This window comes from Pseudomonadota bacterium, from assembly GCA_039815145.1.
In the GTDB taxonomy this organism is placed as follows: domain Bacteria; phylum Pseudomonadota; class Gammaproteobacteria; order Steroidobacterales; family JBCBZW01; genus JBCBZW01.
The window spans coordinates 1-57,671 of the sequence record JBCBZW010000021.1 but is presented as its reverse complement, the minus strand read 5'-3'; the positions used below and the strand labels follow the sequence as shown (position 1 = coordinate 57,671).

The window sequence follows — 57,671 nt, the reverse complement described above, 5'->3', positions numbered from 1 at the left end:
CGGCTCTGCCGACGGCCGAGGGGCTGCGCTTGAGCTACGACGACGTCGACATCCTCGAGGTCCCGTTCCCCACCTCGGCGCCACGTGAGGTGACCATCTGGAACGACACGGTGGGCGCCTGCGATGCTGATGACGAGGCGGCAGCATGGTTCAGCGCACGCCTCGATCGCCCCCTGCGCCTGGTGTACCTGCCCGATGATGCGCGGCGGCTGGTCAACCCTGCCTACGCCAAGGCGGGCGAGACGGTGAGCCTCGCGGACGGCTATCCCCTGCTGCTGGTGTCAGCCGCATCCCTGGATGAGCTGAACGCTCGCCTCAGCACCTCCGTGGGCCTGGATCGCTTTCGCCCCAACCTCGTGGTGGCCGGGTGCGCCGCCCACGCCGAGGACGATTGGCAGCAGCTGCGGATCGGCGAGATGACCCTCACCGTGGCCAAACCCTGCGACCGCTGCACCGTGCCCGCCCTCGACCAACGCACGGGCGAGCGCCACCCGGAGCTCCTGCGCGCCCTCGCCTCCTACCGGCGCGCCGAGGATCGCAAGGTCTACTTCGGCCAGAACCTGCTCTACGCAGGCACCGGCACCTTGCACGTCGGCGACCCGGTGCACGTGCTGTGACCACCGCTGCGGTGGACCGCTCGCGATGATGCGCATGATCTGGTTCGCCGTCGGCCTGAGCGCCCTCGCCCTGGGGGCCGTGGGCGTGGTGCTTCCGCTGCTACCCACCACCCCCTTCGTCCTGCTCGCCGCCTACGCCTTCGCGCGCTCCTCGCGCCGTTGCCACGACTGGCTCCTGGGGCATGCCCTGTTCGGGCCCATTATCCGCGACTGGCAGCGCGAGGGCGCCATCTCTCGCCGTGCCAAGGTGACGGCGGCCATCTCGATGATGGCCATCTTTGCCCTATCGCTAGCATTAGGTGTTGCCCCTACGGTGCTCGCGATCCAGGCACTGGTACTCAGCGCTAGTGCCACCTACGTGCTGAGCCGCCCTGAACCCGGCGAGCGCGCCCGCGAGCCCTCCTAGGGCCTGATCCTTAAGCGTCCACCACGAGTGGCTGCTCGTCCCGCGCCAGCACACCGGTCATGGCGGTGATGTGGCGAAGGTCGGTACCGCAGCACCCACCGAACACGTTCAACCAGGGATGGCTCCCGCGCAGGCGCGCGTAGGCACCGGCCAGTTCGTCGGGGCAACCCGCGTCGAGGGAAGTGGCCTGCTCCAGGGCCTCGTGGCTACAGCGCGAGGCGTTGCAGCGAAGCCCGCGAACGCGCCGGGCGAGGCGACACCCGGCCAAGGCCTCTTCGAAATGCTCGGGATGGGCGCAGTTGATCATGAAGTAGGACGCAAACCCGTCCGTCTGCGCGTCCGTCTCGCCGATCGCCTCCGCCAGGCTCTCGCCCGACGGTAAGCAACCGTCCGTCTCCACGGTGAAGGAGATGACCACGGGCAGCCCCGTGCGCGCCGCTGCCCGCACGACGCCCACCGCCTCCCCGCTGTGGGTCATGGTCAGGGCCGAGACCATGTCCACCTCCGTGCTGGCGAGCCACCCGATCTGCTCGCTGTGGTAGGCCGCGGAGTCCTCCGCATCGATCCACGCCTCGGGCGCGTAGGCGTCATCGCGGGGGCCGATCAGCCCATTCAGGACGATGGCGCCTCGGTTGGCGGCGAACTCATCCCGCAACTCCGCCGCGAAGTGAACGGCCTCGCGGTTGGCCGCGGCCAGGCGCTCCGGCGTGCACTGAAGCGCATCGGCCCAGGCCCGGCTTGCGCGCCAGGTGGCGCAGTCGAGGATGAACCCGTGGCCCGTCAGCTGGGCGAGGGCGAGAAAGCCACGCCAGTAGCGCACGAGGGCTGCGCGGCCGACCGCGTCCTGAAGCAGCGTGTGCGCTGCGAAGGCCGGCAGCTCGAGACCGTGATTGAAGATCATGTCCGTCTCGAGCCCGCCGTCGGTGAAGAAGAGTCCACCGTCGAGCTGCGGAAGGCCCGCGGATCGTTGCCGTAGATGGCGCATCGCTCAACCTCGCTATCCGACCTGTGTTCGTAAGGGCGTGCGCGGGTGTTCGGCGAATCAGCTTCCTTCAGGCTTCGCACCGCAGCAACGCATGAGCAGCGGACGATAGGGCCCCACCGTGGTAATTCGCGTGGTGATGAACGTGGAAACCGTCTAAGCCAAATGCCAAACAAATGACCCACCGGGTGCGACGAATCTGCCGCATGCGGCACATAATCTCAGGCGATAGCAGTGTTGATCGTTTGCTATCGCTTCTACACGCTGCCTGTCGGCGGCGTTGTTCTGTTATCAAATCAAGTAGTAGAAGGAAATACTCGATGCAACAGTCGATTTCCGCGATTCTCTCCGGACTGGCGATCGGTTCCCTGAGCCTGGGCGCCCACGCCGCCTGCGACGACCTGCCCGACCATGCAGCGCTCACTGCTGCATTGCAGGCCTCGGTGGCACCGACCAGCGGCACGCCGAACGGTGGATTCGATCTCAACATGTGGGCGAGCATCGTCGACCGCGACGGTATCGTCTGCGCCGTCGCCCGCAGCGGCGCCGACCGCGGCGACCAGTGGCCCGGCTCGCGCGTCATCTCGGCACAGAAGGCCAACACGGCGAACGCCTTCAGCTTGCCGGGGCTGGCCCTGTCCACGGCCAACCTCTGGGCCGCCACGCAACCGGGCGGCAGCCTCTTCGGCCTGCAGTTCTCCAACCCCGTCGATCCGCAGACAGCCTACGGTGGCGCCCGCGCCCTGGGGCTGAACACGGCCGAGGTGGTGAACTACGGCACCGTGCAGGACCCGATGGTGGGTTCGCTCATCGGCGGCGTGAACGTCTTCGGCGGCGGCCTGGCGCTCTACAACGAAGAGGGCACGCTGGTCGGGGCCATCGGCGTGAGCGGTGACACCTCCTGCGCCGACCACAACATCGCCTGGCGTACGCGCGATGCGCTGGGCTTGGACTTCGTGCCGGGCGGCGTGGGGGATGCGAACGGCGTCTCGGCCGACAACGTCATCTTCGACCTGGATGCGGATGGCGCCAGCGCCAGCGGCTTCGGTCACCCCACCTGTGGGGGCCCGGGCGATGTGGATGACAACGGCAATCCCGACGACGCCGAGGACACGGCCGCCGTGGTGGCTGAGACACCGATCGGCGTGAACCCCTGAGCCAAAGGGAAGGCAAGGGAATGAGGTCGCCCGCCCCTGCCTGGTCGCGTGCGGCCGGCAGGGGTGGCGGCCACTAGTATCCTGAGCTAGCGGTAGAGCGGCTCGAGCTGCCCGGTTCCCGCGACTTCCCGCGACGTGCGCGCCGAAAGCGCATCCGCTTGCTCGAGCAGGCGCTGCATAGCCCCCTCGGCCTGCTCGCCGCTGCCGTAGCGCGCGGCGTCCATCGCGTCCAGGGCGTCGGCGAGCGCCTCGCCACCGAGACGGCGAACGTCGATCAGGTCGCGCACGCCGTGGTTCGGCCAACGGGCTCGCGCCCAGTGCAACGTCGCCAGACGCACCTGCCCGGGGTCCCCGGCCTGCACGGCGGCACGTAATCGCTTGAGCGAGGCCGCCAGGGATTCACTACCCGCGCGAACCTCCGGCGCCTGTTCCCCGGCACCGGCGCCTGGCGCGCGCCGACTCTGCCACCAGAACCCACCGGTGGCCGCCCACCCGAAGGCCATGATCAGCGCCAGCCAGGGCCACATTCCCGGCTCGTAGCGTACGCCGACCGAGGCCGGGCCACCTGTGAGGGGTGAGCTGCCAAGGCTATCGGCGCCATTAGCGCCAGCGGTCACAGCGCCACCATCTCCGGCCACATCGCCGCCCTGGCCGTCACCGACGGCGGGCAGCACCCGAATGCGCACGGGCTCGAGGCGCGCCGTGCGCGGTAGGTCGGCGGCCACGTCCCACCATTCGAGTTCCACGGCTGGCAATTCGAAGACGCCCGCGGCCGTCGGTAGCATGGCCAAGCGCTCCACGCGCTCGCCCAGGATCCCCTCCAGGGCGACGCGCTGATCGAAGGTCGGCTGATCGGGATAGACCTTGAACCCCTCAGGCACCGGTATCTGCACCTCCGGCAATTGGGCGGAGGTCAGGCCGAGGGCGTTGAGGGTGACGGCCCTCGTCACCGGTTCGCCGACCCGTCCGACGAGTTCACCGCCGTCCTGCGCATCGGGGAAGGACTGCTCGAGGGTGATCGCACTCGCCGGCAACCAGGGTCGCGCGCCGCCAGGGTTGGCGGGCAACACGTCCAACACCACTGATTCAGACTGCACGCGGCGAAAGGACGGGCGCTCGTAGTACAGGCGCATGTCGGCGCTGAACACGATCGGGTCCAGCTCCACCTGCCCGCTGCGCTGGGGGAAGAGCGCGTAGCGTTGCTCGAAAACGCGGTAGTCCCGCTCGCCGATGCGTTTCTCCGACCGCTCTTCCGCCACCGTTTCGACCACCAGGTCGCCGTCGCGACTGCTCGGCTTGGCGAGGGTGGCGTTGCTGAGGCGTACGGCTTCGTCCCAGTGCAGACGTACGGTCATCATCACCTGCGATTGCACGTACACGGGGCCCTGCGGCTCCACCGACACCTCGATGAACACCTCCGCCTCACCTGGACGTTCGCTGCGCGCGGGGGTCACGGTGATGCGGCGCGAGGCGGAGCGGGTCCCGCCGAATTCGATCGAGGGGATCTCCAGCGTCCCCTCCTCGCGCGGCACCAGGGTCAAGCGCCACACCTTGGTCTGCTGCGCCTGCCCGTTGACGATCTGCAAGGTCTCCCGGCTGTTCGTGCGCAGGATGTCGAACTGCTCCTCGAGGGGGCTGAAATCCGGTTCGGTCAGCCCCCGCTCGTCGGCACTGAACGTGACCGTCAGGCTTTCACCGAGAGACAGGATCGGTGGATCCACCGCCACGTCGACGCGCGCCTGGGCGCTGAGCACGGGCAGCAGCAGCAAGGCGCAGGCGAGCCAAAGCAAGAGACGGCCCAGGCTGGGCTGACCCCGGCCGGGCACGGGTGGGGTGTCGTCGATGGCTACCATGGATCTTCCTCACTCACCTCGCCTTGCTGGCGACGGCGCTGTAGCTCGTACACAAACTTGCGCCGAAGCAGGCCACCCGGATCGTCCGGGATACGCCGCAGCCATTGCTCCACCGCAGCCTGCTGCTCGCGCTCCTCACCGCTGGTGTCGCTCGGCTCGCCCACCTGTGCCATGCGCTCTTCCTGCGCCTCGCCTTCGGAATCGTCGGGGAGTTCCTGGGCGGCGCGGCGCTCCGCTTCGGCTTCGATCTCCTCGCGCGTCATCTTGTCGCCGCGCTCCTGCTGATCGGCCATCTGCTCCTGATCATCGCCGCCGCTACCGCCGCCCTGGGGCTGGCGCGAGGACGGATCCTGGCCGCTGCCCTGCTGCCCTTGGGCGCCCTGGGTGTCGCTGTCCTGCGGTGGCTGTTGGCCCTCTTCGCCCTGCTCGCCCTCGCCCTCCTCTTGTTGGCGCTCCAACTCGTCGAGTAGCACCTCGAGGTTGTGCTGGGCGTCGGCGTGTTCCGGATCTCGCTCCAACAATTCGCGATAGAGCTCGATGGCGCTGCGGTAATCACCATCGCGCGCCACCGCCGTGCCGCGGTTGTAGAGGGCGCGAATCCCCTCCTGCGACTCGAGCAGGCCCGCACTTTCCTCGAAGCGCTCGCCACGGTAGTAGGCGGCCGCCTTCCACTCGGGATCGGCGAGGAGTTCGCCCGCCTCGTCGTAGCGTTCCTGCTCGAGCGCCTGGCGGCCGCGCTGGTCATCGCGGCTCCACAGGGAGGACCACTCGAAGGCGTAGGCCGGGCGCGGCGCAGGCAACAGCACTAGACCTAACAACACCACCAGGGCCCCGCGGCGAAACACCAGCGCGGCCAGGGGCAACAGCGGCAGGAGCAGCCAGGGCCCCTCTTCTCGCCAAATGTCCGTGCTCATCGCATCCTCGTTCTCGAATTGACCGCCGCTGGCGAGCGCGTCGCCCAGGCGGTCGAGGTCCGCATCGTCGATGCTCATTCGCGTGTAGCGACCACCGCCCGCCGCGGCGATGTCGCGCAGCAGGTCTTCCTCGAGGCGGGTGTGGACGATGCGGCCCTGGGCGTCCTTGAGCAGCGCGCCGTTGCTCACGCGCACCGGCGCCCCCTCGCGCGTGCCCACGCCCATCACCGACGTTCGGATGCCGCGTTCGGCGAGCGCTCGGGCCACCTCCACGTCGCGCGCCATGGCGTTGTCGGTGATCAACAGGATGTTGCCGTTGCCGTCGCCGCCACCATCGATCAGCTCGCCCGCCAAGCGCAGCGCACGGTCGGCGCGACTGCCCCCCGAGGGCATGATGTCCGGTTCGAGCACGGGCACCAGCGATTGGATCGTCGCCGCATCGGAGGTCAGGGGACTGACGATGAAGGGCAGGCCGGCGAAGGCGATCAGTGCCGTTTGCCCGTCCTCGCGGCCATCGAGCAAGTCGATCACCTTGAGCCGGGCGCGCTCCAAGCGAGACGGGGTGAGGTCCGTCGCATTCATCGACTGGGAGAGATCGAAGGCGATCACCAGGGAGGACTGGTCGCGCAACACGGGCTGCGGCAGCTCTCGCCAGGCCGGCCCCGCCAGGGCGACCACGGCGAGGAAGAACGCCACCAGCGGCAACCAACGCAGCACCCAGGCCCGGCGCCCCGAGGCGCTCGCCCCGTCGGCCAGAAGATAGGGCAGCAGCTTGGAGTCGACGATGCGCGCCCACGCACTCGACAGGAGCGCCCCGTTGCGCAGCACATGGTGGAGCAGGGGCAGCGCGATAAGGGCGAGAAACCACAGCGGCCGGAGAAAGTGAAAGTGCTCCATCGCTAGGCTAACCGAAACCGTAGCCAGGCCAACAGACCACTCAAACCAAGCGCGCCCGCCAGGGGCCAGGCGAACAGCGCATGGCGCGGTCGGAAACCACCCACGTCCTGCTCCACCTTCTCGAGCTCGTCGAGGTAGGCGTAGATGCGCGCCAGCTCCGCCGTATCGTGGGCGCGGAAGTACTGGCCGCCCGTTGTCTCGGCGATGCTGATCAGGGTGGACTCATCGAGCTCGGATCCTGGCAACATGCGCAGGGTGAAGGGCGAGGCACGGCCCGCCGCCCCGATGCCGATCGTGTAGATACGCAGACCCTCGCTCGCGGCGAGCTCGGCTGCCTTGAGGGGATCGAGTTCGCCCGCCGTGTTGGCGCCGTCGGTGAGCAGGATCAGCACGCGGTCGTCGCCGGCATCTCGGCGCAGGCGCTTCAAGGAGAGGCCGATCGCATCGCCGATCGCCGTCTCCTTGCCGGCGAAGCCCACCTCGGCCTCCTCCAGTAGCGTCTTCACGGTCTCCCGATCGAAGGTCAACGGTGTCTGTAGGTAGGCCTGGCGCCCGAACAGCACTAACCCGATCCGATCGCCTTCGCGACGGATGATGAACTCAGAGGCAACGGTCTTGGTTGCCTCGAGGCGATCGACCATGCGCCCGCCGAGGCGGAAGTCGCGATTCTGCATGCTGCCGGAGATATCGACGGCCATCATCAGGTCGCGCCCGCTCACCGGCAGGGAGATCGCCTCGCCCTGCCAGATCGGTCGCGCCGAGGCGCCCACCAGCAGGGTCCATGCGAGGGCGGCCACCAGCAGCGGCCAAGAGCGCAGGTTCGCCACCCCTGCCCCGCCGCCGCCGAGCGACTGGAACGGGGTGAGCGAGGGCACGCGCAGAGCGGTCTGCTGGCTGACGTTGGCGGGCGGTGCCAACCAGCGCACCAGCAGCGGCAGCGGCAGCGCGAGCCATAGCAGGGGCCATTCGAAGCTGATCAAGACCGCAGCTCCAGCTTCGCGGTCCACTCCCGGCAGGCGGCCAACAGCGCTTGCAGCTCTTCCTCCGACGCGGGCGCGCTGCCCGCGTAGGGGCCCTCGACCAACAGGGCGGGAAACTCGCGCGTCAGGCGCGACCGTGGACTCAAGCGCTCGAGCGCGGCGAGCCAGGCTTGCCCCGTCAGGCCCGCCAGCTCACGCCGTGCGCCCACGGACAGGGCGACGCGACGCAGCCACGTGGAGAGCTCTGCGGGCAATCGCTGAGGTGTACTCGCGCAACGTTCGCCGAGGGCATCCAGCTCCGCCAGGGCCAGGCGCCGGACGCGCTCGGCCTGATAGTGATGCCAGCGGACGGCGAGGATCACCGCCCCCACGATCAGGGCCAAGGCCAGCAGCCACCAACCGATCGCGGGTGGCCACCAGGGCAGCTCGGGCGGCAGGTGAATGTCGCGCAGGTCGAGGTCCGCCGGATCGGTCATCCGCTCACGCCCCCGCCCGCGCGCAGCCCTAAGCCGCTGCGGACCACCTCGATGGGGTCGTCGTCCGTCGCGCAACGCATGGAGGAAATCGCCAGGCGACGGGCGAGTTCCTCCACCTGCCCGCAGTGGGCGTCGAAACGTGTCTGGTACTCACGGCGGCGCGAGCCGTCGGCCGTATCGAGGGTGAGCGTCTCGCCACCGCTCTGCAGCCGATACAAGCCAGGATCCGGCAGCTCACGTTCCAGGGGATCGTAGAACTGCACCTGCACCACATCGCAATGGGCCGCCGTGCGTTGCAGGTGGGCCGCTGCCATGTCCGTCAGGCCGTAGAAATCACTCAGCAAAAATATTAGGCTCCCCGGGCGCGCGACGCGGCGCAGGCGCGCAGCGGCGGCCTCGAGATCAACGGGCGTGGCATCGAGGTCGGCGGACCAGCCACTGTGATGGCTCAGGGTGTCGATCAGGCGCATGACCGACCCCTTGCCGCGCGAGGGTCGCACCTCGTCGTGGCTGTTGTCGCAGAAGACCAAGCCTCCCACCCGATCGCCCTGGCGCAGGGCGGACCAACCGACGGCAGCGGCGAGACGCGCCGCGAGCACCGCCTTGAAGGCCCCCCGCGTGGCGAACAACATGCTTCGGCGCAGATCCACCCAGAGCAGCACCGGACGCTCGCGCTCCTCACGAAAGAGCTTGGTGTAAGGCTTGCCGGTGCGGGCCATCACCCGCCAATCAAGGCTGCGCAGATCGTCGCCCGGCTGATAGGGCCGCGATTCCTCAAACTCCATACCCCGCCCCTTGAAGGGCGAAGCACGGGTGTCAGCAGCGGCCGCGCGGATGCGCATAGCGTTCAGGGGCAGGTTGCCCGCCGCGTGGCGCAGGCGCACGAGCTCCTGCGTGCTCACCCGAACGCCGGCGTCCACGGCGTCGGCCAACGCCTCGGCGGAGAGACGCTCGCGCCGCGAGGCGAGGTCACTTGGCGCGGTCGAGGCAGACGATGTCACGGCACGGCCACCAGTTCGATCAGGCGGTCGATGACATCGTCGGGCGTCATGCCCTCCGCTTCTGCTTCGAAGCTGAGGAGGATGCGATGGCGCAGGATGTCGGGCGCCACCGCCTGAATGTCGTCAGGAGAGACAAAGTCGCTGCCGCGCAGCCAGGCGTGGGCACGGGCGCAGCGGTCCAAAGCGATGGTGGCGCGTGGGCTGGCGCCGTACTGAATGATGCGCGCGAGGCCGGCGTCGTACTTGCCCGGTTCGCGAGTCGCGAGCACCAGGGCGATCAGATACTCCTCTAGGGCGGGCGCCAGATGCAGGTCGAGCACCGCGCGCCGCGCCTCGAAGACCACCTCCTGCGACAGCGGCGCCGGCATCGCACTCGGCTGGCCACCGGTGCTGCGCGCCTCGTCACGGTTGATGCGCAGGATCTCGCGCTCCGTGTCCGCATCCGGGTAATCGATCCGCAGGTGCATGAGAAAGCGATCCAGCTGAGCTTCGGGCAACGGGTAGGTGCCCTCCTGCTCGATCGGGTTCTGGGTCGCCATCACCAGGAACAGGTCGGGCAGACGGTAGGTCTCGGCGCCCACGGTGATCTGCCGCTCGCCCATGGCCTCGAGCAGGGCGGACTGCACCTTGGCCGGAGCGCGGTTGATCTCATCGGCGAGGACCAGGTTATGGAACAGGGGGCCTGGCTGGAAACGGAAGGAGCCGTCCTGGGGGCGGTAGACCTCCGTGCCCGTGAGATCCGCTGGCAGCAGGTCGGGGGTGAACTGGACGCGGTGGAAATCGCCCTCCACGCCCGCCCCCAGCACCTTGATGGCGCGCGTCTTGGCGAGGCCCGGAGCGCCCTCCACGAGCAGGTGACCATCACACAGGAGCGTGATCAGCAGGCGATTCACCAGTTTCCCCTGGCCGATGACCTGGTGCGAAATGTGCGCCTGCAGAGTTCGCAGGTCCGTTAACCTCGTCATGCGCGCGTGCTTTCCTTCTGTGGGTGCGGTGAGGCAAGCCAAAGCCGTCGAGTCTACAACAAGGGGCCGGTGGCGCGACCGCCCGTCAGGGAGTCGTGAACCGGGTGACAGCGAGTACTGAGGCGGCAACCCTGTCGGGCGTCGCAGAACGCACGTTCAGCCGCCCGCGAACGGCACTCAAACCGCTGCGCCGGGGGCGAACGCCAGCATCGCGTCGATCACCGCATCCGGCGACTCGCACTGGGGGTAGTGCCCAACGCTCTCAATCTCGATGACATCTGCTCGGGCCACGAGTTCACGGTAACGGCTAGCCATCGGGGCCCCGGAGACCGGATCACGCATGCCGACCACGAAGCGCAGGGGCACATCGGCCACCGCAAGCCCGTTCACCCAGCGCTCGCGATACTCGCGGCGCTGAGCCAGATACCCAAGAATCGCCGGCACGATGCGCAGGCCTCGCTCGCGGGTGAGCAGCGTCCAGTAGGACTCGAGGTCGCCCTCGGACGGGCGCGTGCCCTCGCCGAACACCGACCGCAGGCTGGCCATCGCGCGGCGCTTGTCCACGAGGTGTACCAACCAGGGCCCGGCGGGACCGGCCAACACCTGTTGAATCCGCAAGGGTCGCTGCGCCTCCGGGAAGAGGCCCCCGTTCAAGAAGCACACGGCGTCCAGGGCGGGCGACGCGCCGATGCCCGAGGCGGCACGGGCGAGCAGTTCCTGTGCCACCGAGTCGCCGTAGTCGTGGGCGAGGACGGTCGCGCGTTGAATCCCAAGCCTGTCGAGCAGCGCAGCCGCCACGTCCGCCTGGCCCTGGATCGTGTAGGCGCGTACGGGCTTGGCCGAGAAGCCGAAGCCGGGAAAATCAGGCGCGATCAGGCGGTAGTGACGGCCCAGGGCGGACCAGACGAAGCGCCAGTCCCAGGAGGCGGTAGGAAAGCCGTGCAGGAGGAGCAGGCTCGGCAGCCCCTCGGCGCCGTCGGGATTCGAATCACGGTAGAACACTCGCTCGCCCATGAGCTCCACGCGAGCGCCCGCCGCGTGCCACTGTGAAAGGCCGTCTACCACGCGATCCCCCTCCGTCCTAGACGTTCACGGCCGACCAGCGACGATCGGTCCAGTACTTGGCGAAGACCCCGGCTTGCACGCCGCGATAGGCGATCTGCGCGAACCAGACGGCTGTCAGTCCACCGCCCAGCACCGGCCCGATGAGCCAGGCGACCGGCAGGAAGACGCCCCACTGCATGAGTACGGCCACCTTCATCACCCGCCGCGTGTCGCCCGCGCCGAGCAACGAGTGCATGAACACCATACCGGCCGCCTCCACGGTCATCGAGAGGCCGACGAGGCGCATGGGGAAGGTTGCCGCCTCAACGATGGCATCGCCACCGGCCTGCTGGGCACTCAGGAACAGGCTGATGATCATCTGCGGGGCCACCCACATGGGAATTGCCAGCAGGGTGAGGACGGCGGCACTGACCCGACATACGTCCCAGCCCCAGCGTTCGGCGTCGGCCGCATCGTTGCGCCCGAGGGCCTGCCCCACCAGGGTGGCGGAGGCAAGGCCAAAGCCCATCCCCGGCAGCAGGGCCACCAACATCACATTAATGAGAATGTTCGCCGCCCCGAGTTCGACGGTACCGAGGCGAGCGATGATGACAAAGGTGGCCAGCATGCCGCTCGAGAAGGCCAGCTGTTGCACGCTGTTCGGCAGGGACAGGCTGATCAGACGCCGCACCTCCACCCAGCTCGGCTTGAAGCGCAGGAAGCCGGCACCCCGCGCCAGGCGCGACCCCATGTAGGCGTACACGCTGGTGCCGACGACGGTGGAGATCGCGGAGGCCAGCCCCGCGCCGGCCACGCCGAGCTGCGGCGCACCGAAATGGCCGAAGATGAACACGTAGTTAAGCGCGATGTTGACCGCATGCATCACCACCAACGTGGTCATGTACACGCGCGCCATGTCCACGGCGTTCCAGTAGCCGCGGAAGGCGAAGTTCATCGCCACGAACACCATGGACAGCAGGCGGATCTGCAGGTAGGGCACGCCGAGGGCGATCACGGCGGGATCTTCCACCAGAAAGGGGTAGATCCATGGCGTCAGCAGGCAGAGGATGACGGACAGCACCGGCGCCGCCACCGCGGCGATCGCCAACCCCGCGTTCAGGGGGCGCGCCATCTCATCGCACTTGCCCTCGCCCTTGCGCCGCGCCGCCGTGGCCTGCACCCCGGTGGACAGGCCAAGCAACACGGCCATCGCCGCGAAGTTGGCGAAGCCGCCGATCCCTACGGCGCCCAGGGCCGCCGCCGGGTCGGGCAGGCGACCGACCATCGCCGTGTCCACGAGATTGAGGACGTTCTGCGACACCATGCCGCCGATGATCGGCAAGGCGAGGCCCAGGATCCGATGCAAGCGCTGCACTAGGGGTTGGTTCCGCTCGCGCGACTAACGCTTCTTCTTGTGCCGGTAGTGCTCGAACACGGCAGCCATAGAGTGTTCCGGCTCAAAGCCGAAGGTCTTGCGGAACAAGGCGCCATCGATCACCACCGGGTACTTGAAGTAGTCCACCAGAAAGCTGGGGAAGGCCTTCCACCGCATCAGGCGCGACAGGGTCGCAGGCACATTTGGCGGGAGCGAGGGCACGGGTAAGCCGAGGCACCCGCACTCTCGCAGCACATCCTGATAGGGCAGCCAGTCCTGGGGGGCGACGTTGTAGATGCCGCGGCCGCGATGGCGAAAGGCCATCTCCACGGCCCGCGCCATGTCGTCGACGTGCAGAAACTGCATCATCGGCGAGAAGCCCACCAGGAAGGGCGCCATGGGCTGTGACAACAAAAGGCTCATAGTGTTTCGCACACCGGGCCCGGCGATGTGGCAAGGGCGCAGGATGGTCATGTCGAGCTCGGGGTAGCGCCACAGGTAGATGTTGGCGAGGTTCTCGAGTTCGACGCTGTCCACCAGGTCCATGGTGAGGTTGGACGCCTTCAGGGGCGAGGCCTCATCGAGCAGCGCCGGGTTGTAGGCGTCGGCGCCATACACGTAGAAGGTGGAGAGCACCACCACCTTGCGAACCCCGTAGTTCAGGGCCAGGTCGAACATGCGGCGCGACCCCAGCACGTTCGCGTTGTAGCGGCTCTCGCGGCTGGAGTCCTCACCGATGCGGCCGATGTGCACGATGCCGTCGATATCGTGCTTGCGGAAGACGTCCTCGAAGCCGCGCTTGGTCACGTCCACCTTGTAGCTGGGCACCCGCGGCCCCAGGCGAGCGGCGTAGCGGAAGTCCACCGCCACCACCTCGTGGTCCGCCTTCAACCCGCGGATCACCTGGCGAGCCAAGGTGCCCGCGGCACCGGTGACCAGCACGGTGGGACGGCGGGCGCTGCTGCTTCCGCTCGCTACTGATGCGTCCTGCTCTTGGCTCATCTACACACAAATTCCTTCAGAAAATGCTCTCGCGCTCGGACAAGCCCCGAGCGATCAGGCCACGTATCGCGTCCTTCACCTGATCCACCCGCGCCACCACGTCCGCCTCGCTCGTCACCTCGCCGGCGAACTCCATCGGTTCGCCGAAGTAGAGGCTGACCCGTGCCGGCAGGGGCACGAGGGTGGTGAGCGGGAAGTACGGCAGACCGAGCAGGCGGGAGATCGGTTTGATGTCCGCGAGCGACGGCATGGTCTCCTCGCAGCCCACCACCCCCACGGGCACGATCGGCGCGCGATGCTCCATCGCCAGATGCATGAAGCCGGCCCCGAAGCGCTGCAGCTGATAGCGGTCGCGGTAGAGCTTGCCCGAACCGCGTACGCCTTCCGGGAAGACGATGATCGCCTCCTCGTTCTCGAGCATGCGCGAGCAGTTGAGGGGATCGCCGATCACCGCCCCCACGCGGTTCAGCAGGTTGCCGACGAAGGGCACTTTCGGGAAGAAGCGCTCGATCATGGCGCGGGGGGCGCGCGGCGCGTAGGGGCTGGTGAGCATCGCCATGGCCATCAGGGTGGCGTCGATCGGCAGCTGCCCCGAGTGGTTGGCGATGATCAGGGCGCGCCCCTTGGCGGGCACGTTCTCCAGGCCATGGGCCGTGACCCGGAAGTAGTTATCGTACAGGCGCTTGACCAGGCCGACGAACAGTTTGGAGCGCTCGATGGAGAGGCCCCAGGGGTCGTAATCGTAGGAGCCGCTGGGTCGATCCAAGCGGGCGAGCGCCGCCTCGAGATCCTCCGGAACGAGCAGGCGCTCCAGTACCTCCACGGGCTTTCGCGGCAGTGGCGGCGGGGGCGCATCACCGGGCGCGTGGCCCTTGCGCAGCTCGGTGCTCATGCAGGAACTCCCATGGGTAGATCAAGCAGCCCCCGCAGGCGCGGGGGCTAATCCTGATTGTACGCGAGTTAAGATGCTGTTCAGGAGCGCCGGCGACAATGACGGTGAGCGGCCCGCCCAGCCGGCGGCGTCCGCGGTAGCGCAGGAGCACCTCATGGGCAAGATGCCACGATCAACCTTCCTGGCCTGGCTTGGCGCCGGGCTCTTACTGGCGGGCCAGACGGCCTACGGCAACGCCATGCGCTGCGGCCAGGCCGTGGTGAGCGTCGGCGATCACCAGATCGAAGTGCTGAAGGAATGTGGCGAACCGGCGACCATCGAACGGTTTCCCGCGCTCCTCGTACCCGGTGCCACCGTGTTCGGCGACCGCTTCTACGCCCCCTTCGCCTCCCCGTTGAACCCGGTGAGCGTGGAGGTGTGGACCTACAACTTCGGTCCGCGCCGACTGATGCGCCAGGTTCGCCTCGAGGGCGGGGCCGTGGCCGAAATCCGCACCCTGGGATACGGCTTCTAGTCAGCGCCGGTCGGCTTCCGCTTGCGCCACGCGCTGGAAGGCACCGCGAATGGCGAGGGGATTGAAGCCCTGCACCACCTCATCGCCCACCAGCAGCATCGGTACGCCCTGCTTGCCGGTCATGCGGAAGAGCTGGGCGCCCAGGGCGTCGGAGGAGACGTCGTACTCGACGAAGGGCACGCCGTGATCCGCGAGATACTCGCGCTCGCTCTTGCAGAACCGACAACCGCTGGTGCTCAGCAGCACCACCTCGCCGTGGAGCTCTGGATCGTAGCTCGGCCCGCTCGGCAGCGCCCATGCCAACAGATCCATCCGGTACTGGATCAGCAGGAACAGCGCGATAAGGAAAATTATCTGTTTTTTCATAGAGGTTACGAACTACTCGAGCGCTTCACGGGAATCGCTGGGCCCTTGCCTTCTTTTTGCTGCGTCGCCACAATCCTCGGATGTGGTTTCCAATTGCAATCGCCTGCATCCTCGGCGCAGCCGCGTTTTACCAGTTCCGTCCAGACCTAGTCTACGCACTGGCCATGTTCGCCGAGCGGGGCCGGGCGCGACTGCGCAACGCCCGCGTGCAGGTGGCGGGCCACGACCTCGCGTACCTGCGTGGCGGCAGCGGCGAGCCCGTTCTGCTCCTGCACGGTTTCGGGGCGGATCGCTACCACTGGCCGCGCATGGCCGTGCACCTCACCCGCCACTACGAGGTGGTGGCGCCGGATCTGCCGGGCTTCGGTGAGTCCAGTTGCGATACCCACGCCTCCTACGCCGTGCCGGCGCAGGTGGAGCGCATCGTCGCCCTGCTCGATGCCCTGGGCCTCGACGCCGTGCACGTGGTCGGCAACTCCATGGGCGGCCACCTGGCCGCGGCCTTCGCCCGCGCCCACCCCGAGCGCGTACGCTCCCTGGGGCTGCTGGATGCTGCTGGCGTAGACCCCCAGGGCAGCACCGAGTTCCACCAGGCCTTGGCAGGGGGGCGCAACCTCCTGCTCGCCGATTCGCGCCAGGACTTTCGTCGACTCACCTCGATGATGTTCGTCAAGCCACCGGTGGTGCCGGGGCGGGTGCTGGATCACCTCGGCGACCGCGCCATGGCCCATCGAGCCTGGTACGAACGGGTGTTCAACGAATATCAGGACAGCTACGAACCCCTCGAACACGGCCCCGCGCTGCCCACCGTGCCCGCCCTGGTGCTGTGGGGTCGCGAGGACCGGGTACTACCGGTGGAGGATGCGCAGATGTTCGGGCGTCTCCTGCCGGACGCCGAGGTGGTGATCCTGCCCGACACGGGCCATCTGCCGATGCTCGAGCGGCCACGGGAGGTGGCCGAGCACTGTCGGGCGCTGTTTCAACGGGCCAGCGCCCGCACCGATCAACCGTCGACCAGCTCGAGTACGTAGCGAGTCAACTCATCCATTAGCTTATCGAGGGCCTCGTTGGCAGCTTGCACGCCGCCCTCGGAGTTGGCGGGAACTGCGCGCACCACCACGGAGAAGCGGCGGGCGCCGAGCAGTTCGCGTTCATCCGCATCCACGACCCGGGCACGAAGGGTGAGTTCCACCTCACTGCTCTGCCCATCGAAGCGCTGGATGACCATCAGCCCCCGGCTCTCCAGGCGATAGTCCGGCAGCTGCGGCGAGGGCGCGCCGACCACGCTCTCGAAGCGACCGAGGCTATCGAAGGTATCGATCATGCTCGCCCGCAACATGGTGGGCAGCGTATCCACCCACTCCGCGTAGGCGAAGGCCTCGTTCTGATAATCGTTGCGCTGGTAGATCATGCGCGCCGTGGCGAACCCCGGGGCTGGCAGCGGCGTTCGCACCTCAAGTACGCAACAGGCCTCACCGGTGAAAGCGCTTACCGAAGCGCCCGCCCCTTCGAGGCGGTAGGAGGCGACCGGCTCGGTCGATCCGCCCAACACGCTGCACCCCGAGAGCAGCAGGGCCGCGACGCCGGCGACACAAAGCCCCAGGCCGCGAAGCAGCACAGCCCGACGAACGTCGTTCGCGAACACCACTAGTAGCTTCCTCCCTTCTCGCCCGGTCCCGGCGGCGGCGCCGGCAGGCCGAACAGCAACGCGCTGGGGTCACGCTCCACCGATTCGCTGGCCCGGCGCAGGGCCTCCGACGCGTATCGAAGCTCGTACATGAGCGACTCGGCCTCGGGCAAGGCGGTGGTGGCGAAATGCTCCAGCTCACGGGAGCTACCGACCAGGTTCTCGCTGATGCCGTCGATGGTCTCGCGCAGATCGCCGGCGAGGGCCTCGTAGGTGCGTGCGGCATCACCGAAGGCCGCGGCGCTCTCGGTGGCCGTCTCCAGCAGAGCTGGCGCGCCCGCGATGGACGTGCGCAGTTCGGTGGTCAGCCCGTCGACGTTGTCCACCAGGCCCTCCACATCGTCCAGGCGCTGGTTGAGGTTGCGCGAGACCTCGACCAGGTTCGCCAGGAGGTCCTGCACCGCGTCGCGGTTCTCCAGGTTGAGCAGATCCTGCATGCGCTGGCTGGTCTCGTTGATGCTCTGAATGAGCTCGGATGCCGCCTGGTCCAGACGCGTGAACAGGGAAGGACGACTCTTGATGACCGCGGGCTCACCGTTTGGCCCCGGCTCCAGCGGTGGCGACACCATGCTGCCGCCGCTCAAGTTGATGGCGGCGATGCCCGTAATGCCCTGCTGCTCCAGCACGGCCACCGTGTCTACGTTCACCGGCGTACCTTCCAGAACCAATAGGGTCAGGCGCACCAGCTCGGGGTTGTCCGGATCGAGCTCGATGCGGCGCACGCGGCCGCGATCCACGCCCTTGTACTTCACCGGCGAGTCCACGGCAAGGCCGGACACGGACTCGGTCATGTACACGAAGTACTCGCGATAATCCTTCGGCGGCCCGCCCGTGGTGAGCCAGAGGATGGTGGCGATCAAGGCTGCGCCCAGCATCAGCACGAAGAGGCCGACGAGGACGTAGCTGGTTTTGGGCGTCATGCCGACTGCTCCTTAACGTGCGCACTGGCGCTGAAGCGGCCCCGGGGACCGGCGAAGAACTCCTGCACGTCCGGGTCGTCGCTGTCGCGCAACTCCTCCATGCTACCCACCGCGAGGATGCGTTGCTTGCCGAGCAGTACCACCCGATCGGCGATTCGCCAGAGGGAGTCCATGTCGTGGGTGATGGACACAACGGTCAGACCGAGCAGGCTCTGCAAGCGCAGGATCAAGCTGTCGAGGGCATCGGCGCTGACCGGGTCTAGGCCGGAACTCGGCTCATCGAGAAAGATCATCTCAGGGTCCAGCGCGATGGCGCGGGCCATGGCGGCGCGCTTGCGCATGCCACCGGAGATCTGCGAGGGGTAGAGCGGCGCCACCGCGGGGTCGAGGCCGACCATGCCGAGCTTCATCATGGCCACCTCGTCGATCAGCTCATCGCTGAGCGAGGTGTGTTCGCGCAGGGGCACGCCGACGTTCTCCAGCACCGTCTGATCGCCGAACAGGGCGCCGTACTGGAACATCACCCCCAGGCGCCGCCGCAGGGGCAGCGACTGCATGTCGCCGATGCCGACCACCTCCTGCCCCAACACCTGCACCGACCCCGCCGACGGTTCCTGCAGCATGACCATCTCGCGCATCAGGGTGGACTTGCCGCTGCCCGAGCCCCCCACCACGGCCGTCACCTCGCCGCGGTAGACGTCGAGGTTGATGTCCTTGTGCACCACGCGATCGCCGAACTGCGTGGCCAGGCGCCGGATGCGCACCACCACCTCGCGTTCGCCCTCGATGTGTATGTGCTCGCTCAAATGCCCAGCCTCGAGAAGATGATCGAGAAGATCGCATCCACCACGATGACCAGGAAGATGCACTGAACCACGCACAAGGTGGTCTGCTTGCCGACCGAGTCGGCGCCACCACTGACCCGAAAGCCCTGGAAGGTGCCCACGCCAGCGATGATGGCGGCGAAGACCGGCGCCTTACCGATCCCGATCAGGAACGTCTCGATGTTGATCACCTGGCTCAGGCGATCGACAAAGCTGTTGAGGCTAATGTCGAGCAGCGCGTTGGCCATGATCGCACCGCCGAGCAGGCCCATGATGTCACCGAACATGGTGAGCAACGGCAGGGCCACCACCAGCGCAATCACCTTCGGTAGCACCAGCAGATCGATGGGGGAGATGCCCATGCTGCGCAGGGCATCCACCTCTTCGGTCACCTGCATGGTGCCGATCTGCGCCGTGTAGGCCGATCCCGTGCGGCCGGCGACGATGATCGCCGTAATCAAGGGTGACAGCTCGCGCAGGATCGCGGCACCCACCATGTCCGCGATGAAGATGCTCCCGCCGTACTGGGCCAGCACGATGCCGCCCTGGTAGGCGATGACCACGCCGATCAGGGTGGTAAGCAGGCCGACGATGGGCAAGGCATCAAAGCCCGCTTCCTCCAACTCCTTGACGATCACCGCCCAGTACATGGTGGCCGGCCGCAAGGCCGCGCGCATCGCCAGGTAGGTGACGTTGCCAACGAACTCGAGGAACTCGACGTAGAAGGCGACCTGGCGCGTGCTGGAACGCCCGATGTCCTCCACCAGGCCGTGGCTGTCGGTGCTCGCGGGGACCTGGCCCGGCCGGTTGTTCTCCACCAGCTCGAGGAGGCGCTTGGCGACGTCCGTCGCCCCCACCACCTGGACCGCGCGACCGTCCGCCTCCAGGCGCTCGCGCGTGCGGTGCACGAGCCAGGCGCCGGTCATGTCCAGGGCGGTGACGGATTCGAGATCGACCACCACGCTGCCGGTGGTCAGGGGGAGCTTGGTCAGACGCAGCTCCATGTCGCCGAGACAGCCAGAGGTCCAGCGACCGCTGCAAGTGATCAGGTTTTCGGACGCATCGACAGCGACATGGGCGGCGCCGCTCTGGGCAGCCCGCCTCTGAATACGATCAGGCACCTTGGCTCGGGACTCCTCGACGCCGCAACCGCCCGGGATCGGGTCGGCCTTGGATAGCGCGTTAGATAATACCCACCTTGCGGCGGGCGCTCTACTGGATGGCGTCGGATCGGGGTGTTGGCCCTGGCGGCGCGCAGGCCGCCAGGTGGCTCGATCAGGAGCGAGGCGTCTCGCTGCTGAGGTTGATCAAGCCCACTTCGATGGCGAAGCGCGTGAGGCCGGCGATGTCGTGGATGTTCAACCGCTGCATCAGCTGCGTGCGGTGCGTGTCGACGGTCTTCGCCGCCACGCCGAGCATCTCCGCGATCTGCCGCGTGCGATGACCTTCGGCGATCAGCTGCAGGATCTCGCGCTGGCGCGGCGTGAGGCTCTCCAAGCGCGAATCGCCCACGGCCTGCTCCCAGTCGCGCACCGCGGCTGAGAAGTAGCGTTGGCCGAGCATCACCGAGCGCACCGCCTGCACCACGTGGCGGAACTCATCGCCCTTGGCCACGTAGCCGTCGGCGCCTGCCAGCACGGCGCGCCGCACCTGTTCGGGCTTGTGGTACATGGACCAGACGACAACGCTGGGGGCGTTCGGCAGCGCCTTGAGGGCCGCGATGGCCTCGAGGCCGTCCATGCCGTCCATGCTCAGGTCGGTGATCACCACCTCGGGTCGGTCGTCTACGATGCACTGCAGCGCGTGGGTGCCGTCGCCCGCCTCGCCGACAACCTCCATATCCGCCACGTTGTCCAGCAGACCGCGCAATCCGGCCCGTACACCCTGGTGATCGTCGATTAGGTAAATCTTGGTCGAGCCCCTCGGCTCCCCCGCGATCTCGCTTGCACTAGCGTTAGACACGTCCTTTCTCCCGACCCACTGAGCAGTCACGCGCTCGCGACTTCGAGGCCCCCCTCCCGAGCCAGCCCAGTCGGCCTTGGATTTGTGACACAATTTGCGCCGCAAAGCGGAGCTTGCCTGATCTTCGGCCCTGCGTGCCACTCAACTTGCTCTGCGCGCCCGTGTTAACCCCATCGGACACCCGGCAACATGAGTTCATCTGAAAACACCGACCCCGGTCGAATTCGCACGGCTGGAGACCATGTCTATGGTATCCGCATGCGCCTGCCAGCGACCGATGCCTTTGTGAACATTCTTGGTAACGACAACACCATGTACCGCTGGTACGCCAGCGAGCGGGCACGGGACGAGGCGCTCGAGAAAATGCGCGCCGAACACCTCTTCTCCCGTGCGGGCGATCGCCCCACGCTGATCTACGAGCCGGTCGAGCAACCCCGACCGGACCGCTACACCCGCCGACCAGGCGGCTCAGGCGCCAACGCCTGAAGCCCCTGGCAAGCACGACGACAACCCAATAGACGAGGCAGGTATGACTGACCATTCGAGCCCGACGCCGCCCGCCGGCGGCGCGCGCATCACCATCGCCGACGGCAAGCTATCCGTTCCGGACAACCCGATCGTGCCCTTCATCGAGGGTGATGGCACCGGCCCCGACATCTGGCGAGCCACCGTGCGCGTGCTCGATGCGGCCGTGAAGGCGGCCTACGGCGGCTCGCGGCAGATCCACTGGATGGAGATTCTGGCCGGTGAGAAGGCCTTCAACCAGACCGGCAGCTGGCTTCCTGAGGCCACCGTGGAGGCCTGCCGCGAGTACCTGGTCTCGATCAAGGGCCCCCTGACCACGCCGGTCGGTGGCGGCATCCGCTCCCTCAACGTGGCCCTGCGCCAGCTGCTGGACCTCTACGTCTGCCTGCGACCCGTGCGTTGGTTCGAGGGCGTGCCCTCCCCGGTGCGCGCACCGCAGGAAGTAGACATGGTCATCTTCCGCGAAAACACCGAAGACATTTATGCGGGCATCGAGTTCGAGGCCGGGAGCGAGGCGAACCAGAAGTTCCTCGGGATGCTGAAGGAGCACTTCCCCCGCGAGTTCGGCAAGATCCGCTTCCCCGAGGAAGTGGGCATCGGCATCAAGCCCGTCTCGCCCCAGGGCACCGGTCGCCTGGTTCGCGCCGCGATCCAGTACGCCATCGCCAACGAGCGCAAGAGCGTCACCTTCGTGCACAAGGGCAACATCATGAAGTTCACGGAAGGTGCATTCCGGAACTGGGGCTATGAGTTGGCCGAGAAGGAGTTCCCGCAGGAGACCTACACCTGGAGCCAGTGGGAACGCACGCTGCAGGAGAAGGGCCAGCCCGCGGCCAACGAGGAACAAGACGCTGCCCTCGCCGACGGTCGCATCCTGGTCAAGGACGCGATCGCCGACATCACCCTGCAGCAGGTGCTGACCCGTCCGCGCGAGTTCGATGTCATCGCCACCCTCAACCTGAACGGCGACTACCTCTCCGATGCGTTGGCGGCGCAGGTGGGTGGCATCGGCATCGCCCCCGGCGGCAACATCAACTACGACACCGGCCACGCCGTGTTCGAGGCCACCCACGGCACAGCGCCGAAGTACGCCAACCAGGACAAGGTCAACCCCGGGTCCCTGGTGCTCTCCGGCGAGATGATGCTGCGCTACATGGGCTGGACCGAAGCGGCCGACCGCATCATCGCGGCCATGGACGCCACCATCGCCAGCGGCTCGGTGACCTACGATTTCGCCCGTCTCATGGACGGTGCGAAGGAGGTTAAGTGCAGCGCCTTCGCCGACTGCCTGATCGAGAAGCTCTAATCGACCTCGCGATTAGCCCGTCCTAAATCAGGGCATTACCGAGGTCCCCCCTTGAAATCTGAGCGGGGCGTGGTAGAAATACGCCCCGCTCGGCGGCAGCGATCCGAAGGCCCGCCGGAGCTGCCTCCCCCGTAGCTCCCCGTGCCCCGCTGCCACCGACTCGCACGAAACGAGTGCTGCCGGCCCACGCCTTCCCGCGTGGCTTCCGCCGGCGAGCGCAGTTGTCCGAATACGAAAGATCGGAACCGAACCTTATCGGGAGCGGCTGGCGATGATTGAGACAGAGCAGCTAACCAAGCGCTACGGCGACCTGACGGCCGTCGATGGACTGAGCTTCCAGGTGCGTCCTGGCGAGGTCCTCGGCTTCCTCGGCCCGAACGGCGCTGGCAAGTCCACCACCATGAAGATCCTGTCGGGCTTTCTAGCGCCGACATCCGGTACCGCGAGGGTCTGCGGCTTCGACGTCACGGAGGCCCCCGTCGAGGCCAAGCGCGCCATCGGCTACCTGCCAGAGGGCGCGCCCAGCTACGGCGAGATGACCCCCGCCTCCTTCCTCGAGTTCATCGCCGACGTGCGCGGCCTGAGCGGCGACCACCGCCGCCAGCGCATGGCCGAGACGGTCTCTCGCCTGCACCTCGATCGCGTGCTCCACCAGCGCATCGAGACCTTATCCAAGGGCTTCAAGCGCCGCGTCGGCCTTGCCCAGGCGATCATCCACGACCCCGCCGTGCTGGTCCTGGACGAGCCTACGGACGGTCTTGACCCCAACCAGAAGCACGAGGTGCGCTCGCTGATCCACGACATGGCGGCGGACAAGCTGGTAATCATCTCCACCCACATTCTGGAAGAGGTGGACGCCCTGTGTAACCGCGCGATCATCATCGCCCGCGGACGCATCCTCGCTGACGATACGCCGGCCAACCTCGAAGCCCGCTCGCGTTACCACAACGCGGTGAGCGTGCGCTTCTCCGCCGAGACGGATATGGCGGACGCGGCGCGCAGGATCGAAGCGCTCGACGGGGTGAGCGCCGTCGAACAGGACGCCCGCGACCGTCGCCTCACGGCCTTGTCCAACGGTTCCAGCACGGCGCTCACGCAGATCAGCGCCATGGCGAGCGAAGCCGGCTGGCCCGTGGCCGAGCTCAAGCTCGAGTCCGGGCGCCTGGACGAGGTGTTCCGCACCGTCACCACCCAGGCCGCAAAGGGGGCGTTGTCATGAACCAGATCAGCCTGCGCAACGTCGGCATCATCCTGCGCCGGGAGCTGGCGAGCTACTTCTCCACCCCCGTCGCCTACGTGTTCATCGTGATCTTCCTGATGCTCGCCGGCATGTTTACGTTCTACTTCGGTAACTTCTACGAGGGCGGTAGCGCGACGCTGGACGCGTTCTTCTTCTACCACCCATGGTTGTACCTGTTCCTGGTACCGGCGATCTCCATGCGCCTGTGGGCCGAGGAGCGCAAGAGCGGCAGCATCGAGTTGCTCATGACCTTGCCGGTCACGCTGATGGACGCGGTGCTCGGCAAGTTCCTCGCCGCCTGGCTGTTCACGGGCATCGCCCTGGCACTGACCTTCCCCATCTGGATCACGGTCAACTACCTCGGTGACCCGGACAACGGCGTGATCTTCGCCGCCTACATAGGCAGCCTGCTGATGGCCGGTGGCTTCCTCGCCATCGGCACCTGCCTCTCGGCCATCACGCGCAACCAGGTGATCGCCTTCATCATCACCGTGGTGGTGTGCTTTCTGTTCCTGGTGAGCGGGATTCCGCTGGTGCTCGAGCCGATCAGCGCGATCCTGCCCCAGAGCCTCGTCGACACGGTGGCGGGACTCAGCCTATGGACCCACTTCGAGTCCATTCGTAAGGGAGTGATCGACCTGCGCGACCTGCTCTACTACGCGTTTCTGATCAGTGCCTGGCTGGTGGCGAATGCCATCGTGCTCGACGGCAACAAGGCCGAGTAACTCGCGAGGAGCTGAATACGATGGATACGAATCGCACCAAAGCGCTTGGATTTAGCGCCCTCGCCATCATCGCCGTGCTGTTCATTGCGGCCGTGATGCTCTCCAACACCCTGTTCCGCGGCGTGCGCCTGGACCTCACGGAGAACCAGCTGTACACGCTCTCGGACGGCACCCGTGCCGTCCTCGGCGATATCGATGAGCCGATCAACCTGTACTTCTTCTTCTCCGACCGGGCGACGGAAGATCTGCCGCAGTGGCGCGCCTACTCGCGCCGCGTGCGCGAGACGCTGGAGGAGTTCGTGGCGATCTCCCGCGGCAAGCTGAACCTGCAGGTGATCGATCCTCAGCCCTTCTCGGAGGAGGAAGACGAGGCCTCCCGCTTCGGCTTGCCCGGCGTGCCCGTGCGCGGCGCGGAGGACGGCATCTTCTTCGGCCTGGCGGCGACCAACTCCGTGGACGATGAGGAGATCATCCCCTTCTTCGATCCCGCGAAGGAGGAGTTCCTCGAGTACGATCTCGCGCGCCTGATCTACACCCTCGATAACCCGGAGAAGCCCGTCGTGGGTCTGCTCAGCAGCATGCCCCTGCAGTCCGGCTTCGATCCCCTGACCAACCGTATGCGTGAGCCCTGGGCGGTCTCCACTCAGATCCAGCAGCTCTTCGACGTGCGCAACCTGGAAGATGGCCTCGACGCGATCGACGAGGAGATCGACGTACTGCTCGTGGTACATCCGAAGTCCCTCTCCGAGCAGACGGTCTACGCCATCGATCAGTTCGTGATGGGGGGCGGGCGCGCGATGATCTTCGTCGACCCCTTCTCGCAGTTCGAGCAGATCGACACGGACCCGAACGACCCCACGGCCGCGATGATGGCGGATCGCTCGTCCAACCTACCGACGCTGTTCGACGCCTGGGGCATCGAGTTCAGCGCCGAGCAAGGCATCCTGGACGCGGGCGCCGCGCTCCAGGTCGCGGCCCGCAGCGGCCGCGGCGCCGTCTCCCACCTCGGCCTGATCGGCCTCACCGGCGACAGCTTTTCCGAGCAGGATGTGGTGACCAGTGGGCTCACCAGCATGAACTTCCTCATCGCCGGCTACTTCGGCCTCAGCGACGACTCCCCGCTCGAGCTGCAGCCCCTGGTGGTGACAACGCCCGAGTCGTCCCTGGCCCCGGTGCAGCGCTTCAAGGTGACCATCGATCCCGCGGAGCTGCAGGACGGCTTCGAGCCGAGCGGCGAGCGCTGGCCGATCGCTGTACGCGTGAGCGGTGAGCTGCCGAGCGCCTTCGCAGACGGTGCGCCCACCATCGCACCCGTGGCCGACGACCTCGAAGCGGCGACCGCATTGCCGGCCCACCGCGCGAGCTCCGACGGCCCGGTGAACCTGGTGCTCGTGGGCGATGTGGACCTGCTGGCGGACGAGCTGTGGGTGCGCGTGCAGCGCCTGTTCGGGGAGCGGCTGCTCGAGGAGCTCGCGAGCAATGGCGCGTTCGTGATCAACAGCCTCGACAACCTCACGGGCAGCAGCGATCTGATCGGCGTGCGCGGTCGGGCGAGCTTCGTCCGGCCCTTCCAGCGCGTCGAAGACCTGCGCCGCGAGGCGGCCCTGCGCTTCCGCGACACGGAACAGCAGCTCCAGAAGGAGCTGGAGGAGACCGAATCGCGCCTGACGGAACTGCAAAGCTCGCGCACGGATGCGGACAACCTCTTGATCCTCTCCGACGAGCAGCGCGAGGAGATCGAACGCTTCCAGGCGCGCAAGCTCGAGATTCGTCAGGAACTGCGACGCGTTCGCCGCGAGCTCGATAAGGACATCGAGCAGCTCGGCACGGTCCTGAAGATCATCAACATCGCACTGGTGCCCCTGCTGATCATCCTCTTTGCCGTCGGCAGCGCCTGGTTCACCAGTCGCAGAGCAAGGGAGGCGTAATCGATGAAGGCCAATCAGCTGATCGTATTGGGCGCCGTCGCCGCGGTGGCGCTCGGCGCCGCGTTGCTGCTGAGCGGTGGAGACGACACCGGCAGCAGCACCGGCAGCAACCTCGGTGAGGCCCTGCTGCCCGCGCTCGCGCCTGCGGTCAACGCTATCGATAGCGTGCAGGTAAGCGAGGGAGATCAGGTGATCACCCTCGAGCGCGGTGAGGACGGTTGGTCCATCCGCGAGCGCGACGGCTATGCGGCGCAGGTGGGGCGCGTGCGCGAACTGCTCCTCGCGCTGGCCGAGGCCACGCTGCTCGAGGAGAAGACGAGCAATCCGGAGAACTACGCTGTGCTCGGGCTCACCGAACCCACCACGGTGACCCTCACCGCGGACGCCTTCGACGGACCGCAGGCGATCAGCCTGGGTAACGCTGCGCGCCGGGGTAGCGCCACCTACATTCGACGTGGGGACGAGGCCTCCACCTGGCTGGTGAGCGGTAGCCTCTCCGCGCAAGCAGACGCGCTCAGCTGGGTGGACCCGGTAGTCCTGAACGTGCCCGGCGAGCGGATACAATCGGTGACCATCACACACCCCGACGGGGAAGTCGTGCGCATCGAGAAGACCGATCCGCAGGAGACAGGCTACGCCCTGCTCGACGTGCCCGAAGGGCAGGAGCTGCGCTACGAGGCCATCGCCAACCCGATCGGCTCCGCCCTGGCTAACCTGCGCCTGGAGGACATCAGGGCCGCGGCGGCGACGGACTCGCCCTTGAAGGTTGCCGAGGGGCTCACCCAGGTGCGGTACCTGACCTTCGACGGCCTCGTCCTCGACGTAGAGACCTTCGACGCGGGCGATGCGCAGTGGCTGACCTTGCAGGCGAGCGTCGATGAGGAACAGGCCCAGCGGTTTGCACCGCCGAGCGACGCCAGCGAGACTGACGCCTCGCCGGCGGCTGGCGAGGGTGCCAGCCCCGCCGACGACGCGCAATTCAAACCCCTGGCGCAGGTCCGGGCGGAAACTGAGGTGCTGAACGCGCGCCTGGCGCCGTGGGTGTACGGCGTCGGTCGGTACAAGTTGGAACAGCTGACCCGGCGCATGGACGATCTCGTGCAGGACCCGCCGCCGACACCGGACGCCGGCTAGGGAGCTGAGGCACTTAAGACGCGACGGGTCCGATGCTGAGCCACTTCAGGAGAGTCATGGATGTCATCCGACGCCGATCGGACCGCTAGCGAAACGGAACTCGATGAACCCTTCCTCGTGCCCGGCGTGGATCCGAGCTCAGGGCCTGCCCCCACGCCGGACACGCTCGGCGAACTTCCCCCGGTACGTGGACTGGAAGAGCGACTGCCCTACGAGTTCCCAGACGCTACGGATCTGCTTGCGTCCATGCGTGAGGGTCGCCAGACCGCAGGCGCGCTGGTCGAAGAACACCTCGCGCGCCTGACCCGCGAGCAGAGCCGCCTGAACGCCGCCTGCCAGGTGCGGGCGGAGCGAGCGATCGCCCAGGCCGCAGCGCCTGTGGCGGGCCCCTTGGGCGGCCTGCCCATCAGCGTGAAGGAACAGATCGGCCTCGGCGGCGAGCAGGTCACCACCGGCTCGCGCCGGATGGCGCCGGTGGAGTGCCCGCGCGATGCTGTGGTGGTCACGCGGCTGAAGGAGGCGGGCGCGATCATCCTGGCCCGGGGCAACGTGCCCGAGTTGGGGCTCGCCGGCGAGACCGACAACCCGCGCTACGGCCGCAGCAACAACCCCCTTGACCCCACCCGCACCTGCGGCGGCTCCTCCGGTGGCGACGCCGCCCTGGTGGCCTCCGGTTCGGTCGCCGCGGCAGTGGGGTCGGACATGCTCGGCTCCCTGCGCATCCCGGCCGCCTTCTGCGGCATCGTCGGCTACAAGCCGGTGGCGGGCGCCGTCGACAAGCGCGGCGTGTGGCCCCCCGTGAGCGGCACCCTGGACGGCTGGCACTGCGTAGGCCCCCTGACCCGCTCCGTGCGCGACGCACGCATGATCAGCGAGGTGATCGCAGGCCCCCTCGGCCTGCCACCGCTGCTGGAAGAACTCGAATTCGTGGTGCCGGAGCCGTTTCCCCTCGAGGTGAACGACCCGGCGATCAACTCCGCCTGGCAACGCGCGGCCCGAGCCCTCGAACTGGCCGGCCTGCGACGCGTCTCCGTGGACTTCGGGGATATCGAGGGCCTTGCCCGTGACGTCGGCGCGGTACTCGCCGTCGAGTTGCTGCCGATGCTCGAGCAGATGCTGAGCACGGCGGACGGCAGCCGCTTCTCCAAGTTGCAGGAGACTTGGCGGCGCGTGCGCGGACGCGCCTCCGTGAGCAACGCCGTGTTTCAGATCATGACGGCGCTGCCGCTGCTCAAACCTCGAGGAGGCGCCCGCGCCCAGGCCTTGCTGAAGCGCTACCTGCAGGCCCGCGATCGCTACACCAGCCTGCTCGGCCCGAACCGGCTCGTCCTGCTGCCCACGCTCGGCGTGCTCGCGCCGCCGCACTCGGCCATGAATCGGGCCTCCCTGCGTCCGGGCCTGAACCGCACGCTCACCCCCCTCACCTTGTGCAACTACCTCGATCTGGCCGCGATCTGCCTGCCTGCATGGTCCGACCGGGATCCGCGTTCCGGCTTGCCTCCATCCGTCACCCTGGCCGGCATCGGAGGCTGCGAACCCGCCCTGTTCGCTGCTGCCAGCGCCCTGGAGCGGGTCCTGGCCGTGCCGGGCCAGGCCGAGGTACCCGGCCAAGAGCCCCGCCTCACACGCTCCGTGAGGCGCCCCCGGCGGCGGTAGGCTCCGCGGCGCCGACGACCGTTCGTCGAAAATATATACACCTCACCTCGAATCGTCCTACGGCATCTGCCGCGAAAAACTCATTACCGTCTGAAAAGCTTAAGAAAAAATCTGAGTGGCACAAAGAATGCAAGAATGAGTCACGGATCGGCGTGACACCTCTTGGGAGTCGCGTCGGGACAAGAGAGATAGCCGGCTTAGGTGGTTTCTGCTCATAAGAATCCCCGCCCGTTTGAAGCTCACAGGAAGGAGCGAGGGCCGGCAGCAACTTTAGGAAGAGACAACAACATGAACCTATCAATGATCGGAAAGGGCGCTGCGATCGCTGCCCTGTCGCTCGCGGCCACCGCCGCCAGCGCCACCACCTTCATCTACGAGAGCAACAACGGCACCTTCGGCGGCTCCGGCGGCTCTTTCTCTAACGTCACGGCTGCCTACAATGACGCCAACGAGCGTGTCACCTGGACCGTAGAGAGCGGCGTGCGCAACGGCTCGCAGATGGCTGGCGCCTGGCTGGTGCTGAACGACGGCCCGAACCCCAAGCAGGCCGACGTCAACGAGCTCGCCATCTTCTACATGGATTTCGTGAACGACCGCTTGGCTGTCTACGCCTACAACGGCCAAAACAACGCCAACAGCTGGCTCAACCCCGGCGTGTACCTCGGCGACTACAGCAGCAACCTGATCAACAGCGGTGCGACCCAGGGCTTCAGCCTCGATGCCAGCATGATCAACGATCCGAATCCGGCAGTTCCCAACGACGGTGACGGCTGGCGCGGTGTTGGCTTCGGCGCCTCCATCGGTGTGTGGTTCCACCCGGTGTGGGATCTCAATGCGGCCTACAACGCGGACGGTTCGATCAACCAGTGGAGCTTCAACCGTCAGTCCTGGTTGGACTTCTCCAACCGCCAGACGCGCGTGAGCGAGCCCGGCCAGCTGGCCCTGTTCGGCCTCGGTCTGCTCGGCCTCGGCGCCCTGCGACGCCGTCGCAGCGCCTAAGCCGCGTCGGCAGCAGCGGTAGCGTCCAAGCGACGTTGCCGCGGCCTCGAGCAAAAAGGCCGTCAGCGTTTGCGCTGACGGCCTTTTTCTTTGCCGGGCGTCCGTGGCCGTGGGGTCGCGTCAGCTCACTCGAGACTGGGCGTCGCCCCAGGCATGGCGAGCAGGGCCTCGAACTCCGCTAGCGAAAGCGCCCCGTCCCGATTCTGATCGGCCTGCGCAAAACGTGCCGTGAGCGCCGGGTGGGCGGCGAGTTCCGGTCGTCGTAGGAGTCCGTTGTGATCGGCATCCAAGGTGTTGAACATGCCGATCGCATTGGCGAACGCGGTGGTCGACAGGACGGTCGTGGCGATGGCCACGGAGCGGACGACGCTCATGCGCCGGCCACTGGCAGCCGAGCGTGACGGGTGAAATCCCATAGAAGCACCTCCGAAGCGCGCGGCGCGCGCAGGCGAGAGTGAGGGGGTGCGTGCCCCCGAAGCATCAGGGGCATCGTGCCAGCGCACAGCAGGCAGAACCGTGAGGAGCCTCGCGGTTCCGACGCCGATCGCGACGAGCGGTGCGTCGCTGCGGATCAGCGCTTGAACGCTTGAGGGTTTATGTCGTGGCGAGCGAGGAGCTTGTAGAACTCGGTGCGGTTGCGCTGGGCCAGGCGCGCCGCCTGACTGACGTTGCCTCGGGTGGTCTGCAGGAGCTGCAGGAGGTAGTTGCGCACGAACTCGTCGCGCGCCTGCGCGAGTGGCGGCAGCCCCCGCGACTCGGAGCCGAGTGACTTGTCCACGAGCTTGGCGCTGATGACCGACGACGCGGACAGAGCCACGGTCTGCTCGATCAGATTTGCCAGCTGGCGCACATTACCGGGCCAGTCCGCGGTGACCAGGCGCTCCATCGCTTCCGGCGAGAACATCTTCGGCGCTTCGCCCGTACGCGCGGCGATGCGCTGGAGGAAGTGCATGGCCAGGGCGGGGACATCCTCGCGACGCTCGGCCAGGGACGGCACTTCCAATCGCACCACGTTCAAGCGGTAGTAGAGATCTTCCCGAAAACGGCCGTCACCTATCGCTGGCATAAGGTCTTGGGAGACGGCGCACACCACGCGCACATCCACTTCCACATCGTGCGTGGCGCCGACGGGTCGCACCTTGCCGTCGGTGAGCATCCGCAATAGCTTCGCTTGCAGTGCGGGCGGCAGATCGCCGACGTCGTTGAGGAAGACCGTGCCGCCGTCCGCTTCCACGAGCTGACCGGGCTGCGCAGCCACTTCGCCGTCGGCGTGACCGAACAGCTCCACATCGAGCATGGCCTCGCTCATGGAGGAGCAGCTCACGGCCCGGAAGGGCTTGGCCTCGCGCGCGCTCGCCCGATGCAGAGCTTCGGCCAGGAGGCGCTTGCCGGTGCCGCCCTCGCCGGCCAGCATTACGCCGGAGCTCGTCTGGGCGACGCGGTCGAGCTCAGCGAGCAGCTCTTCCATCCGGCCCGAGCGGGTCACGATGTCGGAGCGCCAGTCCTGCTGCTCCTCCGGTTTCCCGGCCTGTGCGGCACCCGTGCGCAGGGCCTTATCCAAGGCCTCCAGCAGCTCCGTGCGCTCAACCGGCTTGGTCAGGAACGCGAGGGCTCCGCTCTGCGTGGCCCGCACGGCGTCGGGGATCGTGCCGTGGGCGGTGATGAGGATCACGGGCAAGCCCGGATGCTCACGCTGCAACGCTTCGAGCAGGTTGATCCCGTCCATGCCGTCCATGCGTAGATCGGTGATCACCGCATCGGGTCGTCGGGTCTGCACACTCTGCAGGCCCGCTGAGGCGTTGTTGACCGCCTCGACGGAGAAGCCGTACTGCTCCAGGCGGATGCTGAGCAGGCGAAGGAGCCCCGGATCATCGTCGACCAGCAAGACGTGGCCGCGGTGCTCGGGCTTGAGGGTGGCGATGGCAGTTGGATTACTCATGGCGCCCAAGTTCATCGTAGTGGACGGCGCGACGGTATCCGTCGTCGCCTGGCGACGGGACTATGGTGACACGCTACCACGCGCCCGCCGGGCAAAGCGTGATCCTCTCCAAGCTCCTGAATTTGCGAGACGATTTGCGTGTCAGATGTGGTCGCTAGGGGCGGGTTCGGGTGCCGCCGCTCTGGGCGGGTTCAGGTGCCGTCGCTCTGGAGCTGCTCTTCGATGGACATAAGGGCCCTGAGGCGACCTTGTGCTTCCTCCAGGGCGCGCGCGAGGCGGGCTCGCTCCCGGGCCAGGCGGTCGCGCTCGAGTTCCGCCTCCGTCCGCTCCTGAATCTCGACGTTGCGCAGGTTTTCCTGCTCCAGCGCCTCGCGGTAAGCGCTCTGGCGCTGCTCGATCGAAAGATCGAGGCTCGTCAGCACGGCCTTGGCGAAGGGGCTCGGCGCTTGGCTGAGGGCTGACGCGATCTCATCGCGTGCCTGGTAGGCCTCTTCCACGTCGAGCACCGCAGCGGAGTAGATCAGCTGGGCACGTACGGCGGAATCGGCCCGCGGGTCGCGCAGCAGAGCGGCCAGAGCCTGCTGGCGTTCGCGCGCACGACTCGGCGCTTCCGCACTGGCAATCCGCGTGGCGTAGGCGCGCGGCTGCTCCAACCATTCGCCGGTTACGGTGGGACTACCCGAGCCGATGCGCTCCCCACCGAGGTCACCCAGGGTCTCGCAAGCACTGAGCGTGAGCGTGGCGACCAGGGCCGCCATCCCTGCGCCGATGAGTCGCCGATTCGCGCGCCGGCGCTGCGGTGCGACTGCGCTCATGCGGATACCCTCACCGGTCCTGACTGCGCCTTTACCGGCATCCGTATCCGGAAGTGCGCGCCGCGATAAATTCCATCCACCAGGTTTACCTCGCCCCCATGGGCTCTCACGTATTCGCGCACCAGCGATAGGCCGATGCCGCTGCCCTTCAAGTGTGCCTGCTGTGGCGGTGTTCCGGTGTAAAACGGTTCGAACACGTGGGCTCTCTCCGCCTCGGGAATATTGGGCCCCGAGTCCGCGATATCTAACAGCAAGTGACCGCCCGCGCGGTAGGCGCGCAAAAAGATGGTGCCGTTCTCCGGCGTGTATTTGATAGCGTTTGACAACAAGTTGCTCAGGACCGTGCGCAGCTTGTCGCGATCGGCCATCAGATCGACAGGTACGACGCGCTGATCCACGGTCACGCGCCGCGTACGCATCATCAGTCGATACTGGTCGAGCACCTGCGAACACAGTACCTGTAGGTCGAACTCGGTGCAGCGCAAGGTGCTGCCATGGGACTGCCACGCGCTGTAGTCGAGCAAGTTTTCGATGAGATGGCGCAGTTCCTGCGCATTGCTGCGCAAAATACCCGCCACCTCGGACTGGGCCGTGGGCAAGTGGCCGAGGGATCCGTCGACGAACAGCTCCGTGCCCTCCAGGAGGCTCGCGAGCGGTGTCTTGAGCTCGTGCGACATGTGGCGCAGGAAACGTTGCTTCTGAATCTCGGCTTGCTGCAGGCGGTCTCGAAGCACGTCCAACTCACCGCCGAGCGCCCGCAGGTCGGCAGGCCCCTTGACGCTGATGCGGTCCTCGAAGCGGTTGTCGCCCAGCTGCTTGATGGCACCGGTGATGTCGCGCATGGACTGTGAGATCAAGAAGGTGAAGAGCACGATTAGGAGCGCCGCCGTCGGAATGGCTGCCACCAGCAGCTTGGTCAGCACATCGAGGGTGCGCTGGGCGCGCTCACGCACCTGCGCCGTGACCTGCAGGCGCTTGGTCTCGGGGTAGGTGATCACCTCATCGACCAGACGCTGCATCTCGTCGATCATAGCCAAGCGATCGGGATCCTCTGGGCGCTCCACAAACCCAACCAGGAGCGCGGCACTCATCTCCAACAATTCGTGCAGCTGCCGGCGAGGCGACTCGTCGATAGGCTGGTTGAGCAGGTTGTGGATGGTCTTGCTCATCTTGATCTGACGCGATGTCACCGCCGAGTACAGATCCTCGTAGAGCTCCTTGTCGGCAGCGACCACCGGGGCCTGCCGACTGAAACGACGCAGCTCGGTAATATCTCGCGCCACATCACGGGCGAAGGCAGCGATGTTGCTCGTGTCCTCCACCTCCCGCGCCGCAGCATCCGACAGCCCTTCCACACTGAAGTAGGCCACGGAGATCGCGATCACCAGCGGCGTCGCCACGAGCACGAAGCAAGCACCGAGCAGGAACACGATCGGTCCAAGGCGGCCGCGCTCGGGCTGCTCCTCCTCCCGGATGGCAGGAATCTCGGATTGGCTGTCTGTGGAAGCGCTCACCGGCATGGATCTCGGCAGGGTGATCGACGGCGCCGAAGGCTAGCGACAGGTCAGCCCGCGTGCGCCCGACAGTCTACCGCGATTGCCGTCGAGAAGGCGCCGGGCAACGGCGCGGGTCAGCGCAGGCGATGGCGATAGAGCTTGGCGTAGAGCGCCTCGCAGGGAGCTACCAGCGGCGCCACCACCTCGGGCACCTCGACCTCCCGCGCCTGCCACGGGCTGAAACCGGCACTGTTGGTCACGGAGCCGTACCAGTGCTCCGCCCACACGCCATCACTCGCGCGCGGACCGGGCGCCCAGGTCAACATCGCCTCGGTGAACGGGACGCGAAGGTGCGCGCAGAGGGCACTCAGCAAGGCGGGCGGATCGCGCAACACATCTTCGCTGTCTACAACCGGCGGTATCAGCCCGGTGCGCTCGGTCAGCCACTCGAAGAGCGCCACCTGTTGGGGTAGGCCGGTGTCTTCGATCCGTGGTTGATCGAGCACCCGCGCCAGGGACGCGAGCATCGCGCGAGGCGAACGGATCAGAAAGGCGTTACGCAACGGCAAGATCCACTGGCGGTCGATCACCTCGAGCAGATGATGGCTCATGTGCTTTTGGTACCACAGGGCTTTAGCGCCGGGTACAGGCCCCAGGAGTTCGGCCACCACCTCACGCCAGTTGGTCGACTGGGAGGCGATCACCTCCTGCGCGGCGGGATGGGCAAGTCGGGTCTCGTGCAGGTAGTGCGCGTACAGCGGCTCGTCGCACACGGCGCAATCCCCGCGCGCATCGAAGGCCCGCATCATGGCCGTGGAGATGTTGCGCGGCCCGGACCACATGGCGATGCGCACGGCGGCCGGGGACATTGACGGGTCAGCTGGCACGGCGACTCCTCATCCATGCGCTCAAGGCGAGCCCGCTGGCCACGAGCACAATCATAACGGTAGCCAGTGCATTGACCAGCGGGTTGAGCCCCGAACGGGACTCGGCGAACACTACCATGGGCAAGCTCAGGGCGTCGGCGTCCGCCACGAAGCTGGCGATCATCAAGTCGTCCAGGGATAGGGTGAACGCCAGGATCCAGGCCGCGAACATCGCTGGAGCCAAGGCCGGTACCGTCACCAGGGCGAAGGCCGCAGCTGGGTGGGCGCCCAGATCCCTCGCCGCCGCCTCCAGACTGCGGTCCAGGCGAGCAAGTCGGTCGCGCAACAGGACGGCGGTGTAGGCGGTGGCAAGGGTCGCATGCGCGATCGCAATCACATCGCCCCCGCGACGCGCCGGCCAGCCGACGGCTTGCTCCAAGGCGACGAACAACAGGACCAACGACAAGCCCGTGATCACCTCCGGCACCACGAGCGGCAAGCCCACCAGACCGCCAAGGGCTGCGCGACCCCGGAATCCCCCGATCCGCTCGAGAGCCACCGCGGCCAGCGTGCCGAGCACGAGCGCCAACGTCGCATTCACCGCCGCTACGCGCAGGCTGAAAGCTGCAGCGCCGAGCACTCGCTGATCGGCGAACAGAGCGGTGAACCAGCGCAAGGAGAATCCACCCCAGGCGCCGCCCTGAGGCGAGCCGTTGAACGCGCCGATGATCAAGGTGAACAGGGGCACATAAAGCAATGCATAGGTGAATGCCGCTACGCTGTACAGCGGCCAGCGCGCCCGAGCGCTCATGCGCGGGACTCCCCGGCCGGCAGCAGGAGGCGCGCCTGTAACAGCGCCATCGGTGACAGGAGCAGCAGACCCAGCACGACGGCCAAGGCGGCCGCCACCGGCCAATCGCCGGCGGTGAAGAACGCCTCCCAGATCACCACGCCGACCATCGGCGCCTCGGCCCCGGCCAACAGCACCGGAACGATGAACTCCCCAACGGCCGGACCGAACACCAACATGCACCCAGCGAGCATGCCGGGCAGGGCCAGGGGCAGGGTGATGGAGACAACGCTATGTAGCTCGGAGGCGCCGAGATCGCGAGCCGCCTCAAGCAAGCGCACGTCCTGGCGTACCAGATTCACGTACACGGGCACCACCATCATCGGCAGATAGGTGTAGACCATGCCGAGCAGGATCACTGGTGGCGAACCGAGCACGGCGAGGATCCCGGCGTCCACGCCGAAGACCCGCAGGGCGACGTCGAGCGGACCCGCGCTTCCCACAAACCCCATCCAAGCGTAGGCGCGCAGCAGGAAGGATGTGAAGAACGGCAACACCGCAGCGAACAGCAACAGCCCCCGCCAGCGCCGAGGGCTGCGCGCAATCGCGAGCGCCAACGGCACACCGAGCAGCAGACAGGCGATGGTGGTGAGCGAAGCCATCCGAAGCGAGTTGATATATGCCGACGAGTAGCGGGCATCCTCAGCCAGCTGCCGCAGGTGCTCCAGGGAGACCTGCCACGAGAACACGTTCACTACGCCGTCGGCTGCGGGCGCCTGCGCCAGTGCCACCTTCAATAGCACGAGCATCGGCAATACGACCACGCCAATCAGCCAGAGCATCGGCAGGAGGATCACCACACCTCGCCACCTACGGGTGCCAGGACCTGCGGTCGTGGAGATGCGCAGTCCGCTGGCCACCGCTCGATTCACTCGCTGAGCACCCACGCGGCTGGCGGGGTAAACGCCAGGCGCACGCGCTCACCCACCTCGGGGCTGGGGGCACCCTCGTCGAGGAACCCATGGGGGATGCTCACCTGCAGCGTCCGCCCGCCAAAGCTAACCACATAAGAAAAGCGTTCGCCGCGGAAGATGCGCTGGGTGACCTCGGCTTCGAACGCGTTGCTCACAAAACTCTCATCCACCCGATCCTTGAGAGTGAGAAAGCGAAGCCGTTCGGGCCTGACCATCACCGTGACCTTGGTACCGGGCGCCAGGGGTGCGGCACCGCTTACCTGCAGATCATCGCCCATCCCCTCAACGCGCACGGTCAAAAACCCGCTATCGCGCTGCCCCGTAACCTCCCCGTCGAAGGCGTTGGTGATCCCCACCTGGCCAGCCACGAACCGATTCCGAGGAGTGTCGTAGATCTCACGCGGTGACCCCACCTGCTCGAGGCGTCCCGATCGCATGACGCCCACTCGCGTGGCCATCGTGATCGCTTCCTCCCAGTCGCGCGTCGCGATGACGAAGGTGAGATCGAGCGTCGCCCGCATCCTGAGCAAGACCAACTGCATGTCGACTCGCTGCTGCTGATCGAGGCCGCCGAGGGGTTCCTCCAGGAGCAACAAACGCGGTCGCTTCGCCAGGCAGCGCGCGAGGGCGACGCGGCGTTGTTGCTCGCTCGTGAGTGCCTGTGGTTTGAGGGTCGCTTGCGCTTCGAGTTGCAGCAGCGCCAGCATCTCATCCAGCCGTTCGCGCATCTGCGCCTTACCAAGGCCCTCGCGCTGCAGCCCGAAGCGGATGTTCCCGGCCACGCTCAGGTGGGGGAACAAGGCGTTCGACCGAAACACCGTGTTCAGCTGCCGGCGATGGGCCGGCGCAGCCGTGATGTCCTCGCCGTCGAGTTCGATACGCCCTTCATCCACCTGAACCAAGCCCCCCAAGGCGTGGAGCATGGTGCGGGCGCCGCTGCCCGACTGACCGAGCAGGCAAAAGGCCTCGCCGGGCGAGATCTGCAGATCGACACCGTCGATCGCCGCCTGCTCCTCCTGGCGCATCCTGCGCAAGCCCTCCACACGAAGCACTGGTGGTGGCGCTGCGCTCATGGGTCTACCTGCGAGTGGGGAAGATCAAGGCTGATCGCGAGGGTCGCGCAGCGCCGGCTCCGGGGTGAGCACCATGATCTGATCGGTGTACAGGGGATAGCGCTCGAGCAGCGGCGTGTTGGCCTCGCGGAAGCGCTCCCGCGCGACGTCGGCGCCATCGCGCACCTCGAGGCTGATCAGCTTTCGCGTGTCGCGATCGTAGGCGGCTTCGAGATCGCCCAGATAGGTGATGGCGCCCTCGCGGACGCGGAATCCGCTATCGCGGGAAAGGGGAACGCTGTGCAGGCCCAGGCGCACCTCGCGCCATTGATAGTCACCCGCCGGCAGTTCGACCAGCTCCAACTCGCCGCTTCGCCTGACCCTCACCTTGCCCGACGCGCCATCGCCCCTCGGCGCGTAGTAGAGCTGGAGCCGCTCGAAACCGATCTCGTACGCCTCCCAGTTGGTGTGCACGACGATCAGTGCGTAGCCGTTGCCCGGCCGAATGCGATCGACCATGACCACGGAGGTGGTGCTGGAGCAAGCGGTGAGCAGCGCAAGGGCGCAGATGAGCAGGAGGGGTGATCGCCAGGGCATGAGGTGAACGCGCACGAAAACTCCCTTCAGAGTATCACAAGGTGGCTGCGCCGAGCCCCACGCCCCTCAAGCGTCTCGGTGTGCCTCCCAACGGCTGCCGAGGCGCTGCAGCACCGCCAGCAGATCCGGTGCCTCGGTCAATAGATCGGCCCATGGGTCGACGCGCAGGGAGCGCAAGCGGCGTAGCGCATTGGTCACCGTGTAGCGCTGCGATTGGAGACCACCCTTGACCTCGCGCCAGGCCAGGGGCATTGACACGGGGGCGCCCGGCAGGGGGCGCACGCTGTAGGGAGCGACCAGCAGGCGGCCGTGGCCGTTCTGCAGATAATCGATGTACACCTTGTTCTGGCGCCGCTCCACGGCGCGCGTGATGGTGGCGATTTTCGGCAAGGCGGCTACCGTGATACGCGCCAGCAGCTCCGCCAGCGTGCGCGATTGCTCGTAGGCGAGCTGCCCGCCCAGGGGCAACAAAATGTGCAGGCCGGTGGATCCAGTGGTCTTCACGAAGGCCGGCAGCTGCACGTCCGCACACAGCGCCTGCAGGAAGCGAGCGATCCTCAACACGTCCGAAAAGGGGGCGCCCTTGGGATCGAGGTCGATGATGCTCCAGTCCGGATGGGCCAGGTGACTGAGGCGGCTGGACCAGATGTGCAGGGGGATCGTGCCTAAGTTGATGATCCAGCGCAGGGCCTGCTCGTCCTCAGCCACGAAGTAGTTGATCTCGCGCTCGGCGTGTTGGCTCCACAGGGTTTCGCGGCGCAGCCAAGGGGGTGCGTAGGCGGGGGCATCTTTCTGGAAGAAGGACTTCCCTTCGATGCCATCGGGATAGCGGGTCAGCACGAGAGGCCTATCGCGAAGATAAGGTAAAAGGTAAGGGGCGATCTGATCGTAGTAGCTGACGAGCTGGCCCTTGGTGATCCCATCCTCCGGCCAGAAGACCTTATCCTGATTGGTCACCGGCACCTCGGCGGGCTGCTGCGCACCGGTGGGCGCATCCGACGGCGCCGAGTCAGTCGTCGTGGCGGCCGACTGCTCGGGTTCCCCTGCCCCCGCGTAGAGGCACTCGTGGATCTCCTTATCTTCACGCAGGCGCAGGAACACCGGTTGGCGCAAGCGCCCCTCGCCACTGTACTGCTTGTGACGTACCTCACAGATCAGATCGCTCGAGCGCCAATGCCAACTACCCATCGCCCCAGGAGGCAGGGCCTCGGGGAGCTTCGCCAAGGGCGCAGCCGTGCGCAGCCTCGCTGCCAACCGATCTCTCAGGGCACCGTCGAAGCCCGTGCCGACCCGCCCCACGTAGCGCAGTCGATCGCCTTGATACTGACCGAGCAGCAGGGCGCCGAAGCCACTCTGAGCCCCGTCGCTGTCCGTGTAGCCGAGCACCAGACAATCCGCCCGGTGCTCCACGGGAAGCTTGCGCCAGTGCGCCGATCGCCCCTCCACGTAGGGCGAGTCGGCGCGCTTGGCCATCAAGCCCTCGAGGTCCAGGCGCTGCGCTTGCTCGTACAGGGCCTCCCCCGCCTCTTGCACATGCCCCGTGTAGCGCACCAGGCCGCTGCTCGGCAGGAGCTTCGCCAGCCACTGCTTGCGCTCGTGCAGGGGCAGGGAGCGCAGATCGAAGTCGCCCACCACGGGGAGATCGAAGGCGTGGTACTGCGCCGGCATGCGCACGCTCGCCGCCCGCACATCCGTTCGCCGCAGACGTTTGGCGCGCTGTTGCATGAGGGCGAAGGACGGCAGGCCCCGCGCGTCATTCACGACGACCTCGCCATCGATCAACCATCGCGTCACGGGCAGGCGCGAGAGAGCGAAGGCGACCTCCGGGAACGTGTCGGTGAGATCGTTCCCCTTGCGCGACCTCAGCACCACCGGTTGGTCGCCACCCTCCCTCGCCGCCAGCAGCCGATAGCCATCCAGCTTCGGTTCGAACAGCCAGGCGGGGTCACTGAAGGGCTTGGCCGGCTCGGCCAGCATCGGCTTCACCGCCGACAGTTCGACCCGACGCCGCTCAGCGCCCGACGCCTTAGCCAGCTGCGCACCGAGCGCCGCATCGGCGTCGTAGCCAGCCGCCACCTGCTCCACCGTGAGTCCGCTCAGCACCGAATCGTGCGGGTAGGCCTCGTCCGTGTCCTCATCCTGAACGTGGCGATCGCGCTCCTTGATGAGCAGCCAGTCCTTCTCCCCACGTTTGGTCTTGATGAGGGTCCAGCGGCCGTGCAGCTTGGCGCCGTGGAGGTTGAAAAGCAGCTTGCCCTTCTCGAAGCCAGCATCGACATCTTCCAGCGGCTCCCAGCGCCCCTGGTCCCACACGATCATCGTGCCGGCGCCGTAGTTGCCTTCGGGAATCACCCCTTCGAAGTTGGCGTACTCCAGGGGGTGGTCCTCGGTCTGCACCGCAAAGCGCTTGGTGGAGGAGTTCGGCGACGGCCCCTTGGGCACGGCCCAGGAGACCAGCACGCCCGCCATCTCCAGGCGCAGATCGTAGTGGCGCGCCTGGGCGTGATGCTGCTGCACAACAAACAGGTTACCCCCCGCCACGGGCCACCCGCCGGCGAAGGGCTCCGGAGTTGAGTCGGCAGATCGCTTTGCCCTGTAAGTTGCGAGTTTTTCTGTTGTTTTACCGGGCACGTGAGTTGCCTGAGAGCCCCCCTGGGGGCTATGCTGACGAACCGTCATCATCGCTCAACAAACAAGGGAGCGGGTAGCCATGGCAGCACGCGCGTTGGCCTCAGCCAGCATCGCCTTCGGTCTGGTCTCGATTCCGGTGAAGCTCTTCGCCGCCGTCGATTCCACCCACGCGGTGCGTTTCAACCAGATCCACAGCAAGGACGGCTCGCGCATCAAGCACCAGACCGTCTCGGCCAAGACTGGCGAACCGGTGCCGCGCAGCGAGATCGTCAAGGGCTACGAGTTCAGTAAGGACCAGTACGTGCTGTTCTCCCCCGAGGAGCTAAAGGCGCTGGAAGCCACGGCGGACCAGATGATCGACGTGGTGGAGTTCATCGAGGCTTCCCAGGTCGATCACCTGATGGTGGACAAGGCCTACTACCTCGGGCCGGACAAGGGTGGCGCTCGCGCCTACAGCTTGCTGGCCGCAGCCCTGCGCAAGACCGGCCGAGCCGCCATCGCTCGCTACGCTGCGCGCGGGCGCCAGCACCTGGTGATGGTGCGCCCCTTCGAGGACGGCTTGATGCTGGAGCAGCTGCACTACGCGCAGGAACTGCGCCGCTTCTCCGACCTGGAGGTGGAGACGGCGGAGGTGCGTGACGGCGAACTCGACCTCGCGGTGCAGCTCATCGAGCAATCGGCTAGTGAGCGCTTCGAGCCGGAGAAGTACAAGGACGAGGTGCGCGAACGGATGCTGGATCTGATCCAGCGCAAGGTGGACGGTGAGGACATCAGCGTCACCCCGGCCGAGCACGCGGATGACAAGATCATCGATATCATGGAGGCGCTGAAGGCGAGCATCGCCTCGCGCGACGGTGAGGAAGGTCAGTCGCGCAAGCCTGCGCGCAAGAGCCCCGCCGCCAAGAAGGCGACGACCAGGAAAAAGAAGAAGGCCAGCACCAGCAGCTCAAGCCCCACCACCCGCAAGCGCAAGGTGGCGGCCGGCGAGCGCTGATCCGCTTTTCAAGCCTCGATCGGTCACCGTACGATGGCACACGCCAGCAGCGCCCAGCTCGCCCCACCAACGCTCTCGACCAGCAGCAGCACCCCTATGCGCGGATACACCACCCGTGAAGCGGCTCAGCTCGCCGCCCTGCCCCTGGAGCGTGTGCGCAGCTTCGCGCGCGCCGGCCTGCTGGATGCCGAGCGCGAGGCGCAGGGCAGCCAGTACCGTTACAGCTTCCGCGACATCGTGCTTCTGCGCGCGGCCAGCGAGCTGGAGCAGGCGCAAGTGCCCGCGCGACGGATCCGCACCGCCCTGCACGCCCTGCGCCAACGGCTGCCCTCGCGGCAGCCGCTCACGGGCGTGCGTATTACCGCCGTGGGGGACAAGGTGCTCGTGCGCGAGCAAGGCACCCTGTGGCAACCGGAGACGGGACAAGCCACCTTCGACTTCAACGTCCACGACCTCGCCGCGGATGCGGCCCCGCTGGTCATCGCCAGTGCCGATGCGGCGGAAGAGGACATCGCCACCACCGCCGAGGACTGGTTCGTCCTCGGCCTCGACCTCGAGTCCGTAGACGAGGCGGACCGCGCCATCGTGGCCTACGCCCAGGCCGTCGCAGTAGATCCACGCCACGCCGATGCCAACATCAACCTGGGTCGGCTGCTGCACGACACGGGCGACGTGCAGGACGCCGAACAGTGCTACCGCCGCGCCCTCGCGGTGTATCCGGAGCACCCCACGGCGCGCTTCAACCTCGGGGTGGCGCTCGAGGACCAGGGCCGGCACGCCGAGGCGATCACCGCCTACGAGCTGGCGCTGGAGCGCGATCCCGATCATGCGGATACGCACTTCAATCTCTCCCGTCTCCACGGGCTGGCCGGCGACCGGGTCACCGCCTTTCGCCATCTGCGCCGCTACCGCGATCTCACGGGCCAAGGCTGAGTTCGCCGCGCTCCCAGCGGTTCCCCCTCGGCGAGCGCCTGCGCTACGCTACGCCCCCTTACCGCCATCGCAGCCCCGCGGACCTCACGCGGGCCTCACGTTCTAGGAAGTAAAGGCATGTTCAGGAAGCACGACCTCGTCCCCACCAAGCACATGGATCGACCCATGCACCTGTGGCGCTACGGGCATTTCGGGCCGCCAGTGCTGGTGCTTCCTTCCGCTGCCGGTATGGCTCACGAGTGGGAAGCCGGCGGCATGATCGAGACCTTGGGTGACTGGCTCGATGCCGGTCGCCTCAAGCTCTACTGCACCGAGAGCAACGTGGCCGAGGCCTGGACGCGCAAGGAAGGCCCACCGCAATGGCGCATCCGCCGCCACATGGCCTTCGAGCGCTACCTGGTGGAGGAACTGGTGCCCCTGATCCGCCAGGACTGCGAGAGCGAGGACATCCCCATCGCCGTGACAGGCACGAGCATGGGCGCCTTCTACGCCGCCAACCTGGCCCTGAAGTTCCCCAAGATCTTCCGCTACGCCCTGTGCATGAGCGGGCGCTACCACGCCACCCGCCTCACCGATGGCTTCACCAACGAAGACGTCTACTTCAACAACCCCATGGCCTACGTCGCCAACATGACGGGCGGCTACCTCGACGCCGTACGCGAGAACACGCACCTCACGCTCGTGTGCGGGCAGGGCAAGTGGGAGGATGGGAACATCGAGGACACGGCAGCCCTCGGCGAGCTACTCACCTCCAAGGGCATCAGCTGCGAGACGGACCTGTGGGGCCACGACGTGGACCACGACTGGGCCTGGTGGCGACGTCAGGTGCGCCACCACTTCGCCCGGGCACTGATCGACTGAGCAGCGCCCGCCTGGGCGAGCCCTCAGCCGGCCTGCACCTGCTCCGACGCGTCCGTCAGGGCGTAGCGCTCGCCTAAGGGATGTCGTCGGTTCAGCAGCCAGTACTCGAACTGGGTGCAGGTGAGGGGGCGGGCGAAAAGGAAGCCCTGGAACTCATCGCAACCCGAGCGCTGCAGGGCTCGAACCTGCACTTCCGTCTCGATGCCCTCGGCGATCACCCGCAGACCCAAGCTGTGCGCGACGCCGATGATGGCCTCGCAGATCGGTCCGCTCACCGCATCCTCGCCGATGTCCGACACGAACTGACGATCGATCTTCAGCGCGTCCAGGGGCAGGTTGCGCAGGTAGCCGAGCGATGAATACCCCGTGCCGAAGTCATCGACCGACAGGGAGAAACCGAGCTCACGCAGGGTGGCCAGGGAACGCGCCACCTCGCCGAGGTCGTGGAACAACATCGACTCGGTGATCTCCACCTCGATGAGCGTGGGCGAGATCTCCGCCACGTCGGTCGCCAGGCGCAGGGTGTCGACGGGGTCGCCGCGATGGAACTCCGCCGCCGACAGGTTGATGGCGATGGGCACCACCTCGAAGCCGTTGCGCTGCCAGATCCCCTGCTGCTGACTCGCCGCGTAGCTGACGAAATGGCCCAGGTCGCCGATGAGGCCGGATTCCTCGGCGATCGGGATGAACTCCGCCGGTGAGACGAAGCCCCGCGTTGGGTGGCGCCAGCGCAGCAAGGCCTCGGCGCCGACGATCTCGAAGGTGCGGGCGGAGAACTTCGGCTGGAAGTAGATCTCGAGCTCGCCCTGCTTGATCGCCGTGCGCAGATCGTTCTCGAGTTCGAAGCGCTGCACCTGGCGCGAGTTCATGCGCCGCGTGTAGCGCACGTGAGCGTTGCCGCCCTCTTGCTTGACCTTGAAGGTGGCCGTGTCCGCCTGCGCGATGAGCTGCTCGGACGAGTCGCCGTGCTCGGGGTAGGAGGCGATACCGATACTGGCGGTGATCACGAACTCCTGACCGCTGTGCTGCACCGGCGCGCAGATGCGATTTCGCAGTGTGCTCGCCAGGCGCTCCGCCTCGGGCATGGCCGACATGTGGCGCACGAAGATGAAGAACTCATCGCCCCCCGCGTGGGCGAGCTCACGACGGCCCACGCCGTCGCTCGACTGGCTGACTTCCTGAGCGAGGCGCGAGGAGATCTCCTTGATGACGTTATCACCTACCGCCTGACCGAGGGTGTCGTTGATGCGCTTGAACTTGTCGAGGTCGATGTGGATGACGGCCATGCCCTCATCGCGCTCCGACGCCTCGTCGATCCCCTCCTGCAGGCGCTCGGTGAAGAGCTTGCGGTTGGGCAGGCCGGTCAGCTTGTCGAAGTTCTCCAGGCGACGCATCTCTGCCTCGCGCTCATGCCTTTGGCGCTGCCACAAGAGGAGTCCGAGGACCAGCAACAGTGCGGTGGCCACGTAGGCGATGTACGCCCAAATCGTCTCCCAGGGAGCCGGCAGCACACGCACGTCGATGGAGCGGCTGCCGCTCCACACGCCGTCGCTGTTGGCCGCCCGCACTTGGAACACGTAGCTGCCCGCATCCAGGTTCGTGTACGTGGCCTGGTTGAGGGGACCCACCGTGTTCCAGTCGCGGTCGAAGCCCACGAGGCGGTACTCGTAGCGATTCTCGCCGGGTGCATTGAAGTCCAGCGCCGCGAAGGCGAAGGAGATCATGTCCTGCGTGTGGTCGAGGGTGAGGGCGCGCACCAGCGAGGGCGGATCCTCGGTCTGCGCGGGCAGGTTGAAGATGCGAATGTCGGTGATGACCACGGGCGGAGGTCGCGCCGGGTCCTCGACGTCGTCCGGGAAGAACGCGTTCAGGCCGTTGACACCGCCGAAGAAGAGCATGCCGTTGGCGCCGCGATCGTGGGCAGCGAAGTTGAACTCATCGCCCTGCAAGCCGTGGCTGCGGCGGTACAGCTTGCTCTCGCCGTTCTGCGGGTTGTACCGCATCAGGCCGTTGTTGGTGGAGAGCCACAGGCGGCCCGCCTCGTCCGATTGAATCCCGTAGATGGCGTTCAGCTGCAGCCCGATCTCCTCGACGGAGCGGAACACGACATCGCCCGGCGAGGCGCCGGCGTAGTCCACCTCGATGAGATCCCCCTGCGCCGTGCCCAGCCACAGGGTGCCATCCTCGGCCACGTGCAGCGCGAACACCGCATCGCTCGGCAGCTTGTTCGGATCGCTGCGGTCGCTGCGGAACACGTGGAAGCCCTGGAGCTGCGGATCGAAGCGATTGAGCCCGGCGTTGTCGGTACCCACCCAGATCGTGCCGTCCGGCGTTTGCGCGATCACGCTGGCGCGCGGACCGCTCAAGGCGTGGTCGTTGAGCGGGTCATGGGGCCATTGCTTCCAGCGCCCCGTGGCCTTGTCCAGCACGCTCACGCCACCGCCGTGGGTGCCGACCCACACGCTGCCGTCGCCCGCCTCGAACAGGGACATGATGCCGTTTGCACTGATGCTGTTCGGATCGCCCGGCACGTTGCGATAGACCACCGTCTCACCGGTGGTGGGATCGTAGCGGTGCACGCCGCCGGTCATCGTGCCCACCCACAGGCTCTCGGCCTGGTCGATCATCAACGACATGGTCCGGGTGTCTTCCAGCACCGGACCCAAGGGACGCTCCGCGCTGTCCACCCGCAACTCGCGACTGGTGGGATCTAGCTGGGCGAGGCCGTTGCCGAGCGTGCCGATCCACAGCTTGTTCTCACGATCGGCCACCAGCGCGGTGACGATCGAGTTGTCCAGCCAACCGCCGGCAAAGTGCCCCATCGACCACGAACGCGGGTTCCAGCGGGATACCCCCCCGGAGCGCGTGCCTACCCAGAGCAGGCCTCCAGCGTCCTCGTAGAGCCCCATGATGTAGTTGCCGGCGAGACTGTTCGAATCCAGCTTACTATCCCGATAGGTACTGAAGGTACCCTCGGCCGCATTGAGGAGGTTGAGACCATCGGCGGTCCCCACCCACAAGCGCCCGAAGCTATCGGACTGAATCGCGCGCACGTAGTTGTGCGACAAGCTGCCGGGCGTCTTCGGGTCCGCCCGAAAGTGCTCGAAGGACACCGTGCCGAGGGCCGACTCGACCAGGCGGTTCAGGCCTCCCTCGAAGGTACCCACCCAGAGGCTGCCCGCACTGTCCTCTGCGATGGCTACTACCGTGTTGTCGCTCAAGGATTCGGGTCGACTCGGGTCGTGGGTGTAGCGAATGAAGTTGCCCGAGCTTGCGTCGTAGCGGTGCAGGCCTTCCACCGTGCCCACCCAGAGGCGATTGCGCGAGTCGATGAGGAGCGCGCGCACCTCATCGCTGGCCAGGGCGCCGGTGCCAGGATCTCCGGCGCGAAAGATGTCCACCAGGCCGGTGGCCGGATCGAGGCGATTCAGGCCGCCGCCGCGGGTTCCGATCCACACTTTATCGTCGGCGCCGAGGGCGATCGAGCGCACCGATCCACTGGAGAGGGCGCCGCCCGATTGGCGTCCGTCACGATCGACGGCGAAGGACTGGAACTTGTCCGTCGCGCGCACCCAGCGCACGACACCGCCGCCGTCGGTGGCCAGCCAGAGGTTGCCGTCGGCGTCTTCTTCGATGTCCCAGATGTAATCGCTCGGCAGGCTAGACGGGTCGTCGCGACGGCTCTGGTAGCGCCGCACCTCGTAGCCGTCGTAGCGGTTCAGCCCGCTCTCCGTGCCGATCCAGATAAACCCTTGGGAGTCCTGGTGCACAACGTTGACCGTGCTCTGCGACAGGCCGTCTTGCACGGACAGATGTTCGAAGTACATCGGCGGCGACGCACTCGCCAGGGCGAGTTCGCCGAGCAAGGCCACCAGCACCACTATCAGGGTTCGACTCACAACTGCGCCTCAAAAATGGAACGGTGGGGCGCGCTGGGACCCATCACCCGGATCCTGCTACCCCATCGGCTTACCGCTTGGCCGCAGTGTGCTCGGGTGCTGGAGGCAACGGAATTCGCCCGTTCTCACTTTCGCGGACACACCTCGCGAGATGCTACAGGTGTGATCCAGATCAACCTCGCGGGTGGGTGTCGTGGGCCCGGTTCGGGTCTTGGCGCCCCACGACACACGGCCTGTAAGGCGTGGACCTGGCAGCCTGTGCGCCCGTTCATTGAGACCATCAACGCAACGGCGCACCCTGCTCGGCTATGAGTACGTTGCAGGAAATGCTGGGCACTAGCCTTCCAGACACCCTATTGATCGTCGATCGCCAGGGCGTGGTCGTGGACGCGTGCGCGGGCACGGACGGCTTCCTGTTCGACGCCAGTCCATGCGGCCGTCACCTGTCGGACTTCTGGCCGACGCAAGCGGGCGAAGCCATCCAGCGCGAGGCGCGCAAGGTGCTCAAGTCGCGTCGACCGCAGTCTGCACGGCTGACGCTGCCCAGCGCCGACGGTCAGGACGTGGAGTGCGAAGCGCGCTTCCGTGCCCACGGCCGTAGCACCGTACTAGTGCTGCTGCGTGCAGCCGACAGCCTGCGCGAAGAAGCGACCGTGGTGGGCCTCGCCAGCACGAGCGTGGACCTCGACACGGAGACCGGCCTTCGCACCCGCCACTGGCTCACGGCGCGAGCCGTTGACTGCTTCAACGACGCACGCCTGCGCGAAGACTCGGTCGCCATGGTGGTGATCGAGTTCCCCCAGCTCGACACGATCAACGCGTCCTTCGGTCGCGCCGTCAGCGTGAAGATCCTGCAACTCGCCGCCGATCGCATCGGCGCCCGTATCCGGCGGCGCCGCGACCAGAGCGAACGCGACGAGATCGCCCTGCTCGCCCGCGACGCCATCGGCCTCGTGGTACCCGGCGTCACCGGTGCATCGCAGGTCACTCCCCTCGCCGAGCGCATCAGCGAAACCCTGGCCGCGCCCTTCGCGGTGGAGGGTCGAGAATTCGCCGTGAAGAGCGGTATCGGCATCTCCCTGTTCCCGCGCGATGGGAACGATGCAGAAGTTCTCCTGCAAAACGCCTACGCCGCCCTGAACGATCGCACGGGTCAGTTCCGCGCGCGGCCCGCCTTCTACAGCGACACGATGCCGCAGCGAAGCCTCTCCCGCCTCGACGTGCAGGACGAACTGCGCATGGCGATCGAACAGGGTCAACTCAAGCTGCGCCACTCACCGGTGGTCAATGCTGGCTCGGGGGAGATCCTCGCCGTGCAGGTGCGCCCGGTCCTCGAGTCGCCGATGCGCGGGGAGATCGGATCCTCCCGATTGATCAGTTTCGCCGAATCGACGGGCCTGTCCGCGCTGCTGCTCCATCAGACCCTGGAGCTGGCCTTGTCCAGCGTGCCCGGCGTGCTGGGCGACGAACTCGAGGACAGCGCCGTCATCCGCTTCCAAGCGCAGATCGGCCAGCTCAGCGAAGAGCTGCCGAACCAGCTCAAGACCCAGTGTCGCGAGCGCGGTGTGGCGCCGGAGCAGATCTGTGTCACCGCGCCGGAGCGTGCGGTGATGCGAGGGGATACGGCGGCGACCCTGGTCGCCCTCGCTCGCCTCGGCGTTCAAGTCATGCTGCGCGAGTTCGGTGCCGAACGGATCCGCCTCACGGACCTCGCGGCTCAACCCTTCCGCGGCGTCGAGCTATCGAACGCCCTCGTGCAACAGCTGCGCAGCCAATCGGGGCAGCGCATGTGCAACGCCGTCGCTCGGTTCGTGCACGCCCTCGACATGAAGGTCGGCGCCACGTCCGTGGACAACTCCGATGAGGTGAACCTGTTGACCCGCTACGGCTGCGACGAGGTGGCAGGCCCCCTGTTCGGCGAAGATCTCACCGCCGATGACCTGGCCGAGCTCCTCGCCTTGCAGCGTCGCGGAATCGTGCGCTACTACAACCAGTAGGCGCCTGAGGCGTGTTCCCCGTCGGTCACTTGCGCCCAGCCCTGACTGGCAACCACACTCTCGCCTTCGCAGCAGCAACACCATCGATGCAGGGCGACGATGCGCACCATTCGGGAGCTCATGGAGCAGCACGCCCAGGCGGGCGAGGTTCAGTGGATCGGCTTGCGCACGCAACGGCGCGGGCCAGTCGAGGTGGTCGACACGGCCACGATCACCGCCAGCGGCCTGGCAGGCGACCGACGCCAGCGCCCAGGCAAGCGAGCGATCACCCTATTTCAGTGGGAACACCTGCCGGTGATCGCCGCCCTCGCCGGGCGCGCCGCGGTGGATCCTGCCCTACTGCGACGGAACATCGGCGTCAGCGGATTGCAGTTGCTCGCCCTGCGAGAGCGCCCCTTTCGCTTGGGCTCGGCGATTCTTGTGGGGACGGGTCCCTGTGCACCCTGCTCCCACATGGAGGACGCACTCGGTGCCGGGGGCTACAACGCCGTGAGGGGACACGGCGGAATTTGCGCGCGCGTGGTGCAGGAAGGGACGCTGACGCGCGGCGATGCGCTGGTGCCTCTCTCAGCGAGCGAGGCCGAGGCCCTGAGCCGCGATGCATGATCGCGCGCGGGGCCGATGACCTCACCGCGCTGGGCACGACGCCCAGCGCGGTGAGAGACGTCTCATCAGGCCTTGGCGACCCAGGAGTTGCACCAACCGTTGGCGCTCACCAGCTTGCCGGCGAAGATCGGGCACGCGCCCCAAGCTTCCTCGCCGCCCATGTACAGCTGGCAGCTCTTGCACACCTTCTTGGCGCCGTCCTCGCCGGCACGGGCCGGGTAGGCGGCGGTATCGACGGTAGAGGCATCGTGCTTGTAGCCGAGGGCGACGGCGGTGGGATCATCCTCGGAGACCTTATTGTCTTCGGCCTGGGCGACACGGCCCGCGAGAGGAATCGCCAACACGGCGCCGCTGGCCAGCTTCAAAAAGTGGCGGCGGCCCGAATCATTACGGGTAGAGTCGGTCATCTCTTGCTCCTTATCACGACTTCGCAAGAACCGGTTTACGACGGGATCGTGAACCGTGTGAGTCAGTGCCTGGCGCGGCACGCTGTGCGTACAACTTTCGTGCGCCGAGGCGAGGCGGATGAAGTCTATACTGCTCCCGCGGGAGAATTGCCCGTTGAGAGTCGGGCGCAGGTAAGACTGATTTTCATTTGCGCTCTCCTAGCAGCGCTCTCAGGTGCCTGCGACCGCAACCGAGTGGGTCAGTTCCCCTCCCAGCGTCCAGGACACACGAGTTTGCGAACGGGTAACTAGGGCTATGGATTACCGCAATACTCATTCGCATCTTGCACTGGCGTGGCTGACTACGATGGTCAGCACCGTATTAGCCGCCGCCCCGCCGGTGTCCGACGCCGATAAGGTCGTTGACATCGGCAACGATTACATGAGCGCACGACTCGACGCCCTTCCGGAGTTGGTCTACCTGGGGGTGGGCGGGGAAGACGCGGCCTCGCGGGTCGATCACGGCGCGCTCGCCGACAATTCGCCCGAGGGTCTGGCCCGCGGCCAGCGCCTGGAAGACGCGCTACTCGCTCGCCTGGATGCCATCGACGGCGAAAGCCTGCGCACACGCGAGGCGAGCGCTTGGGTGCTCTGGGTGAGCCTTCGCGAGCAGCTGGGCGCATCGCAGGGCCTGCGCGTCTGCCGCAACGAACTGTGGGGCCTCAACCACATGAGCGGCTGGCAAACGCTCTACCCGCGCGTGGCCGGCAAACAACCCCTCGACAGCGAGGCCGATCGCGCGGCCGCCCTGCGCCGATGGTCGGCCTTCCCCGCCTACATCGCCCAACAGGAGGATTGGCTGAGGCGCGGCCTCGAGGCTGGCTACAGCGTGCCCGTGAGTGTCGTAGACCGGGTGATCGGTCAACTCGAGGGTTTGCTGACAGAATCCCCAGAAGACTCGGCGCTCGCCGCCTTCGCCACGCGCAGCGAGGACGCCCCCTATCGGGAGAGGGCCCTCACCCTGCTCGCGCAGCGCATCCTGCCGGCGGTCGAACGCCACCGCGATTTCCTCTCCTCCTTCTACCGACCGCGGGCACGCACATCCCTGGGAATAAGCGAACTGCCAAAAGGAAAGCAGTGCTACGACGCCTGGCTACGCCACTACACCACGTTGACCATCGACGCGCAGGAGATGTTTGCGCGGGGCTCAGCAGCGGTCACCGCGAATCGGCAAGCGGTGATCGACGCTGGCGCGACCACCTATGCGACGAATGAGGTCCGCGAGATCATTCGTCGCAACAATACCGCACCCAACAACAGCTTCAGCTCCCGCGAGGAGTTCATCGCCTATGCCACGGACACGGCGATCGACGCGCGCGAGAAGATCGGCCCCTACTTCGCCTACCAACCGCGCCAGCGGGCACAGGTCGAACCCTACCCCGCCTACCTCGATGGCTCTGGCCAGAGCTCGCGCTACGAGCGCAACCCGACCATCTCGAGCGCGGCGATCTTTCGCATCGCGACCGACGGTTGGGAGCAAGCGACCCGAGGATCGACGCAAGTCCTCACGGTCCACGAGGTGTGGCCCGGCCATCACCTGCAGATCGCCACGGCTAACGAACGTCTGCGCTTGCATCCCGCCGTCTCGATGACATCCAACGCCGCCTACGTCGAGGGCTGGGCACGCTACGCCGAGGCGCTTGCCGAGGAGGCCGGGGTCTACGATGTGTTCGCGAAGATCACCCGGCGCGCCTGGCCCTCGCGGGGCATGGTGGTCGATCCGGGGATCCACGCCTTTGGCTGGAGCCGCGAGCGCGCGGTGGCCTTCCTCCGCGAGTCCGGGCGCTTCGCCGGTGAGCAGGCACACGTGATGGTGGATCGCATCGCGGTGCTACCCGGCCAGCTCACCGCCTACGACACAGGGGCGCTGGAGATCATCGCCCTGCGCCAGGAAGCCGAGCAGGCGCTCGGCGAACGCTTCGACCTCCCCGACTTCCACGACGCCCTGCTCGGCAACGGCGTGCTCCCGCTGGCGGCCCTGCGCAGCGAAGTGCAGCGCTGGGTCGAGGCCCAGGTGCAGGAAAGTCACAGCGCCCTGCCGCACTGACCCTAACTCACTAGTGCGGGCGCACGGGCCGTTGACGCCACCCTTCCCTTGGATCAGGCTCACCCGCTGACGTGACCGAGGCGGTTGGCGCACCGGTACGTAGCACTGCCCCCTTTTGCACACGAGGAGATCGCACCGGTGAGCAAGCTCTACGCCGATGAACACCGCGCCCTGCAAGACCGTTTCGACAGCCGCCGCATGGCCGATCTGATGGAAGGCGGGCTGGTGCACGACGCCCTGACCGACCAGGAGCAGGCCTACCTCGCCAGCCGCGACATGTTCTTCCTGTCCACGATCGATCCCCATGGCCGCCCCACCGTGTCCTACAAGGGCGGCAACCCCGGCTTCGTGCGCGTCGTCGACCCAGGCACCCTCGCCTTCCCCTGCTACGACGGCAACGGCATGTTCTACTCCATGGGTAATCTCGCCCGCACGGCCAAGGTCGGCATGCTCTTCATCGACTTCGAGACTCCCCATCGCCTGCGAGTACAGGGCGATGCCAAGATCGTGGACGACTCACCGCTGCTCGGCGACTTCCCGGAAGCCCAGTTCATGGTGCACGTGAAGATCGAGGAGATCTGGGTCAACTGCCCGCGCTACATCCATCCCCACAAGCGGGTGGAGACCTCGCGCTACGTCCCTCAGGAGGGGCAAGAGACGCCCATGCCGGCCTGGAAGCGGATCAACTTCGTGCAGGACGCGCTGCCGGCAAAGGACCAGGGCAAGGCCGACACGGCGGGGGGACTCATCGAACAGGAGGAGTACGAAGCGCTGGTGGGCAAGGGCGAGGCCTGAGCCGACACCGGGGCGCCTCGCGCCTTTACGTTTCTTTCCGTTCAATGGCGGTGGTTTACGCCCCCGCGCCTATCGTGGCTCCCCTATCCACATGGAAACGGGAGCCCCCGCATGACACGCCTATTTCTCACCCTGGCCCTGACCTTCGCCACCGCTATCGCCGTGGCCCAGCCGAACCAAGCCCAGCAGGAAGAACTGCAACAGCGTCTGGCCGATGTGGCTGAGCGCCTGGAGCTCACCGAGGAGCAGAAGGTGCAGATCGAACCGATCATCACCGAAAGCTTCGCTCAACAGCAGCAGCTCCTTCGCAAGTACGGCATCGACCCCAGCGGCCAGGGCGGCCGTCCGAGCCCCCGCACGGCGCGCCAGCTGCGCGGCGACATGCAGGACCTTCGCGAGAACACGCGCCAGCAGCTCGACGGCATCTTGAGCGAGACGCAGATGGAGGAGTTCGCACGCTTGCAGGATGAGATGCGCACCCAGATGCGCAACAAGATCCGCGGCGGTCGCTAGGGCATGGAGAGCACCGCCAGGCTCGCCCTCGGCGGCGTGATGCTGGCACTGTTCCTGGCGGAGTGCCTGTGGGCGTGGCGCGCGAGGCGCCACGCCTACGAGGTTCGCGAGGTGCTGTGCAACGTCGCGATCGCCTTCGTCAACGGCTTGATCAAACCCCTCACGCTCGCGTGGAGCTTGTTCCTGCTGAACCTGGTACAGCCCTGGCGCGTCGTCGATCTACCGACCTCCGGCGCCGTGTTTCTCCTCACCTTCCTGGTGACAGATTTCGCCTACTACTGGTTTCATCGCCTCAGTCATCGGTGGCGGCCCCTGTGGGCGATTCATCAGGTACACCACTCGAGCCCGTGGATGAATCTGAGCACCGCGATCCGTCTCCCCTGGTTGGGCAAGGCCGTCACGCCGCTCTACTTCGTGCCACTGGCGCTGCTCGGGCTGCCCGCTCCGTTCATCGCCCTCTCCCTCGGCATCGGACTGCTGTATCAGTTCCCCCTGCACACACAGGCGATTCCCAAGCTGGGCGCCTTCGAGGGTAAGCTGCTCAACACGCCGTCCGCCCATCGCGTGCACCATGGCGCCAACGCGCAGTACGTCGATCGCAACTACGCCGGATTCTTCATCCTGTGGGATGTACTCTTCGGGACCTATCAGGCGGAACGCGAGCCCGTGCACTACGGGGTGACCACAGGGTTTGTCAGTCACAACCCCCTGAGGGTGCAGTGGCAACCCCTGGTGAACTACTGGCGCGAGCGCAGGGCACCGATCGCCAGCGTTGACGATGGCGTGCGCAAGGTGGACGGTGTAGCGCATGTCTGACCCAAGCGAGAGGACCCTGGCCGTGTTGCCCGATCTGCCCGTGACCCAAGAGATCAAGGTGCTGCTGGTGGACGACGACGCCGAGTTCGCTCAGCTCGTCGACGAGTACCTGGGCGCCGAAGGCGGCTTTGCCGTCACCGCCCGCGGCGACGGCGAGGCCGGCGCGCGCAGCGCCCTCACGGGCGAGTACGACGTGATCCTCCTCGATGTGGGGCTCCCCAAGCAGAACGGCTTCTCCGTCCTGAAGCTGATCCGTGAGCAAATCGACACGCCCGTCATCATGCTCACGGCGCGAGGCGACGACCTCGATCGCATCCTGGGGCTGGAGATCGGCGCCGACGACTACCTGGCCAAGCCCTGCAACCTGCGCGAACTCGCCGCCCGTATCCGGGCCATCATGCGGCGAACGCGCGGCGGCGGTAGCAGCGACGTGCAGGCGGAGTCCGGCCGCGCCGTCATCGGTGATCTCACGGTGGAGGCTGGCTCCCGCTCCGTCTACCGCGACGGCGAGCTCATCGCCCTCACCGGCGCGGAGTACCTCGTGCTGGACGCCCTGCTGGCGCAGGCGGGGGAAGTGGTGGACAAGGGCGCCATCGCCAAACACGCCCTCGGTCGCCGCCTCCAGCCCTACGACCGCAGCGTCGACGTGCACGTAGGCCACCTACGCAAAAAGCTAGGCCCCCTGAGCGATGGGCGACAACGGATCAAGACCGTGCGCGGGCGTGGCTACCTCTACGTCGTCCTCAGCTGATGGCCTTCTACCAACGCATCCTCGTTGCCAGCTGGGGCATCTTCCTGCTGACCATGGCCATCTCCCTGAGCGCCGTGCACTTCGCGCCCGGCAGCGACGAGAGCGCGGACAAGCGCATCGTCGCGCGCTTGGTGCAGCAGGTGGCCCGCGACTTGAGCGCCGGCCTCGCAGAGGATCCGGACAACGCCGTGGAGGCCCTGCTCACGCGCCAGAACCTGAGCCTGGCGCCGCTGCTGGAGATCTACGTCATCGACCCGGCAGGCGACGACGTGCTCGCCCGTGCGCTCCCCCGACGCATCGCTGAGGTGTACACGGGGAAACGCCAGCACAGCAGCCCGATGCTGCACGTAGACTCGCCCGACCTGCGCGGGTACACGATCATCGGCGACGATCAGTTCTTCCCCCTGGCGCAGGTGCTCGTGCGCCCGGGCGGCCGTACCTTCATGCTCGCCGTAGGCCTGGCCGTGAGTGCCTTGATCTCCATTCTCCTCGCCCGCTTCATCGTGCTGCCCGTGCGCCGCATCCGCGAGGCGGGGCGCCGCGTCGCCGACGGTGACCTCTCGGTGCGCGTGGCGCACACGGTGGGTAATCGATCGGACGACATCGCCAGCCTGGCCCGCGACTTCGATCGCATGACCGAGCAGGTCGAGGGCTTGCTGCAGGATCAGCAGCGCCTGATGCGCGACGTATCCCACGAGCTTCGCTCGCCCCTGGCTCGGCTGCTGGCGTTGATCTCCATCGCGCGCCAGCGCGCGGCGGCCGACGACGCCCCCGCGAGCACCGAGCAACTCGACCGCATGGAGCGCGAGCTCGATCGGGTGGACGAGCTGATCTCCAGCATCCTCGCCTTCGCCCAGCTCGACCACGCCGATGCGCTGCACAGACAACCGATAGACCTGGTGGACCTCCTGGAAAACGTGGTGGACGACGCCAGCCTCGAAGCCCACGCAGAGGGCAAGGAGGTGCAGCTGCTGGCGGGGTCGGAGCCCCTCGTGATGCCCCTCGATGGCGCCATCGCGAGTGCGTTCGAAAACGTCGTGCGCAACGCCGTGCGCCACACGGCGCCGGATTCGCGGGTCGAGGTCTCGATCGCACGCACCGACGCGGGAGTCACGGTGACCGTGGATGATCAGGGCCCGGGTGTTCCACCGGAAGCGATCACCCAGCTCTTCGCGCCCTTCTTTCGCGTGGAGGAAGGACGTGGCACGCGGTCGGGGAGTGGCGGGCTGGGCCTTGCCATCGCCGAGCGCTGCATGCGCCTACACGGCGGGGCTATCGCGGCTGTCAACCGGCCTGAGGGGGGCCTGCGGGTGACCATGTCGCTGCCTCGAGCGGCGGAGGCTGCCTCAGCAGGCTAGGGAAGCTCTGCACAAGTCCGGTCGCCAGCCCCGTGCGTCCAGCGGCGCGAGATCAAGGCGCGCGAAGTTCCCTGTAGCCGCAGCTACAGGTGACTTTGCGCAACGCCGAGCTCGCGTCGCTGGTGCGCGGGTATGGTGGGCGGACTTG

The 57,671-nt window shown here is 66.9% G+C and carries 53 protein-coding genes (1 of these 53 running past the window's edge); 24 read left to right on the top strand and 29 right to left on the bottom strand.

The window, feature by feature from the left end:
* Nucleotides 1-617, top strand: partial view of an MOSC N-terminal beta barrel domain-containing protein gene (locus tag AAF184_08250; protein MEO0422310.1) — the 3' portion only. 172 nt of this gene lie to the left of the window's left edge; only the last 617 of its 789 coding nucleotides appear in the window; its start codon lies off the left edge, out of view; its stop codon occupies nucleotides 615-617.
* 28 nt (nucleotides 618-645) lie between these two features.
* Nucleotides 646-1,023 carry a YbaN family protein gene (locus AAF184_08245; GenBank protein ID MEO0422309.1) on the top strand — a complete coding sequence of 126 codons (378 nt, stop codon included), beginning with the start codon at nucleotides 646-648 and terminating at the stop codon, nucleotides 1,021-1,023.
* A gap of 10 nt (nucleotides 1,024-1,033) precedes the next feature.
* Here AAF184_08245 and AAF184_08240 read toward each other — a convergent pair whose 3' ends face one another.
* Complete coding sequence (locus AAF184_08240) at nucleotides 1,034-2,008, bottom strand: homocysteine S-methyltransferase family protein (protein MEO0422308.1); 975 nt, start codon at nucleotides 2,006-2,008, stop codon at nucleotides 1,034-1,036.
* 317 nt (nucleotides 2,009-2,325) lie between these two features.
* Between AAF184_08240 and AAF184_08235 the strand changes: the two genes are divergently transcribed.
* On the top strand, nucleotides 2,326-3,162 hold the full coding sequence (locus AAF184_08235) for a heme-binding protein (GenBank protein ID MEO0422307.1): 837 nt from the start codon (nucleotides 2,326-2,328) through the stop codon (nucleotides 3,160-3,162).
* Between the two features lie 86 nt (nucleotides 3,163-3,248).
* Here AAF184_08235 and AAF184_08230 read toward each other — a convergent pair whose 3' ends face one another.
* The 10 genes from AAF184_08230 to AAF184_08185 form a co-directional block, all read right to left on the bottom strand.
* Nucleotides 3,249-5,015, bottom strand: coding sequence for a BatD family protein (locus AAF184_08230; protein ID MEO0422306.1), 1,767 nt, complete (start codon nucleotides 5,013-5,015; stop codon nucleotides 3,249-3,251).
* Nucleotides 5,009-6,826 carry a VWA domain-containing protein gene (locus tag AAF184_08225; protein MEO0422305.1) on the bottom strand — a complete coding sequence of 606 codons (1,818 nt, stop codon included), beginning with the start codon at nucleotides 6,824-6,826 and terminating at the stop codon, nucleotides 5,009-5,011. Before AAF184_08225 ends, AAF184_08230 begins: the two co-directional genes overlap by 7 nt.
* 2 nt (nucleotides 6,827-6,828) lie before the next feature.
* On the bottom strand, nucleotides 6,829-7,806 hold the full coding sequence (locus tag AAF184_08220; GenBank protein ID MEO0422304.1) for a VWA domain-containing protein: 978 nt from the start codon (nucleotides 7,804-7,806) through the stop codon (nucleotides 6,829-6,831).
* Complete coding sequence (locus AAF184_08215) at nucleotides 7,803-8,282, bottom strand: DUF4381 domain-containing protein (protein MEO0422303.1); 480 nt, start codon at nucleotides 8,280-8,282, stop codon at nucleotides 7,803-7,805. The genes AAF184_08220 and AAF184_08215 overlap by 4 nt, the downstream gene beginning before the upstream one ends.
* Nucleotides 8,279-9,283: a DUF58 domain-containing protein gene (locus AAF184_08210; GenBank protein MEO0422302.1), complete on the bottom strand. Its 1,005-nt coding sequence runs from the start codon at nucleotides 9,281-9,283 to the stop codon at nucleotides 8,279-8,281. Before AAF184_08210 ends, AAF184_08215 begins: the two co-directional genes overlap by 4 nt.
* On the bottom strand, nucleotides 9,280-10,248 hold the full coding sequence (locus AAF184_08205) for a MoxR family ATPase (protein MEO0422301.1): 969 nt from the start codon (nucleotides 10,246-10,248) through the stop codon (nucleotides 9,280-9,282). The genes AAF184_08210 and AAF184_08205 overlap by 4 nt, the downstream gene beginning before the upstream one ends.
* A gap of 177 nt (nucleotides 10,249-10,425) precedes the next feature.
* Nucleotides 10,426-11,313 (bottom strand): alpha/beta hydrolase, encoded by an 888-nt coding sequence (locus AAF184_08200; protein MEO0422300.1) that lies wholly within the window; start codon nucleotides 11,311-11,313, stop codon nucleotides 10,426-10,428.
* A 16-nt stretch (nucleotides 11,314-11,329) separates the two neighbouring features.
* Nucleotides 11,330-12,658, bottom strand: coding sequence for an MATE family efflux transporter (locus tag AAF184_08195; protein ID MEO0422299.1), 1,329 nt, complete (start codon nucleotides 12,656-12,658; stop codon nucleotides 11,330-11,332).
* A gap of 33 nt (nucleotides 12,659-12,691) precedes the next feature.
* Nucleotides 12,692-13,669 carry an SDR family oxidoreductase gene (locus tag AAF184_08190; protein ID MEO0422298.1) on the bottom strand — a complete coding sequence of 326 codons (978 nt, stop codon included), beginning with the start codon at nucleotides 13,667-13,669 and terminating at the stop codon, nucleotides 12,692-12,694.
* A 16-nt stretch (nucleotides 13,670-13,685) separates the two neighbouring features.
* On the bottom strand, nucleotides 13,686-14,561 hold the full coding sequence (locus AAF184_08185; protein ID MEO0422297.1) for a lysophospholipid acyltransferase family protein: 876 nt from the start codon (nucleotides 14,559-14,561) through the stop codon (nucleotides 13,686-13,688).
* Between the two features lie 73 nt (nucleotides 14,562-14,634).
* Between AAF184_08185 and AAF184_08180 the strand changes: the two genes are divergently transcribed.
* Nucleotides 14,635-15,075 carry a DUF2845 domain-containing protein gene (locus tag AAF184_08180; GenBank protein MEO0422296.1) on the top strand — a complete coding sequence of 147 codons (441 nt, stop codon included), beginning with the start codon at nucleotides 14,635-14,637 and terminating at the stop codon, nucleotides 15,073-15,075.
* On the opposite strand, the gene AAF184_08175 is transcribed toward AAF184_08180, so the two are convergent.
* Nucleotides 15,076-15,441 carry a glutaredoxin family protein gene (locus tag AAF184_08175; protein ID MEO0422295.1) on the bottom strand — a complete coding sequence of 122 codons (366 nt, stop codon included), beginning with the start codon at nucleotides 15,439-15,441 and terminating at the stop codon, nucleotides 15,076-15,078. It lies immediately after the preceding gene.
* A gap of 80 nt (nucleotides 15,442-15,521) precedes the next feature.
* Between AAF184_08175 and AAF184_08170 the strand changes: the two genes are divergently transcribed.
* Complete coding sequence (locus AAF184_08170) at nucleotides 15,522-16,472, top strand: alpha/beta fold hydrolase (protein ID MEO0422294.1); 951 nt, start codon at nucleotides 15,522-15,524, stop codon at nucleotides 16,470-16,472.
* Here AAF184_08170 and lptE read toward each other — a convergent pair.
* The 5 genes from lptE to AAF184_08145 all read right to left on the bottom strand — a co-directional run bounded on the left by lptE (nucleotide 16,445) and on the right by AAF184_08145 (nucleotide 20,834).
* A complete protein-coding gene (gene lptE, locus AAF184_08165) occupies nucleotides 16,445-17,086 on the bottom strand; it encodes an LPS assembly lipoprotein LptE (protein MEO0422293.1) in 642 nt (213 codons plus the stop codon). The genes AAF184_08170 and lptE overlap by 28 nt on opposite strands.
* A 2-nt stretch (nucleotides 17,087-17,088) precedes the next feature.
* A complete protein-coding gene (locus AAF184_08160; protein MEO0422292.1) occupies nucleotides 17,089-18,048 on the bottom strand; it encodes an MlaD family protein in 960 nt (319 codons plus the stop codon).
* A complete protein-coding gene (locus AAF184_08155) occupies nucleotides 18,045-18,854 on the bottom strand; it encodes an ATP-binding cassette domain-containing protein (GenBank protein ID MEO0422291.1) in 810 nt (269 codons plus the stop codon). The genes AAF184_08160 and AAF184_08155 overlap by 4 nt, the downstream gene beginning before the upstream one ends.
* A complete protein-coding gene (locus tag AAF184_08150; protein ID MEO0422290.1) occupies nucleotides 18,851-19,993 on the bottom strand; it encodes an MlaE family lipid ABC transporter permease subunit in 1,143 nt (380 codons plus the stop codon). The genes AAF184_08155 and AAF184_08150 overlap by 4 nt, the downstream gene beginning before the upstream one ends.
* Before the next feature lie 154 nt (nucleotides 19,994-20,147).
* Complete coding sequence (locus AAF184_08145) at nucleotides 20,148-20,834, bottom strand: response regulator transcription factor (GenBank protein ID MEO0422289.1); 687 nt, start codon at nucleotides 20,832-20,834, stop codon at nucleotides 20,148-20,150.
* Between the two features lie 189 nt (nucleotides 20,835-21,023).
* Between AAF184_08145 and AAF184_08140 the strand changes: the two genes are divergently transcribed.
* From AAF184_08140 to AAF184_08105, 8 genes are all read left to right on the top strand, one after another.
* A complete protein-coding gene (locus tag AAF184_08140) occupies nucleotides 21,024-21,320 on the top strand; it encodes a hypothetical protein (protein ID MEO0422288.1) in 297 nt (98 codons plus the stop codon).
* 43 nt (nucleotides 21,321-21,363) lie between these two features.
* Entirely contained in the window at nucleotides 21,364-22,665 is a 1,302-nt protein-coding gene (icd, locus tag AAF184_08135) for an NADP-dependent isocitrate dehydrogenase (protein ID MEO0422287.1), read from the top strand.
* Nucleotides 22,666-22,936: 271 nt separating this feature from the next.
* Nucleotides 22,937-23,884 (top strand): ATP-binding cassette domain-containing protein, encoded by a 948-nt coding sequence (locus tag AAF184_08130; protein MEO0422286.1) that lies wholly within the window; start codon nucleotides 22,937-22,939, stop codon nucleotides 23,882-23,884.
* A gap of 11 nt (nucleotides 23,885-23,895) precedes the next feature.
* Nucleotides 23,896-24,630, top strand: coding sequence for an ABC transporter permease subunit (locus tag AAF184_08125; GenBank protein MEO0422285.1), 735 nt, complete (start codon nucleotides 23,896-23,898; stop codon nucleotides 24,628-24,630).
* Nucleotides 24,631-24,650: 20 nt separating this feature from the next.
* Nucleotides 24,651-26,558: a Gldg family protein gene (locus AAF184_08120; GenBank protein MEO0422284.1), complete on the top strand. Its 1,908-nt coding sequence runs from the start codon at nucleotides 24,651-24,653 to the stop codon at nucleotides 26,556-26,558.
* Between the two features lie 3 nt (nucleotides 26,559-26,561).
* Nucleotides 26,562-27,692: a DUF4340 domain-containing protein gene (locus AAF184_08115; GenBank protein MEO0422283.1), complete on the top strand. Its 1,131-nt coding sequence runs from the start codon at nucleotides 26,562-26,564 to the stop codon at nucleotides 27,690-27,692.
* Between the two features lie 60 nt (nucleotides 27,693-27,752).
* A complete protein-coding gene (locus AAF184_08110; GenBank protein MEO0422282.1) occupies nucleotides 27,753-29,348 on the top strand; it encodes an amidase in 1,596 nt (531 codons plus the stop codon).
* Between the two features lie 288 nt (nucleotides 29,349-29,636).
* Nucleotides 29,637-30,347 (top strand): PEP-CTERM sorting domain-containing protein, encoded by a 711-nt coding sequence (locus tag AAF184_08105; protein ID MEO0422281.1) that lies wholly within the window; start codon nucleotides 29,637-29,639, stop codon nucleotides 30,345-30,347.
* Nucleotides 30,348-30,472: 125 nt separating this feature from the next.
* On the opposite strand, the gene AAF184_08100 is transcribed toward AAF184_08105, so the two are convergent.
* The 10 genes from AAF184_08100 to ligD form a co-directional block, all read right to left on the bottom strand.
* Nucleotides 30,473-30,721 carry an EF-hand domain-containing protein gene (locus AAF184_08100; protein MEO0422280.1) on the bottom strand — a complete coding sequence of 83 codons (249 nt, stop codon included), beginning with the start codon at nucleotides 30,719-30,721 and terminating at the stop codon, nucleotides 30,473-30,475.
* Nucleotides 30,722-30,918: 197 nt separating this feature from the next.
* Nucleotides 30,919-32,286 carry a sigma 54-interacting transcriptional regulator gene (locus tag AAF184_08095; GenBank protein MEO0422279.1) on the bottom strand — a complete coding sequence of 456 codons (1,368 nt, stop codon included), beginning with the start codon at nucleotides 32,284-32,286 and terminating at the stop codon, nucleotides 30,919-30,921.
* A 191-nt stretch (nucleotides 32,287-32,477) separates the two neighbouring features.
* On the bottom strand, nucleotides 32,478-33,101 hold the full coding sequence (locus AAF184_08090) for a hypothetical protein (GenBank protein MEO0422278.1): 624 nt from the start codon (nucleotides 33,099-33,101) through the stop codon (nucleotides 32,478-32,480).
* Nucleotides 33,098-34,615: a HAMP domain-containing sensor histidine kinase gene (locus tag AAF184_08085; protein MEO0422277.1), complete on the bottom strand. Its 1,518-nt coding sequence runs from the start codon at nucleotides 34,613-34,615 to the stop codon at nucleotides 33,098-33,100. The genes AAF184_08090 and AAF184_08085 overlap by 4 nt, the downstream gene beginning before the upstream one ends.
* Before the next feature lie 116 nt (nucleotides 34,616-34,731).
* Nucleotides 34,732-35,484, bottom strand: coding sequence for an HAD family hydrolase (locus AAF184_08080; protein MEO0422276.1), 753 nt, complete (start codon nucleotides 35,482-35,484; stop codon nucleotides 34,732-34,734).
* Nucleotides 35,474-36,274, bottom strand: a complete 801-nt coding sequence (locus AAF184_08075; protein MEO0422275.1) for an ABC transporter permease subunit — start codon at nucleotides 36,272-36,274, stop codon at nucleotides 35,474-35,476. Before AAF184_08075 ends, AAF184_08080 begins: the two co-directional genes overlap by 11 nt.
* Entirely contained in the window at nucleotides 36,271-37,185 is a 915-nt protein-coding gene (locus AAF184_08070) for an ABC transporter permease (protein ID MEO0422274.1), read from the bottom strand. Before AAF184_08070 ends, AAF184_08075 begins: the two co-directional genes overlap by 4 nt.
* The gene (locus AAF184_08065) at nucleotides 37,182-38,300 is read right to left on the bottom strand and encodes an ABC transporter ATP-binding protein (GenBank protein MEO0422273.1); all 1,119 of its coding nucleotides are present in this window, start codon (nucleotides 38,298-38,300) and stop codon (nucleotides 37,182-37,184) included. Before AAF184_08065 ends, AAF184_08070 begins: the two co-directional genes overlap by 4 nt.
* A 24-nt stretch (nucleotides 38,301-38,324) precedes the next feature.
* Nucleotides 38,325-38,891: a hypothetical protein gene (locus AAF184_08060; GenBank protein MEO0422272.1), complete on the bottom strand. Its 567-nt coding sequence runs from the start codon at nucleotides 38,889-38,891 to the stop codon at nucleotides 38,325-38,327.
* Nucleotides 38,892-38,942: 51 nt separating this feature from the next.
* On the bottom strand, nucleotides 38,943-41,507 hold the full coding sequence (ligD, locus tag AAF184_08055; GenBank protein ID MEO0422271.1) for a DNA ligase D: 2,565 nt from the start codon (nucleotides 41,505-41,507) through the stop codon (nucleotides 38,943-38,945).
* A 79-nt stretch (nucleotides 41,508-41,586) separates the two neighbouring features.
* On the opposite strand from ligD, the gene AAF184_08050 reads away from it, so the two are divergent.
* From AAF184_08050 to AAF184_08040, 3 genes are all read left to right on the top strand, one after another.
* Nucleotides 41,587-42,501 carry a Ku protein gene (locus AAF184_08050; GenBank protein MEO0422270.1) on the top strand — a complete coding sequence of 305 codons (915 nt, stop codon included), beginning with the start codon at nucleotides 41,587-41,589 and terminating at the stop codon, nucleotides 42,499-42,501.
* Between the two features lie 33 nt (nucleotides 42,502-42,534).
* Complete coding sequence (locus tag AAF184_08045; GenBank protein MEO0422269.1) at nucleotides 42,535-43,434, top strand: tetratricopeptide repeat protein; 900 nt, start codon at nucleotides 42,535-42,537, stop codon at nucleotides 43,432-43,434.
* 117 nt (nucleotides 43,435-43,551) lie between these two features.
* A complete protein-coding gene (locus AAF184_08040) occupies nucleotides 43,552-44,295 on the top strand; it encodes an alpha/beta hydrolase-fold protein (GenBank protein ID MEO0422268.1) in 744 nt (247 codons plus the stop codon).
* A gap of 23 nt (nucleotides 44,296-44,318) precedes the next feature.
* Here AAF184_08040 and AAF184_08035 read toward each other — a convergent pair whose 3' ends face one another.
* Entirely contained in the window at nucleotides 44,319-48,194 is a 3,876-nt protein-coding gene (locus AAF184_08035) for an EAL domain-containing protein (GenBank protein ID MEO0422267.1), read from the bottom strand.
* A gap of 326 nt (nucleotides 48,195-48,520) precedes the next feature.
* Between AAF184_08035 and AAF184_08030 the strand changes: the two genes are divergently transcribed.
* Complete coding sequence (locus AAF184_08030) at nucleotides 48,521-50,191, top strand: EAL domain-containing protein (GenBank protein MEO0422266.1); 1,671 nt, start codon at nucleotides 48,521-48,523, stop codon at nucleotides 50,189-50,191.
* A gap of 99 nt (nucleotides 50,192-50,290) precedes the next feature.
* Nucleotides 50,291-50,797 carry an MOSC domain-containing protein gene (locus AAF184_08025; GenBank protein MEO0422265.1) on the top strand — a complete coding sequence of 169 codons (507 nt, stop codon included), beginning with the start codon at nucleotides 50,291-50,293 and terminating at the stop codon, nucleotides 50,795-50,797.
* A gap of 65 nt (nucleotides 50,798-50,862) precedes the next feature.
* On the opposite strand, the gene AAF184_08020 is transcribed toward AAF184_08025, so the two are convergent.
* Nucleotides 50,863-51,204, bottom strand: a complete 342-nt coding sequence (locus tag AAF184_08020) for a high-potential iron-sulfur protein (GenBank protein MEO0422264.1) — start codon at nucleotides 51,202-51,204, stop codon at nucleotides 50,863-50,865.
* Between the two features lie 346 nt (nucleotides 51,205-51,550).
* On the opposite strand from AAF184_08020, the gene AAF184_08015 reads away from it, so the two are divergent.
* The 6 genes from AAF184_08015 to AAF184_07990 all read left to right on the top strand — a co-directional run bounded on the left by AAF184_08015 (nucleotide 51,551) and on the right by AAF184_07990 (nucleotide 57,523).
* Nucleotides 51,551-53,290, top strand: a complete 1,740-nt coding sequence (locus AAF184_08015; protein MEO0422263.1) for a DUF885 domain-containing protein — start codon at nucleotides 51,551-51,553, stop codon at nucleotides 53,288-53,290.
* A gap of 138 nt (nucleotides 53,291-53,428) precedes the next feature.
* Nucleotides 53,429-54,085, top strand: a complete 657-nt coding sequence (locus AAF184_08010) for a pyridoxamine 5'-phosphate oxidase family protein (GenBank protein MEO0422262.1) — start codon at nucleotides 53,429-53,431, stop codon at nucleotides 54,083-54,085.
* 111 nt (nucleotides 54,086-54,196) lie between these two features.
* Complete coding sequence (locus tag AAF184_08005; protein ID MEO0422261.1) at nucleotides 54,197-54,598, top strand: hypothetical protein; 402 nt, start codon at nucleotides 54,197-54,199, stop codon at nucleotides 54,596-54,598.
* A 3-nt stretch (nucleotides 54,599-54,601) separates the two neighbouring features.
* Nucleotides 54,602-55,414, top strand: coding sequence for a sterol desaturase family protein (locus AAF184_08000; protein MEO0422260.1), 813 nt, complete (start codon nucleotides 54,602-54,604; stop codon nucleotides 55,412-55,414).
* The gene (locus AAF184_07995; protein ID MEO0422259.1) at nucleotides 55,407-56,165 is read left to right on the top strand and encodes a response regulator transcription factor; all 759 of its coding nucleotides are present in this window, start codon (nucleotides 55,407-55,409) and stop codon (nucleotides 56,163-56,165) included. The genes AAF184_08000 and AAF184_07995 overlap by 8 nt, the downstream gene beginning before the upstream one ends.
* Complete coding sequence (locus AAF184_07990; GenBank protein MEO0422258.1) at nucleotides 56,165-57,523, top strand: ATP-binding protein; 1,359 nt, start codon at nucleotides 56,165-56,167, stop codon at nucleotides 57,521-57,523. Before AAF184_07995 ends, AAF184_07990 begins: the two co-directional genes overlap by 1 nt.
* The last annotated feature ends 148 nt before the right edge of the window (nucleotides 57,524-57,671 follow it).

Coding starts and splice junctions, on each gene's coding strand:
- AAF184_08245 (MEO0422309.1), top strand. CDS start 646: ATGCGCATGATCTGGTTCGCCGTCGGCCTGAGCGCCCTCGCCCTGGGG.
- AAF184_08240 (MEO0422308.1), bottom strand. CDS start 2,008: ATGCGCCATCTACGGCAACGATCCGCGGGCCTTCCGCAGCTCGACGGT.
- AAF184_08235 (MEO0422307.1), top strand. CDS start 2,326: ATGCAACAGTCGATTTCCGCGATTCTCTCCGGACTGGCGATCGGTTCC.
- AAF184_08230 (MEO0422306.1), bottom strand. CDS start 5,015: ATGGTAGCCATCGACGACACCCCACCCGTGCCCGGCCGGGGTCAGCCC.
- AAF184_08225 (MEO0422305.1), bottom strand. CDS start 6,826: ATGGAGCACTTTCACTTTCTCCGGCCGCTGTGGTTTCTCGCCCTTATC.
- AAF184_08215 (MEO0422303.1), bottom strand. CDS start 8,282: ATGACCGATCCGGCGGACCTCGACCTGCGCGACATTCACCTGCCGCCC.
- AAF184_08205 (MEO0422301.1), bottom strand. CDS start 10,248: ATGACGAGGTTAACGGACCTGCGAACTCTGCAGGCGCACATTTCGCAC.
- AAF184_08190 (MEO0422298.1), bottom strand. CDS start 13,669: ATGAGCCAAGAGCAGGACGCATCAGTAGCGAGCGGAAGCAGCAGCGCC.
- AAF184_08185 (MEO0422297.1), bottom strand. CDS start 14,561: ATGAGCACCGAGCTGCGCAAGGGCCACGCGCCCGGTGATGCGCCCCCG.
- AAF184_08180 (MEO0422296.1), top strand. CDS start 14,635: ATGCTGTTCAGGAGCGCCGGCGACAATGACGGTGAGCGGCCCGCCCAG.
- AAF184_08175 (MEO0422295.1), bottom strand. CDS start 15,441: ATGAAAAAACAGATAATTTTCCTTATCGCGCTGTTCCTGCTGATCCAG.
- AAF184_08170 (MEO0422294.1), top strand. CDS start 15,522: ATGTGGTTTCCAATTGCAATCGCCTGCATCCTCGGCGCAGCCGCGTTT.
- AAF184_08160 (MEO0422292.1), bottom strand. CDS start 18,048: ATGACGCCCAAAACCAGCTACGTCCTCGTCGGCCTCTTCGTGCTGATG.
- AAF184_08140 (MEO0422288.1), top strand. CDS start 21,024: ATGAGTTCATCTGAAAACACCGACCCCGGTCGAATTCGCACGGCTGGA.
- icd (MEO0422287.1), top strand. CDS start 21,364: ATGACTGACCATTCGAGCCCGACGCCGCCCGCCGGCGGCGCGCGCATC.
- AAF184_08130 (MEO0422286.1), top strand. CDS start 22,937: ATGATTGAGACAGAGCAGCTAACCAAGCGCTACGGCGACCTGACGGCC.
- AAF184_08120 (MEO0422284.1), top strand. CDS start 24,651: ATGGATACGAATCGCACCAAAGCGCTTGGATTTAGCGCCCTCGCCATC.
- AAF184_08115 (MEO0422283.1), top strand. CDS start 26,562: ATGAAGGCCAATCAGCTGATCGTATTGGGCGCCGTCGCCGCGGTGGCG.
- AAF184_08110 (MEO0422282.1), top strand. CDS start 27,753: ATGTCATCCGACGCCGATCGGACCGCTAGCGAAACGGAACTCGATGAA.
- AAF184_08105 (MEO0422281.1), top strand. CDS start 29,637: ATGAACCTATCAATGATCGGAAAGGGCGCTGCGATCGCTGCCCTGTCG.
- AAF184_08100 (MEO0422280.1), bottom strand. CDS start 30,721: ATGAGCGTCGTCCGCTCCGTGGCCATCGCCACGACCGTCCTGTCGACC.
- AAF184_08095 (MEO0422279.1), bottom strand. CDS start 32,286: ATGAGTAATCCAACTGCCATCGCCACCCTCAAGCCCGAGCACCGCGGC.
- AAF184_08090 (MEO0422278.1), bottom strand. CDS start 33,101: ATGAGCGCAGTCGCACCGCAGCGCCGGCGCGCGAATCGGCGACTCATC.
- AAF184_08075 (MEO0422275.1), bottom strand. CDS start 36,274: ATGAGCGCTCGGGCGCGCTGGCCGCTGTACAGCGTAGCGGCATTCACC.
- AAF184_08065 (MEO0422273.1), bottom strand. CDS start 38,300: ATGAGCGCAGCGCCACCACCAGTGCTTCGTGTGGAGGGCTTGCGCAGG.
- AAF184_08050 (MEO0422270.1), top strand. CDS start 41,587: ATGGCAGCACGCGCGTTGGCCTCAGCCAGCATCGCCTTCGGTCTGGTC.
- AAF184_08045 (MEO0422269.1), top strand. CDS start 42,535: ATGGCACACGCCAGCAGCGCCCAGCTCGCCCCACCAACGCTCTCGACC.
- AAF184_08040 (MEO0422268.1), top strand. CDS start 43,552: ATGTTCAGGAAGCACGACCTCGTCCCCACCAAGCACATGGATCGACCC.
- AAF184_08030 (MEO0422266.1), top strand. CDS start 48,521: ATGCTGGGCACTAGCCTTCCAGACACCCTATTGATCGTCGATCGCCAG.
- AAF184_08025 (MEO0422265.1), top strand. CDS start 50,291: ATGCGCACCATTCGGGAGCTCATGGAGCAGCACGCCCAGGCGGGCGAG.
- AAF184_08020 (MEO0422264.1), bottom strand. CDS start 51,204: ATGACCGACTCTACCCGTAATGATTCGGGCCGCCGCCACTTTTTGAAG.
- AAF184_08015 (MEO0422263.1), top strand. CDS start 51,551: ATGGTCAGCACCGTATTAGCCGCCGCCCCGCCGGTGTCCGACGCCGAT.
- AAF184_08005 (MEO0422261.1), top strand. CDS start 54,197: ATGACACGCCTATTTCTCACCCTGGCCCTGACCTTCGCCACCGCTATC.
- AAF184_08000 (MEO0422260.1), top strand. CDS start 54,602: ATGGAGAGCACCGCCAGGCTCGCCCTCGGCGGCGTGATGCTGGCACTG.
- AAF184_07995 (MEO0422259.1), top strand. CDS start 55,407: ATGTCTGACCCAAGCGAGAGGACCCTGGCCGTGTTGCCCGATCTGCCC.
- AAF184_07990 (MEO0422258.1), top strand. CDS start 56,165: ATGGCCTTCTACCAACGCATCCTCGTTGCCAGCTGGGGCATCTTCCTG.